Consider the following 57,671-nt stretch of genomic DNA (forward strand, 5'->3'; position numbering starts at 1 on the left):
TGAGGAAATCAATAATGAAATCAAAAAAAGAAAGGAATAGACAAATATGACGTTTGCGATTCAAGTCGAGCATTTACAAAAGCAATATGGCGAACAATTAGCAGTAAAAGGAATTTCCTTTAAAGTAGAACAAGGCTCTCTCTTCGCCTTTTTAGGTGCTAATGGTGCTGGGAAATCGACGACCATTGAAATATTATGCACATTATTACAAAAATCAAGTGGTACTGTAACGATTAACGGTTATACGCTAGATGAGAGGTCGCATAATGCAGAAATTCGAAAATCAATCGGCGTTGTATTCCAGCAAAGCCTACTCGATGAACGATTAACGGTTCGTGAAAATATTGTACACCGCGGTAAAACATATGGTTTATCGAGAACACAGCTTGCTGAAAACTATCAATTTGTCTCTACCTATTTACATTTAGATGATATTGAACAGCAAAAATATGGCACATTGTCTGGTGGTCAAAAAAGACGCGCAGATATAGCACGTGCACTCATTCATCGACCACAAATATTATTTTTAGATGAACCAACAACTGGACTCGATCCACAAACACGCCAATTCGTTTGGCAAACGATTAAACAACTCCAGGAAGAAACAAATATGACGGTATTTTTAACAACGCACTATATGGAAGAAGCTGCAGTTGCAGATCAGGTCATTGTGTTAAAACAAGGTCGCATTGTCGCTGAAGGAACACCTGATTCCTTAAAAACAAAATATGCTTACGACCAAATGGCACTTGTATTTCATGATCGTTCTTCAGGGTTAGAATGGCTGCAAGACACCACATTACATTTCACCGAAAAGCAAGGCGTTTTCTCAGTTCGAGTGGACTCTACTATGCATGCACTTACACTTTTAAAAAGTGCAGAACCCTTTTTAGCCTCGTTTGAAGTTATTAAAGGAACAATGGACGATGTCTTTATTCATATTATGGCACAAGGAGATGCTACGTAATGGAAGCAATGTTTAGCTTAATTCAACGTAATAACAAGGTTTTCAGGAGAGATAAAACCCAAGTCTTTTTCTCCCTCCTTTCCGTTATAATTGTCATCGTTCTATACGCGGTATTTCTTCAAAAAATGCAAGTCGATGCAATCGAGCAAATGACAGAGGCTACACCAGAATTGATTGCAATGGTCAATGAATGGTTAGTGGCAGGCTTATTATCAATGATTGCTGTTACAACAACACTAGCAGCATTTGCTATTGTCGTTCGTGATATTGAATCAAAGGCGACAGCAGATTTCCTAACTGCCCCTATTTCCCGTGCAACAATTCAGATGAGCTATGTCATGAATGCCTTTATTATCGGCTGTATCTTTTCCCTCATTGCCCTAGTAGGCTGTGAAATTTTCTTAGTGGCCACTGGCGGTCATTTACTTAGCTTTGGTGCCCTAATTAAAGTAATTGGTATACTATTATTATCCGTATTACTCGCGAGCGTATTTAATGTTTTTCTCGTACTATTTGTTAGCACACAAAATGCTTTTTCAACATTGAGTACAATCGTTGGCACAGTACTAGGCTTTTTATGTGGTGTCTACGTCCCTGTTGGCGTTCTACCAAACTTTGCCCAACAGCTTATTATGTATTTTCCAATCAGTCATACTACATTACTTTTGCGCAATGCTTTTATGGAAAGTTCAATAACGAAGGTTTTTGACGGTGTTCCTGTTGCACAGGTGGAAAGCTATAAGCTAAACTATGGTATTGTTTATGAGCTAAATGGGCATTCACTTAGCACCTCAACAAGCTATATTGTTATTCTTGTAACTATCATTGTGCTTGCTATTTTATCAGTCTTTATTTTTAAAAAGAAAAATCACTAATAGTCAATATGGGCACATCGCTTTCAAACGCGATGTGTCTTTTTATTGCTTTTTCACAAACATTTTGTTATTTTAAATATAAATAAATAAACAAAATAAATAATCGTTTGTTTTTAGGGGGTTTCACAATGGATGTAAATCAATTATTTTGGCAGGCTTCGATTGAGGACATTACGCATGGCTATACAAATGAAGCCACACACTACACTTGCCTTCTTTGTGGGGAGAAAATTGAAAAAGGTATTATTTATCCACATGAAGATGTACTATATGAGGCTGAAAAATTTATGCAACACCATATTACTGCTACACACCAATCAGTTTTTCATTACTTAAATGGTTTAAATAAAAAAATGACAGGTTTAACAGAACATCAAAGTCATATTTTGCGCCTTTTTTATGAAGGCAAAACCGATCAGGAAATTAAAGAAGAGCTAGAAATTGGGAGCGCAACAACTATTCGACATCATCGTTTTGCTTTAAAGGAAAAAGAACGTCAAGCTAAAACATTCCTTGCCATGATGGAACTATTAAAACAACAAGATCAGAAGGAAGATTCTTTTGTGCCAATTCACAAAACGGCTACGATGGTCGACGATCGCTATAATATCACCCTTACTGAAGAACAACAGTTGCTTGAGAAATATTTTCCTAATGGCATCGGTCAAGAGCTCGTCCGCTTCCCAAAACGAGAAAAGCATAAAATCGTTGTGCTACGTGCTATTACAAAGCTTTTTGATGAGTCAAAAGAGTATACAGAAAAAGAGCTCAATGCAATAATTCAGCCAATATATGAGGACTATGTACAAATTCGTCGCTATTTAATTCAATACGGTTTTATGGATCGTCAAGATGATGGCAGTGCTTATTGGGTAAAAAAATAAGAAAGTAGGGTTAACAATGGACCACAAAAAAGAATTAAAAGAAATGTATAAAGAAATGAAAATTGAAGCAGGCGTTTTTACAATGACGAACAAACATAATGGTAAAGTGTTTGTTGGAAGCTTCAATAACTTAAAACGATTAAACGGATTTCAGTTTATGTTAAAAACAAATACTTATACGAATAAAGCTTTACAAGCTGACTACAATACATTTGGCAAAGATGCTTTTCAGCTCGAGGTAGTCGAGTATTTGAAGGAAAAAGAAGAAGGCTATTTTGATGCAAAAAAGGAACTTGAAAAGCTTGAAGAACAGTGGCTTGAAAAGCTTCAGCCTTATGGTGAGCTGGGCTATAATTCTTAATTAAGTTGTTTGAGTGACTGGCAATTCGGAATTCAGAATTGTTTCCGTGACTGGCACTTCTGGCATGACGTAAGCCGCAACCCTCGCTATCGCGTGGTCTGTTGCGACTTACATTGCGTGCGTTCCCGCAACCAACTATAAAAATTCAGAATTGTTTGAGTGACTGGCACTTAATTGGGCTTTTTTTGTTAACTTTGCGAACACGAGGTCATAGGAGTGCTGGATTAAATTTTCAAGTAAGTCTTCTGGAATATTTGCATCCATATAAATCGAATTCCAATGAGTTTTGTTCATATAGTACCCTGGAATGATTCCTTCGTAGGTTTCTCTTAATTCTTCTGCTCGACTAGGTTCACATTTTAAAGTAATAATAGGCTTTCTTGTAGCATCTCCACCCATCATCGCAAACATTTTCCCCCCAATATGATAGCGGTCTGCCTGCCATTCTTCTTTGTAATCATGAGTCGTTCCGCGTAGCTTTAAACAAAATGCATGAATCGTATCTTTTTGCATCGTTACCCCATCCTTCTATCCTAGAAAATAAAAACACACGTTCGATTATCATTATAATCTATAACGCGTGTTTTTAAAATACATTTTTTTCTAAAGTAACTATATTTAAGGTAATCATCAATGCATGTTTTTATTATTTAGAACCACGATCAAACACCCCGATTACTTCGGTCGTTTGCAAGATATTTACAAATGCTTTCGCATCTACTTCTTTTATTAAACTTTTCACTTCCGCCAGCTGGTAGCGTGTTATAACGGTAATTAGCACTTTTCGTCCTTCACCTGAATATCCGCCTTTAGCATCCATCATCGTAATGCCCCGATGCAGTCTAGTTAACAGTTGTTGTTTCACATCCTCACCATTGCTCGTAATAATCATAAGCGTTAGCTTAATATTACTCGTATGGATTGTATCGACAACCTTCCCTGTGGCGTAAATTGAAACGAGCGTCAGCAATGCCGCATCCCAACTAAAAACAAAACCTGAAATCGCCACTACTATCCCATTCATTACTGAAATAAGTGCACCAAGAGGAAAATCTCTTTTGCGACTTAAAAGCATAGCAATAATATCAAAGCCACCTGAGGAACCAGATGCACGGAAAATTAGACCGACACTCAGGCCAACAATTACCCCACCAAATAATGATGCCAATATCGGTTCCTCTGTTGCCTTATAAATCGGAATGATTAACAATGATAGGGACATTACCCCAACTGACAATATTGTATACGCAATAAAGCGTTTCCCTAGCTTCATCACACCTAAAATTAACAACGGTAAATTTAATAAAAGATTCAATACACCTGTATTTAGAGGTGTAACAATACCAAGCATAATGGCAATCCCGCTTAATCCGCCACTCAAAATCTCATGCGGTATTAATAAAAAATTATAAGCAAAGGCCATTAATATTGAAGCAAGCGTAATAATAATAATGTTGCGCATGAAATCCCCTACCATTCTACAACGAACAATTTTGATAATCTTCTCTTTAGAATACCCAACTTATTCGCCCAAAAAACCTAGACCTTCGTGTATTGTTGTGACTTTCAAGCAAGTCTATTTGCTTTTTTTCTGCTCTTCCTTTAGCGGCTTTTCATTTTTAGGTTCTTCCGTTTCCGCCACTTTCATAATTCGATCAAGCATTGTCGGATGTGTATAGCGGAACCATTTAACAAGAAGTGGTGGGTTGACTTCACTTAACCCAGATATCGTAAGCTTTTGGAATGCCGTTACCGCTGCCGTGCGATCGCCCATCAATGATATGGCATAATTATCCGCTCTCGTTTCCTGATATCGTGATACATAGTTAGATAACGGACTCGAAGCAAATAATAAAAAAGATGTAATGAGTAAAAATAGTGGCAAAGAATTGATGTCACTCATTTTCGTAATTTTCAATGCATGTCCGTACCGAGCAATCGCCCACCTCATACTTTTCGCTGTTATCCATAGCCCTATTAAGGTCAATATTAAATAACCCGCAATGCCAAAATAAATATGCTTCTCAACATAATGTCCCATCTCGTGTGCCATGATAAATAAAATTTCATTATCTGTTAAGCGATTTAATGTCGTATCCCATAGTACAATTCTTGAATTACTACCGATACCCGTAACATATGCATTTAGGGCATTTGTCTTTTGTGCCATATTGACTTCATAGACATGCTCTGCCGGAATATTAGCTTGATCAGCTATTGCTAAAATTTTCGTTTCTAGTTCTTTGTTTTTTAACGGATAAAAATCATTGTACAATGGATCAATGACAACAGGCTGAAGAAACATGACAAAAATCGTAAAGGGAATCGTTAATAGCCATGCATATAGCCACCATCTCTTCACGCTCTTTTTAATCAACCAATATATAACTGATACGACAATAAAGGTCATTCCAAAGTTGATCCAAAAATCAATAATCCCATCTCGCATCCATGAGGTAAAGGCCTGTGTACTTATTCCATAGCTTTTACTTAAATGATAGCGATAGTATTCAATTGGGAAAAGCACTACATAAAGCAAAAATGATAACAAAAATAAATAGGCAGCATTTTGTAGCAGTTTCCATTTTGTTTGGGAAGTCGCAACTTTTTCAAAATAACGAGATACACCCATTAACAAAATGACCATATAAACGAGCCATTCAAACGGTGTTACTACAAAGAATAGGAAATTTCGTATTTTTGAATATTCACCACTTAAGTTTAATTCTTTTTCAGACATAAACATGACTGGGTCCGCAGCGGTTCCTTGAAACGCCCGCGGTATTGTGCCACCGCCACTATGAAATATATACCAGTACATGCAAAGAACATAAGCACCAAATAATAGTAGCGCAACAATTCCCATTTTTTTCGCTATGTTATTTCCCCCTTACTCCACACAAAGTTCGTCCTATAGTAAGTGTAAGCTAATTTGAAAAAGTTAGAACAAACTTTATGTGTTTTTATTTCATCTCAAAAGAGATTGTCCATTTTTCACCAATAGAACAAACAGATGTATGTCTACTATCTTTTACCGTAACACCATATTTATTACCTACTATGCTGTACAAATATTTTACTGACTAAAGGCTAGAAAATGATAAATAAAAAAATTTCGTATGCTTCTAACGGTTGCTTTGTCGCTATCCGTAGAAGTATCACGAAATTTTTTTATGAAATCTTATTGAATCTTAATTGGAATATTACTTTTCCATTACAAACGCCGTTTTCCCACGCTGATCCGCACTTAGAAAACCTGCTGCTTCTAGATGTTCACGCCATACTTTTTCAATCGTTGCAGCTTTTGCAGCATTGCTTTCTTTTGTCGATAGCTCTATCATGATTTCGCCTTGATAATGCCAAACTTCAATATCTGCCTCATATCCTGCATAGCTTCCTTTATATGTTGTTGCCTTGGCAGGTCCATACACGACCGCCTGTGATAACGTGTTATTAAACCAAGTAGCAGAGTCCCAATTTAAAATTTTCTTTGGCACATTGTCTAAAATTATTTTTTTTGCAGCACTTGTATCTACAGCATCGTAGTTAACTTTAGCAGTTTCCTTCAAGGACTCTTTTCGACTAATTGTAAACGTACGATTACCGCCCTTAATATCCATTTCAAATTTATAGTTGGACTCGTCACCTGTAAAGCCGTGACTTTCAGTTATCGCAAGTGCTTCTTCAAGTGGTGTATTGAGAAATCTCTTTTTATACGTAATGTCAATTTTATTGCTATCTTTATAAACACGCAAACGATTGTTATAGTCTGCACTTAGAAAATCTTTACTTTGTGTATCGAAGTAATAAATTTTCACTTCATCTTTTTTAGTAGCTGTGAAAATTTTCAAAATGTCCGACTCATTGAACAGCTCTGATTTTAGATTATATTTAATCTCATGCCCGGGCTCAATGGCCGCTTTTGCCTGTATAGTATTCAACATGCCAATAGTACATAATACCAATCCCATTACGCCTAGTTTCATTGCAAGCTTTTTCAAATAATTTCTCATATATTTTCATCCTCATTTCCGATTATTTTTAAAAGTGTCGTTTCTATATTTGTTAACTGACTGTGAAAATAGATGGTTTTATGAGCATTTATGTGCTTTGACAACACGATAGTATCCTGATAATCAGGATGTGTTTTGTAGAAAAAATGTTTTATTTGATTTGGTGCTAATTGTTGCATGTAACTGCCTTTATTAAAGTACCCTGTAAAGATTACAATTGCTGATGGTAAATTAGTTAGTAGCTTTGTAATTGTTCCTTCATCTCGCTCAGGAACAAAATAAATAGCGTTATCTTCCATTATCATCTTTTGTAAACAGTCACTTCTGAATGACGGCAATAGCTTAGTAGATACAACATTTTCGGGCGCATCGTAATACTCTTCAAAAAAAGGAAAAAAATCATTATCGATAGACACCTTTCTTGTAGTATGCTCAAAAAGGTAAAACGCAATATCAGCAGTTTTGCCAGAATAGGAAGAAGGAAAAATAATTGGTCTACTATCGTTGGCATCGATAAAATCCGCTAATTGATGCAATATTTCTTTGTTGTTAATGTGCTTTTCAAAATGGCCGCTATCTATGAACGCAACGTTATAATCATTCTTTCCCATCATCGGAAGATTCGCCTTTAATAGATAGGAATCCATCACATAATCTCCTGAAAAAAATATCACCTCCTCTAAAAATCGAATGCTGTACCAAACGCTCCCTATTAAATGTCCGCTATAGCCCCATTGAAAAGAAAGATTATCGTTAATATTTATCCAACTGCCAATCGACTTTGGTTCAAACGTTTGAATATTTTTAAAAGATTGCTTTAATTGTTTCGCTGTTATTTCACTCATAATGAGTTGACCATCGTAGCCCAACTGTACAAGTAAAGGAAGCGCACCTACATGATCAATATGGGAATGAGAAATAAACACTGCATCTAGTTTTGCCACATGAGCTGGTGATAAATTTGGCTTTGTTTTTTCACTATTGTTCATAACACCACAATCTAGTAAAATAGCACGCCCATCCTTTTCGAGATAAAAGCAGTTACGACCATACTCCCCAACTCCTCCTAAAATTTCTATATTAAGCACCTACGTGTCCTCCCCGTTTTTGAAGCCAATCTAATAGGAACATAAAAACAACGGTCATAGCGACTGTAATAACCGCAACAGCCATTCCTAGCCCAACATTGCCTTGTTCAAATTGGCTGTAGATAAACGTTGCTCCTGTCTCAACTGACGGTGGCAAAATAAGGAGACCTGCGACTAGCTCACGCATTGAAATAATAAATGTCATCATCATGCCAGCAAGTATTCCCTGCATTAACAGTGGGATGAAAATATATCGATACATGTCCCAACTATTTCGTCCAAAAATAGCAGCTGATTGGAAAATAGATTGATCTAACTGTGAAAATGTAGATTTTGTATATTGCACAGAGTATGGTAGGAAAAGCACACAATACGTCACAACTACCATTGTCTTTGTATTGTAAATCGTCGCTGGAAGCCAAGGTGCATTCCAAAACATAATTAAACCGACGACAAAAACAATTCCAGGAATGATATTTGGCATTAAGCTAAAGAAATCTAACATTTGTTGCTTTTTCGTTTCACCCTTTTTAATGTATAGTGCAATAAAAAAACCAATGATCGCTGTAATAACGGCAGTTAAAATTGAAAAAACAACGCTATTTAAAAATGCTGCTAACCCATCGCTTCCGCTAGTAAACACAGCCTGATAAGACGCAAAACTGAAATTGCCGGCACTTAAACCATCTCCACGAACCTTTTGTAACGAAGTCACGATAATCGAAAAGTATGGAATGCCGATTGCAAACAATAACACAAAACCTACATAAAACCATGCACCAAGCTTAATAAACCATTTATCTTTTATGTCACGAACAGCGGGTGTTTTTCCTGAAAGCACGCTATATGTAAACTTTCGTCCGATAAGATTTTGAACATACCAAACAACGAGACACACTGAAAGTAAAAATAATGAGAGCGATGTTGCCATACGAATATCTACTGGCCATCTTGAAAGGTAAGAGTGAATTTCTGTCGTAAAAACTTGAAATCCGATGCGACTTCCAAACGTTGCAGGCGTCCCAAATTCCGCCAGCGTTTTAATGAAAATCAGCAATACTCCTAGAACATAGCTTGAAACGAGTAAAGGCAATATAACCCGCAGCCAATTTCTTAAAGAGCTGCGGCCAAAAATAAGTGCAGCATCTAAAAATGAACCATTTATTCTAAGCAACGTATTTTTCAGCATTAAATATAAAAAAGGAAACAGGTGCAGACTCATAACCATGACCATACCAAATAAAGAAAAAAAGGCATTTGATAACCAAGCGGTCCCCGGTACTAGCTGCTGTAAAAAACCATTATTTTGCATAAACAATATCCATCCCATAGAACCGATATAAGGAGGTGTCATAAAAGGAATCGTTAGAATAATATCTAGCCAATCATATTTATGTAAGCTTGTTTTTGTACGAATTAATGCCATAGGCAATGCTAGTATCGTCGTCCCTAAAATAACGAATATACCTAGCAATAAAGAATTGCCTAATGTCCGCCATAAACGATCATTGTCAAACATTCTACTAATTTGTGAAACGTCAAAATGACCATCATGGACAAATGTATAATAAACAATGGCTATTAATGGCGCGATAGCAAACGTTGCGACAATCGTCAATAAGAGGCCAAAAGTGCGTTTGCCTTCCATGATCATCGTTGCATCATTCCTTTCTTAGAAAACATAGTATAGATAGTCCAAATAGAACATAATTGTTATTTTGAAAAAAATCCGCAATAGTCAGTGCTGTTTCTTAAAGACTGATTACTGACTAAAAGCGAATTTTTTCTCAACAAGTTAATCGCATCATCTAAAAGGAAAGATGCTTTTTGATTCCTTCGCTAGCCTCTTAACGGAAAATATCATTAAACTTCGTTAATATATCAAGCTGCTTTGACTCTGAACCTTTCCAGTTCACATGTAACTGTGGAATTTCATCTAATGCAGCACGATCTTTTACAGCTATTTCGTTATTACCTGGCAGTAAATAAGCATCTGTAACTAGCTTTTGTCCTTCATCTGAAAGTAGGAAATTGACGTATGCTTTTGCACCTTCAACATTTTTAGCATCTTTCATAATGCCTACCGCTCGAGGACTTACAACAGTTCCACTCTTCGGATAAACAATTTCTACTGGCTCCCCACTCGCTTTTGCTTTATAAGCCATATAGTCTACGCCTGAGATTGTTGCATTTTTATCACCTGTAATGACTGCATCTAATGCTTCCTTATTTGCACCATTCACTTGTAATCCATTGTTTTTCCATAATTGGATTGTATCCCAAGCAGTTTTTTCAGCTTCAGTATAGCCGTAAATAAAATCGACAGCAGAACCTGACAAACTTGGATCAGGAATATTCATTTTTCCTTGCCACTCTGGTTTAGCTAAATCTGTCCATTCAGTTGGAATATCTTTTGTATTTTTCGTATTGTAGGCAATACCTAATGCTGAGGCGCTATAGCCATAGTAATAGCCCTCTGCATCTGACCAATCACTATTCATTTTCGTAGCATTTTCTGCTTCTTTATAGCTATGTAGCTGATTTGACTCCTTTAGCCCGTCCATTGATGCCACGGAAGCTAATACAACGATATCTGCCACAGGATTATTTTTCTCCGCTTCTAAACGAGATAAAATTTTGCCTGTTGTCCCTTGAAACATTTCTACTTTTATGCCTGTTTTTTCTTCAAAAGCTTGTTGTATATTAGCAGCCAACCCATCTGGACCAGCTGAATAGACCGTTAATGTTTGCACTTCTTTCGGCTTTGCGCTTGCTGCCTCATTATTGACACTGTCAGCTGATTTATTATTGCCGCACCCCGCTAATGTTAATGCTACAAGAACCCCAGCAGTTGCTAGTAATTTGAAACGTTTTTTCACGTTAAACCCTCCAATTGATATATTTGTTTTGTATCTACAAAAACTTCAAGTTGCTTGCCTTGTTCCAGTGGCACGGTTTCATAAAAGCTCCATTGCTTTCCTTCTACTTGTGCCTGTACTAAATATCGATCCCCAACAAAAGTACTTTTCACAATCATCGCTTGTTTCGCAATAGTTCCAGGATATTGTTTTCTCGATACACCCTCTGGACGTACAATACAATTACCTTTATCAAACCAATTAACCTTGCCTATAAAATCCGCTACATAAGGTGTTGCTGGTGCGTGATAAATCTCCTCTGGTGACCCAACCTGTGCAATTCTACCTGACTCCATCACAATAATTTGATCTGACATAGTCATTGCTTCCGTTTGATCATGTGTTACAAAAATCGCTTGGCAATCTAGTTCATGGATAATATGCATAATTTCATCCTGCATTTTTTCTCTAAGCACTGCGTCTAGTGCTGATAATGGTTCATCAAATAAAATTAACTTTGGATTCGTTGCCAGTGCCCGTGCAAGTGCTACCCGCTGTTGTTGACCACCCGACAATTGTCCGGGCTTGCGATTTTCATATCCCTCCATGTTCACCAAACGCATAACATCCGCTACCCGTTCTGGTATTTCCGCCTTTGTTACAATTCCTTTTAAACCAAATGCGATATTTTGGAAAATGGTCATATGCGGCCATAACGCGAAATCTTGAAAGACCATGGCGATATTGCGTTTATTTGGTTTGACATTTTTACGAAGCTTAGAAGAATAAATGATTTTGTCATCGAATGCAATTTCACCATTTGTTGGTTTCTCAAGACCAGCCAATATTTTTAATAATGTCGTTTTACCACAGCCCGATTGTCCCAATATTGTAATGAACTTACTGTTTAATTCCACATTAATGGGCCATAGCGCTTGCGCATGTCCATATTTTTTCTCTACATTTGTAATTGAGATTTTCATTGTATCCCCCTCATCTATCTCTACTATAGTTTCCAGATATTTAGAAAATATTAACCTACTATTAATATGTCGTTAAAAAAAATCTAATAAACTAAAGTTAATGCAATAGTTTATCGAATTTACTTTAGGAGGCTAAAATGAATCATCTTAAATTACAGGCATTTTGCTTACTCGTCGATTTTAAAAAACTAGCTCCCGTCGCTAAAGAACTAGGTATTACCCCACCCACTGTCTCCTTTCATATTCGCTCGATTGAAGAAGAATACGGTGTTCGCTTGTTTCGGACAAATGCAGGTGGCTATCGTTTAACTGAAGCGGGAGAAGGGCTTTTTCACTATGCACGCCAAATAGTACAATTACAAAACGATATGGATCGCTTCATTGAAAATCTATTAGCAGGTAACGTTGGTTCCATTCGTTTAGGTGCAAGTGCACTACCTGCCCATATTTTTATGCCTGAAATTATTAACCAAATCTCTACGGCTTATCCAGACATTCGAATTTCCTTAGAAGTAAAAACAGCACCTGAAATCGAAAAAATGGTAGCCTTGCAGGAGCTTGACTTTGGTTTAATAATGGAAACAAAGCAACAAAACCCAACACTTTCCTATGAAAAGATTGGTGAAGATTCGCTCGTTTTGGCTTTAAGCCCTAGTCACGAACTTGCAGCAAAAAAAGACATCTCACAATCAGATGTCCTTAAAAACAAAGTATTATTACACACTTCATCTAGTTCAACCAACCATTTTATTGAAAAATGGCTAAACCCATTTCAACCATCTTTTAATACAATTGAACTCGATTCTGTAAGTACGATTAAAAAAATGCTGACATTTGGTAAAACAATTACATTTCTGTCTGTTTCCCTTATTGAAGAAGAATTACAATCAGGCTTATTAGTGAAGAAAGACTTACATGATATAGCACTCAAACGGAAAATTCAGCTTATATACCCTCAGTCCAGACTAGACAATAAGATTGATGGATTTGTCAAAAAAGCCATTTACGATTTAGCACGAAAAATCCAGTCATAATGCCCTTCATTTTAATTAATCAACTTGACTCACAGATACAAAACATCTGTGAGCTCTCCCTCCCCTGTATGCACAAAATAGCTTCAGAAGCGGCTTATTCCACACTCTCTCCCTTTTCAACAAATTCGTTAAAAATATTCGGCAATCTGACATAATTTCATAGTATGCATTAATAACATGGATAGAAGACCTGTTGAATGCTAATGAAAGGAGGGATAACAACTTGCTTACCGAGTTACTCAATATAGATACAATTCAAATTGTTAACAAAGTAGCTAACTGGCAAGAGGCTATATACGTCGCTGCATCACCACTAATACAGCAAAACAAAATAGAAAAGCGCTATATCCAAGCCATGATACAATCCATCGAACAACACGGCCCATATGTCGTGCTTACACCTAAAGTTGCAATACCACATGCTCGTCCATCTGATGGAGTAAATGAATTATCGATGAGCTTATTAAATCTACAAAACCCTGTACTATTTGGAGCAGATAAACCTGTATCACTAATTATCGTTTTAGCGGCTACTGATCATACAACGCATTTACAAGCTCTAGTTGATTTAACACAAGTGTTACAAGAACCTAGTCAAATCGACAATATTATTGGATGCCAGCGTCCAGAATGCATTATGGAGAAAATAAAAAAATATGCTACAGAGGAGCAATGATAATGAAAATTTTAGTCGTTTGCGGAAACGGCTTAGGCAGTAGCTTCATTATGGAACTGAATGTAAAAAAAGCACTACTTGAACTCGGAAAAGAAGCAGAGGTAACGCATACAGATTTAACATCTGCAACGGCAGAGAAGGCAGATATTTATATCGGTGCAGGAGATATTGTAGATCAATTAGATAATGGTGTGAGAAAAATCGTTCGTATCGTCAATATGATGAGTATTCCAGAAATAACATTCAAGCTTGGGCCGCTGCTTTAGGAAAAATTCATTTTACGTTAATAGTCAGTGAGATTATATATTTTCAAGTTTAGTTTTTAAAATTGGATAGGATGAGGTGTTGGTATGTTAGATGTTATGATGAATGACATTTTAGGTACACCAGCAATACTAGTCGGCCTATTTGCGCTTGTCGGCTTACTAATCCAAAAAAAGTCCGCTTCAACTGTTCTTTCAGGTACTTTAAAAACCATTATGGGCTTTGTTATTTTAGGTGCAGGTGCAGCCGTTTTAATTGGCTCTTTAACTCACTTTAGTAAAATGTTCGATCATGCCTTTCAGGTTCAAGGGGTTATCCCCAACAATGAAGCCATTGTAGCCGCGGCGCAAACGACTTTTGGAACATCCACTGCCATGATTATGGTGTTCGGTATGATCATGAACTTATTGCTAGCGCGATTTACGCCTTTAAAATATATTTTTTTAACTGGGCATCATACATTATTTATGGCGTGTTTAATCGCGGCTTCGCTCTCGGTTGGTGGTATGAGTGGCATACCGCTTATTATTACCGGATCAATATTATTAGGTATTTGTATGGTTATTTTTCCTGCCATTTTACAACCTACAGTGCGCCAAATTACAGGTAGTGATGATTTCGCAGTTGGACATTTTGGAAGTATAGGTTACTATGTATCTGCTAAAATTGGGCAGCTATTTGGCAACAAAGCTAAAACAACTGAAGCGATTCAAGTACCCAAGTCACTAGGATTTTTAAGAGATACATCAGTAGCCATTTCCTTAACAATGAGCATATTTTTTATTGTAGTGGCATTATTTGCAGGTCGCTCTTATATTGAAGCACAATTATCAGGTGGATCAAATTTCATTGTTTTTGCAATTATTCAAGCGATTACCTTTGCTGCTGGAGTTTATATTATCCTTGCAGGCGTGCGCATGCTAATTGCTGAAATTATCCCGGCATTTAAAGGCATTGCCGACAAGCTCGTGCCAAATGCTAAGCCTGCATTAGATTGTCCGACGATTTTCCCATTCGCACCAAATGCAGTTATCATCGGCTTCCTCTTTAGTTTTTTAGCTGGTTTATTGTCCATGTTCGCACTCCCACTTATTGGGCTAAAAGTCATTATACCAGGTCTCGTGCCTCACTTTTTCACTGGTGCAGCCGCAGGCGTTTTTGGAAATGCAACAGGTGGTCGAATCGGCTCGATGGCAGGTGCTTTTGCCAACGGTTTAATCATCAGCTTCATCCCTGCTATTCTACTTATTTTCATGGGTGACATCGGCTATGAAGGAACAACATTTGGTGATTCTGACTTTGGTATTGTAGGTATTGTCATTATCAATATTTTAAAATTATTTGGTGCAGTGTAATAGTACCTCTCTATACTAAAAGTCTCGTTCTAAATATAAGAACGAGGCTTTTTTAACTGTTTAATTGTCAGAATTATTTGCGTGCCTGGCACTTCAAAACAGAAAACATTCGAATCATCACTATGAAAAACACGATTACTGATAATTCAAGCGGGCTGTCCCACCCTGCCCATATACAGAGTGCACATACTATTGTTAGTACAGCATGAATTTCTTCTCTTAATGCAAGTGGGGTTCTCCCAGCTAACAAATCTCGAATCATGCCACCACCAACACCCGTAAACATAGACGCAATAATAATGATGCCGATGTCGTGCTGTAAGCTTTTTGCTAACAATCCGCCCTGTATAGCAAAAGAAGCTAGGCCAATTGAATCAAAGAAATAGCCCCAGCGGTTCCAGTGATGAATCCAATTCTTTTTGACAAATAAAATAGTCGTTAGCGTAGCTAAAACAACTAATAAAGAATGACGATCCCATATATCTGACACAGGTATATCCAGTACAACATTACGGATAATGGAACCACCATAAGACGTAGTAAGACCGAGCACAAATATACCAATAAAAGAATATTTGGCCTGTATCGCAACAAATGCACCACTTATGGCGTATGCAATCATGCCAATGATGTGTAAAACTGTCCAGGTCACATAATCCACCCCCCTTTTTTATATACAAAAAAGCCCGCCCATAAAATAGTTGCGCATTAACAACGCAAGCTATTTTATGGCGGGCTAATATCATAGCAGTAACACCTACTAATTTATCCATCTCACCATATATCGTGAAAATTTTATAGAGGCTGTGCAATATCCAAATGACACAACGACCATTAAATTTACTAGTTAAAATTGTAATTGATTTTTATCATAAACTCAATATGAAATTTTATGATAGCGTTTCATACATAACTTGTCCCATTTGAGAGACGTCATAATCTCCTAATGCAGCCACTTCAGATTGGATATCAGGTGCATTTAAAATCTCCTTCACCGCATCAATTAGTTGTCGGTTTTCAGGCGTTTTTAATAACACAATATCATAACGCTCTTTAACAACTGGAATAAAATCGACATCAATGAGCTTAGCGATTTTTTCAATTCCTATCCCAACATCAGCGTGTCCATTGGCGACAGCAGAAGCAACATCAAGATGGCTCATTTCTTCACGGGAATAGCCTTCAATAGTGGTCGGTAAAATATTATGAACACGCAATTGCTCATCTAACAAAGTGCGAGCACCTGAGCCTTTCTCACGATTGATGAAGTTAAATGACTTTGTTTGTAAATCTTCAAATGTGTGGATTTGCAATGGATTCCCTTTTTGAACATAGAAACCTGCTTTACGTGATACTACATTCATGAGGACAAACGGATGGCTCACAAAGATTTTCTTTACATAAGGCGTATTATAATCTCCTGTATCCCCATCAAACATATGTAAACTCGCAATATCACAGTCTCCATTATACAACGCCATCACACCATTAAAACTACCTTCATGTGAACGCAATACTTTCGTAGACTGCCTTTTCTCAATATATTTGGCTAAAATATCTAATACTAAATCTTGTCCACTTATAATTATTTTTGAATAATTTTTAATCGGAGTTGCTACGGATGTCAATGACGCACTACCTGTTTTTCGTTTTTGTATATAGGCTTGTAAGTCAGCACGATCTACCCGCATTTGCCTTCCTACACGGAAGACTGGCAATTCTTCCTTTTTCACTAAATCATAAATCGTCAATTTCGAAACTTTTAATAATTGTGCAACCTCTTCAATCGTATAGGATTGTTCTTGTGACATAAAATTTCTCCTCCTATATACCTCTATTTACATGGTAACGTATTTATAGCTTTATGAACATCTTGAAATTTTCTACCAATTCTATCTTTCTTTTTTACTTATAACTGTTTATAATTTGTTATGTCTTGTTATAACGAGTTATAAAAGGAGTATTATCATAGTGAAAAAATTTTATAGTTTATTTGCGACACTAGCATTACTAGTTGGGCTTCTTGCAGCCTGTGGTAACCAAGAAAAAGAGGTGACAGCAAACGAACCCGTTGAATTAACGATTTCTGCGGCAGCTAGTTTACAGGATGCCTTAGAAGAACTTAAAACAACTTATGAAAAACAACACGATACGATCAAAATCCTCTATAACTTTGGTGGTTCTGGTGCATTACAGCAACAAATTTTACAGGGTGCTCCTGCAGATCTTTTCTTTTCAGCCGCGGAAGATAAATTCGATGCGCTTGTAGAAAAAGAAATGATTGATCAAAAGCAAAGAACGGATCTTTTAGCCAATGAATTAGTATTAATCGTTCCTAAAAATAATGAAAAACAAATCAAATCCTTTGAAGATTTACAACAAGCAGGAAAAATCGCGCTTGGTACACCCGAAACGGTTCCTGCTGGGCAGTATGGTGTTGACACATTAAAAAATATGCAACTTTGGGATTCACTTGAATCGAAAGTGGTGTATACAAAAGATGTGCGTCAAGTACTTACTTACACAGAAACAGAAAACGTAGATGCTGGAATGGTTTATAAGACAGATGCCCTTGTCTCCGATAAAGTTGATATCGTTGCGACTGCTGATAAAGCTATGCATGCACCGATTATTTATCCTGTAGGTGTCTTAAAAGCGAGTAAGCATGCTCAAGAAGCGGAAGATTTTTATCAATTTTTACAAAGTGATGAAGCAATGAATATTTTTAAAAAGTATGGGTTTAAAGGAGCTCACTAAAAATGAGTACCGATTTTTGGTCTCCACTTAAACTTTCAATTGAAATTGCCTTTGTTGCGGGAATTCTCGCTATTATAGCAGGAATTTTACTGGGGAAATGGATGGCAACCCATCATTTTAAAGGGAAGCTATTGCTAGAAACCGTGTTGCTCTTACCTTTAGTATTACCTCCTACTGTAGTAGGTTTCCTGCTCATCATTATTTTTGGGAAAAATAGTTTTTTTGGAAATCTAATTGTATGGCTTTTCGATCAGCCAGTCATGTTCACATGGTGGGCGGCCGTTATCGCTTCTACGATTGTTGCCTTTCCTTTAATGTATCAATCAGCTAAAACGGGCTTTGCCTCTGTTGATCGTGATATTGAAAATGCAGCACGTGTAGATGGGGCTAACGAATGGCAAGTCTTTCTTTATGTGTCCACACCCCTTGCTTTAAAAGCACTTGTATCTGGCGGGATTTTAAGCTTCACACGAGCTTTAGGCGAGTTTGGAGCGACATTAATGTTTGCGGGGAATATTCCAGGGAAAACACAAACAACACCGCTAGCTATTTATATGGCGATTGATTCGGGAAACATGACCCTTGCCTGGACATGGGTTTTGTGTATGATCGCTATTTCCTTCCTTTTACTTCTTAGTATCCATTTGCTAAAAGTATAAGAGAAAAAGTGTTAGATTGACCGCAATCAATCTAACACTTTTTTGCTGTGCCGTTGTTGTTCGTTACGGCGGATGCTTTCCTCACTTAGCACACCGTAAGACGTGTGCTATGCGTAACTGCATGGGTTCTTTCATGTTACATAGCGAAATTTACTAACACGATTAAAATTTTTACGTTTTATCCCGCTCTTTTGTCTTCATCCCCCACTAATGGGTGGGATAAAGGCGATAGTGTCCCCCGATTTGACGATTGTAGTATCCGTTGCAAATTCCTCATTTACTGCCGTCATTATTTGTTGTAATGATAGCTGTGGATAGTGCTCTTCCATCCACTCTTTCAAGTGAGCAACCGTCACATCTGACAGCTCTACAGTTAACTTTGATTCACCAACCATTTCCTGTAGGTGTGCAAATAATAAGATGTTAATCACATTTTTCCTCCTCCTGAATAACGGGTTCCCCTTGCGGATAAGGGATATTTTCTAATTGATCACCAATCCATTCTGTCCCGTCTTCCCAATGTTCTTTTTTCCATATAGGAACAATTTGCTTAATACGGTCAATCGCATATTCATTTGCCAAATATGCGATTTTACGATGTGGTGATGACACCGCAATTACGACCGCAATATCAGAAATAGCTAAATGCCCTACACGATGGGAAATGGCTATTTTTACTTCTGGCCATTGCTCTTGTATTTCCTTCGCAATCTGTTCAAACATTTTTATCGCCATCGCAGGATAGGCTTGATATTCCAAATGCAATGTTTTTTTACCATTTGTCATTTCACGCACTGTCCCAATGAATAGTGTAATAGCTCCAGCATTTCGACTAAGTACTTTTTGTCTTACTTGCTCTACATCAATCGGTTTATCAATAATTTCAAACAACGGTGCCGTCATCATTTCCCCCTCATTTCTTTCAACAAAAATTCCATATATTGTGTTTCATCATGTATCGAATACGCTGGAATCGTTAGGGACAAATCGAGTGGATAGCTTGGCCAATAGATTACACAAATAATATTGGTTACTTGCTGTAGTAGCACATGATCCTGTGCTGTTCGTAGAAGCACAGCCTTTGGATAATGTTCGTATTTATACCCTTCAATCAAAATGATATCCATTGGAAAAGAAGCATAAATCGCTAGTATCTCAGCCAGTTGCCAGCTATTTTGGTGAATACTCATCCGTAAAGTACCCTCACCCTCCACTGCTGTAATCATCGCACCCGCCTGCTCATGCCGGCTACTATCTTTCGAATTTTCAACCATTGGCACACCACCATGTCCGTGATGCTTAATCGTTCCTACTCGTAGCCCTTCCTTTGTAGCTTGTTTAATCAATTGCTCCATCAGCGTCGTTTTTCCACTATCTTGATAACCAACTACCTGTAGGATTTTTCGATGTTGTCCCAAGGCCACTCACTTCCTTGCAAATCTTCTAACAATAAAACTGCTACTGACATGTCCTTTTCATAGCCTCGTGAACCACCAGGCAAGACGATGAAAGCATTGGCTGACGCCAACGAAGAAACTGCGCTCGATTTGTCAAAGCCAGATGGTACTGCAACTAGCTTACCTTCTTCATAATAGGCTTGTGCGCGTACAAAACGTGTAAAGGGATTTGGCTTTGTAAAATCCGCCCCTAAAATCGCTTGCGCTCTACGTAAATGGGGTTGAGCATTACTATATGCAGTGCGAATAATCGGGCGTACAAAAAGTTCAAAGCCAACGTAGCAAGCTGAAGGATTACCAGAAAGCCCAAACAATAATTTGTCGTCGCGAACAGCCACCGTTGTCACACTACCTGGACGCATCGCCACTTTATTAAACAGTACGTTTGCATGAATCGCTTCGTAAATGGCTGGTAAATAATCATAATCACCTACAGAAACGCCTCCCGTTGTAATTAGAATATCTACTTCCTGTAAGGCGTTTTCCACGTTTTTAATACATAACTCAAGGTCATCGCTAAACTTGCCGTAATATTTTACTTGTGCTCCAGCCCGCTCAATTTGCGCCATCATCATATAGGCATTACTATTTCGAATTTTACCGGGCTGTAAAGATTCGCCTGGCTCTAGTAATTCGCTACCAGTTGCAATGACACCAATGACCGTTTTACGATAAACAGGTACTTGCTCATAGCCAAAAGTAGCGAGTAATGCCATTACACCTGGGTTAATATATTGACCTTTTTCAATGAGAATAGTGCCTTGCTGTACATCTTCCCCTATATAGGAAATGTTTGTCCCTGCTTCAAAAGATCGTTTAATCGACATATACTTTTGATGATTTTCTTCAAAAGTATGGGTTAATTCTAGCATGACCACTGCATCACACCCTTGTGGTATAGGGGCCCCTGTCATTATGCGGACAGCTTGTCGTTCGCCTACTACTTCGTCATAGACATAGCCTGCGCCAATTTCCCCAACAACCTGAAATTGAACTGGATGCTGGGAAGAAGCTTCTTTGCTATCGACGGAACGAATGGCATAGCCATCATATGGTGAACGGTCAAAAGCTGGTACATCATGATCGGCCCTAATAGCTTCTGCAATAAAGCGACCATAGGCTTGCGTTAATGACACAAGCTCTTTTTTTGCTTGAAAAGCATGGTCCATTACACGATGAACAGCTTCTGCTACTGGAATTGGTTGTCTTTTTTCTAGCATTTTACACACTCCTTTAACCTAATAAACGATAGTAAATGGTTTTAGCTTTTTGTATATCTTGTACACCATGAATTACAACTCGCCCATCTTGGAAAATGACGATTCGGTAATCGTCAGCTTGGCAAGAAAGCAAATAAGGATTCATCTGAATTTCACCGTAGGCGCGAAGTTGGTTTGCCAACTGCTCGAATTGATAGTGAATCGGCTTTGGCGGTCGAATTTGGATTGCATCCCGTCCACAAAGTATTTGTAATTTAGTTTGATTTTCATAGGATAAATAAGGATATGTTGGGTGATTACCACAAGATGGACAATCGGACTGCCTTATTTTATCTACATTGATTTCATAGTGTTGATTTTGCCAAACATCAAACGTTAAGTAGCTTTTTCTTAATGCTTTCTCATCACCAACAAGCAATTTTAAAACTTCTGCCACTTGATAGGCAGCAACAATTTGGACCGTTGGGCTAATAATTCCTACCGTATCGCAAGTCATCCCAGTATGGGGCATTACTTTTAATAAGCAATGCAAACAAGGTGTTTTGCCAGGTACAATCGTATAAGTCGCACCATAACTTCCAACACAAGAGCCGTAAACCCAAGGAATACTATATTTTTGAGCAAGGTCATTCATAAAAAAACGAACATCAAAATTATCAGTCGCATCGACCAACACATCTACATCTTTTAACAATGGTAGCAGCGACTCTGTACAAGCATCCATAATGACGGCATTGATTTCTACTTCTACATTAATTTGTTGGAGACGATTTTTAGCTGCAATGACTTTCGGCATTTTCTCTTGTGCATCTAGCTCTGTATACAATTGTTGTCTTTGTAAATTACTCCACTCTACATAATCACGGTCAATGAGTGTCAGTTTGCCAATACCCGCACGCACAAGCGCTTCAGCACTAGCACTCCCTAATGCACCCGCACCTATTATTAGGACGTGTTTTTGTTGGATAGAAGCTTGCCCTGTTTGGCCGATAGGATTAAATAATTGTTGTCTAGAATATCTATTTTGCATAAGTATATGGCCTTTCTTTCTATGAATTTTCGTTTGACCTTTTCATTTATAGCATTATAATAAAGGCAATGTTTTTAAGTAAAGCACGTTCAAAGGAGGTCTTTACTGTGCATCCCACACATCATCAGCAACCAATACAAGTTGCTATTTTAACGGTCAGTGACACACGCACAAAGGCAGATGATCATGCTGGACAGCGTATTCAATCATTACTTCAAGAAGCTACATTTGACGTTGTGGACTATCAACTAACAAAGGATGAGCCACTGGATATCGCTAGTCATGTAAAAAAATGGTGCAGTGATTCAACAATTAATACCATTATCGTCACGGGTGGAACAGGTTTTACACCAAGAGACCAGACTTACGACACCATTTTGCCTCTTTTTGAAAAAGAAATGATGGGGTTTGGTGAATTATTTCGAACACTCAGCTATGAAGAAATTGGCCCAAGAGCGATGTTTAGTCGTGCTACTGCTGGGAGTCTTCAACAAACAGCCATTTACGTTTTACCAGGCTCTACAAATGCGGTGACACTGGCTATGACGAAGCTCATATTACCTACTGTCAAACATTTTGTTGGTGAGTTGAATCGCTTATGAAAATGAAAATTGCTGGTATTGTATTAGCTGGCGGTCAATCCTCTCGGTATGGTAAACCTAAAATGTTTGAGATGTTTGCTGGGCAACCTTTATATAAGCATAGTCTCATAGCGTTGCAAAAAAATCAGCTATCCCCTCTCATTATTGCTACAAATGCGCACTTACAATATCAGTTTGAAAAGGAAAACGTCCACTGGATCATCGAAAAGCAACTACATCAAGGGCCCCTTTTTGCCTTGCATCATATTATGACAGCCTATCCTGATGTGGAATGGTTTTTTGTCGTAGCAAGCGATATGCCTTATATGAATGCTGGTTTTATCCAAAAAATGGTCACCTTCATTAATGACGATTATGATGCGATTGTTCCTTTACAAGCGCTACGCGATCAACCATTAGCTGCATTATATCGCCGTACAGCTTTATCCAAGGCACAACAATTAACGGAACAAAACAAACGAAGTATGAAAGTGCTGTTAGCGCAACTACGGGTTTGTTATGTTCCTTTTGATGATGATAACTCAACATTTATCAATATTAATGCACAGCAAGATTGGTCAAAAACAAATAAAAAGGAGTCTAACAATGAATAATTTTACACACTGGAACGACGAAGGTCGTCCTAAAATGGTTGATATTTCAGAAAAGGAAATCACGACACGTACTGCAATTGCTCGTAGTATCATAACTTTATCTGATGTTGTCTATGAAGCCATCCAACAAGGTGACATTAAAAAAGGTGATCCAACTCAAGTTGCTCAAATTGCAGGGATTATGGGTGCAAAAAAAACCGCAGATATTATTCCCATGTGCCATCCCATCATGCTACAAGGCACAGATTTTCAATTTCATTATGAAAAGGCAGAGAATGGCTATGAGCTCCATATCCAAGCTACGGTCAAATGTAGTGGGAAAACTGGTGTTGAAATGGAAGCCCTCACTGCTGTGTCTATTGCAGCATTAACTTTTTATGATATGTGTAAAGCAGTTGATAAAACAATGGTCATTAAAGAAACCTATCTTGTTGAAAAAACTGGTGGGAAAAGTGGCACTTTTGTGCATAAATAAACAGAAAAATTCGGCATTATTTTGCCGATTTTTTCTGTTTTTTTATACGCTACCCTCCAATATGAGACATTTCAATTTTTGAATTTTTCCTTTTTGCCATTGTTTGCTCATTACGTTCATCTGAATAACGATCATCTCTTGTTTCCCATACTTTTGTAATACATTTGATAATGGCAGCATCATCTTGCCCTGATCGTAACAGCTCTCTTAAATCCGTGCCTTCTGTTGCAAATAAACAAGTGTATAATGTTCCTTCTGCCGAGAGACGAGCACGTGAGCAACTGGAACAGAAAGAATCCGTAACAGACGAAATTACGCCAATCTCACCTTGTGCGTCTTGATATTGATAACGGGTTGCCACTTCCCCTTTGTAATTTGGCGCTGCTGGCTGTAACGGTGAAAATTGATGAATTTGCTCAATAATGTCCTTTTTGGACACAACATCATCTAAGCGCCAACCATTTGAATTTCCTACATCCATATATTCAATAAAGCGTAAAATATGCTGTTTTTCTTTAAAAAATTGTGCCATTGTAACGATATCTTGATCATTCTTTCCTTTTTGCACAACCATATTAATTTTCACTTGTAAACCCGCTTCTGCAGCTTTTTCAATTCCTTCTAACACCGTTAATACTTTGCCACGACGACCATTCATCTCAGAAAAGCGCTCATCATCCAGTGAATCGAGACTAATGGAAACGCGAGATAAGCCAGCTTGTGCTAATGGTTGTGCAAATTTTTTTAATAAAGAACCATTTGTAGTTAATGCAATATCTTCTACACCTTCTATGCGGTGAATGCGCGCAATTAATTCAGGTAAGTTACGACGAAGTAAGGGCTCTCCGCCTGTAATCCGCACCTTTTTCACATTTAAAGAAACAAAGATTTTTACTAATCGTTCAATCTCATCAAAAGTTAATATTTTATTAGACGGTAAAAATGCGTAATCTGGACCAAATACTTCAGCTGGCATACAATAGCGGCAACGAAAATTACAACGATCTGTTACGGATATTCTTAAATCTCTTAAAGGTCTATTTAATTGGTCTTGTAGATCATGCATTTAATCTCCTTCTTTCAGTGAATTGTGAGCAGGTAATAGGATACGTTTTGGATGTGTATAAATATTCAGGGTATGTTGTCGGATAAATCCTACCGTCGTAATGCCAAGTTGCTCTGCTAATTGCAATGCTAATTCAGTTGGTGCTGATTTAGATAGTACAATTTCACAGCCTATTTTGGAGACTTTTAGTAAAATTTCAGACGATATCCGTCCGCTAAAGACGATGATTTTATCTTGCATACTAATATTGTTACGGAGGCAATAGCCGTAAATTTTATCTAACGCATTATGACGTCCTATATCCATGCGACTTAAGACAATGCCATTGACATTACATAGTGCGGCATTATGCACACCACCCGTTTTCTTAAAAATATTTGCACCGTCCTGCATCTCATGCATTAAACGAAAACAATCCTCGGTCGTCATTTGCACATGAACATCTTCCATTTTTTTCGCTACTAATGCATCATTGGTAAATACAAATCCTTGCCGACTCATGCCACAACAAGAGGTAATATAGCGTTTATTTTGCGTCTGTTGGTAATAGGGATTGACATGTTTTGTTTTAATATGCACAAAGCCTTCTTTCTCTTGGTGCCAAATTTCCTCAATATCCTCAAAGCTACGTATCACTCGTTCAGAAGCTAAGTAGCCGATAACCATATCTTCCACATACTCTGGTGTACAAACCATCGTAACAAACTCTTGCTGATTAATTTTTACAGTCACAGCGTATTCTGAGACGATTAAATCATCTATTTCTTTTACTTGCTGGCCTTCTACACGCGTAATTTTCCTTGTTATTGCTCGATCCATAAGGCATCCCCTTTACACACTGATATTTTTTTCAAAAACAAAGACGGAAATCGCAAAATCCTCTTCAATTTTAATATCTGAAAATAAGTGCAGTAATTTGCTGCCTATCAATTCTTCCATTCCCTCGGGTGGTGATTGTGTATATAAATCCTGAATCATACTCGTCCTTGCAGCATGTACCATCTTTAGCCCTTCGGGTGTACTGGCAATAAATTTTTCCGTCGGTGTGATATTTCCGTATAAAGTCGATACAGCCATATTCTCAACAAAAACAGTATGAATACGCTCTGGTCCTTTTCCAAATACTTCTTTTCTTAACTTTCGAATCATATCATTAAATTCATGTATTTTTTTAGACATAGCAACGATTCTCCCATCGTAAATAAACTTTTTTTATGCAAATTGATATGAGGTCACCCTTACAGTTTGTTAATGATATAGCAACTTGAAAAAAATTAAAAGAGATAATATTTTTTGATAATCATTCTCATTTAATAAATTTTATGATTAATATTGTTCATTTTGAAGGATACGTCTATAATAATACATATCACAAATGGAATTGATTTATTTTAATCCCTATCTCACGATGTTGCATAGTGTTTTTAATATTTGAATTCTATTGTTATTTAAAATAAAAGTAGATTGAGTTTTTAGCAAGACCTGCTAAGAATTTTATCCACCATGAATGATTAGCATGTTTTGGACATGTAATTTCATGGTGGATTTTTTTATTTTTCTAAAAAACGAGACATGGATAATTTGTTATAATCTAGAAATTAAACCTATTTCGAGGTAGATTAAAGAACAATAGGGAATTACAATAATAACAAGACAATCGCTTCAAAAATAACCAACTCGATTTGTTATTCCCTTTTGTCTTTAGCCGTAACAAGTTGTCCTATAAGTCTCAAAGTGAATAGGAGGAAGTTACCTTGACTCAAATTAAAATTAATGGCGCTCCATATGATGTAAAAGAAGGAGCTACAATCCTTGATACCATTAATCAACATGCCATTCCTCATCCTCAGATTTGTCATGTGCCTGCTGTAGACCCAATTGAAACATGTGATACTTGTATTGTGGAGGTGAATGGCCAATTAGTTCGTTCCTGCTCCACAAAGGCAGTAGACGGCATGAATATTTTATTAACTTCCGACAAAGCAAAAGCTGCACAAACAGAAGCAATGGACCGTCTACTCGAAAACCATTTATTGTACTGTACAGTATGTGATAATAACAATGGAAATTGTACATTACACAACACAGCCGAGTTAATGGAAATCGAGCATCAAAAATATTCGTACACGCCCAAAGTTGAACCACATGAAGTGGACATGTCGCATCCATTTTACCGATATGATCCCAACCAATGCATTGCATGTGGGCAATGTGTAGAAGTTTGCCAAAATTTACAGGTGAACGAAACATTATCACTCGATTGGGAAGCAGAACGACCACGTGTAATTTGGGATAAAGGTGCTGCCATTAATGATTCTTCCTGTGTAAGTTGTGGTCAATGTGTAACCGTTTGCCCATGTAACGCCTTAATGGAAAAATCCATGCTTGGAGAGGCTGGATTTATGACTGGTTTGAAACAGGATATGTTAGATCCAATGATCAGTTTGATTAAGGAAGTTGAACCGGGATATAGCGGTATTTTTGCCGTTTCTGAAGTGGAAGCAGCCATGCGTAGTAAACGCACTAAAAAAACGAAAACAGTTTGTACGTTCTGTGGTGTAGGTTGTTCATTCGAAGTATGGACAAAAGACCGAAAAATTTTAAAAGTACAGCCTTCCGATGGTCCAGTAAATGCGATTTCGACTTGTGTCAAAGGGAAATTCGGCTGGGATTTCGTCAATTCAGAAGAACGAATTACAAAACCACTTATACGTAAAAATGATGAGTTTGTTGAATCATCATGGGATGAAGCACTGGATCTAATTGCAACAAAACTTGGTGGTATTCAACAACAATATGGTCCTGGTTCTGTCGGCTTTATCTCTTCATCTAAAATTACAAATGAAGAAAATTATTTAATTCAAAAAATGGCTCGTCAGTTATTTGGAACAAATGACGTCGATAATTGTTCTCGTTATTGTCAATCTCCTGCTACTGATGGTTTATTACGTACAGTAGGTTTAGGCGGTGACGCTGGTACGATCAAAGATATTGCCAAAGCTGGTCTTGTCATTATTGTTGGTGCTAACCCAGCTGAAGGTCATCCCGTTTTAGCAACACGTGTGAAACGTGCGCATAAATTACATGGTCAGAAATTAATCGTTGCCGATATACGTAAACATGAAATGGCTGAGCGTTCCGATATCTTTATGCGTCCAAAACAAGGTACTGACCAAGTTTGGTTAATGGCAGTTACCAAATATATCATAGATCAAGGATGGCATGATGAAGCCTTTATTCGAGAAAATGTCCTTCATTTTGATGATTTCAAACAAGTACTTGAAACATATACACTTGATTATGCGCAAGAAATGACTGGTATTACGAAAGAAACATTGATTGAAGTTGCTGAGATGATTCGTGATGCAGACGGTACATGCGTTCTTTGGGGCATGGGTGTAACACAAAATACTGGAGGTTCATACACATCAGCAGCTATTTCAAATTTACTATTATCAACTGGTAACTATCGCCGTCCCGGTGCTGGGGCCTACCCTCTTCGCGGTCATAACAATGTTCAAGGTGCTTGTGATATGGGAACATTACCAAATCTTTTACCAGGCTATCAAAAAGTGACTGATGATGCGGCACGTGCAAAATTCGAAAAAGCTTATGGTGTTCCTATTCAGTCCCAACCAGGTCGTACTAATATGCAAATGTTAGATGCCATTATGGAAGGTAAAATGAAAGCGATGTATTTAGTGGGCGAAGATATGGCGCTTGTTGACTGTAATGCCAACCATGTAGATGAGGTCCTTTCACAAATTGAATTTTTTGTAGTACAGGATTGTTTCCTATCACGTACAGCACAATATGCAGATGTTATTTTACCAGCTGCCCCTTCCCTTGAAAAAGAAGGTACATTTACAAATACTGAACGTCGCGTTCAGCGCCTGTATCAAGTTTTACCAACACTTGGTGAATCAAAAGCAGATTGGGAAATCCTTCAAGCCGTAGCACGTCGATTAGGAGCAGATTGGCATTATGATCATCCAAGTGATATTTTTGATGAAATGGCGAGCCTGTCTCCTCTATTTTCACAAGCTAACTATGATGTCTTAGAAGGCTGGGGTAGTTTCTGTTGGGGTAGCCACGATGGTAAAGATACACCGTTATTGTATGAAGACGGCTTTAACTTCCCTGATAAAAAAGCGCGTTTTGCTTTAAATGATTGGGTACAACCAGTTGAATTTGAGGCACAATACGATTGTCATATTAACAATGGTCGTATGCTTGAACACTTCCACGAAGGAAATTTAACAAATAAATCGAAAGGTATTCAATCAAAGGTACCTGAGATTTTCGTTGAAGTCTCACCAGAATTGGCAAAAGAACGAGGCATTGAAGATGGGGCCCTACTCCGTTTAGTATCTCCATATGGCGCATTAAAGCTAAATGCCCTTGTTACAGATCGCGTACAAGGAAATGAATTATTTTTACCAATGAACTCTGTTAGCAAAGATTCAGCTATCAACTTCTTAACTGGTCCTGCAGCAGACGTTAATACATCAACACCAGCTTATAAACAAACAAAAGTACGAGTAGAAGTGCTAAAAGCAAAAGGCAAAACACCACTTCCTCGCACTAACCCTCGCTATAAAAAGCGTCATCCTCAAAATGGTGTTGAGGTACAACGAAAATGGAATCGTCCTGGCTACGTTCACTTAACAACCATAAACGAAAGAGAGTGAGAGCATGGCTGCACCCATTACAAATATAAAAAAACAACAAGTAACAGAAGAACAGCTAAAGGAACAAAAATTAGAAAATCTCAAACAACTGCTTTCTGATCAAGAAGAAGCGGTCAATCAAGTGTTGCTTATTATGGCTGAATTAAATGATATCGGTGCATTAGAAGCAGCAATGAAGCTACTAGAAGCTAAAGAAGAAGTCGCCCATGTTGCACTTGGACAATTAACACGTAAACCTGTAACTAATATCATTAATAATTTAATGGGTGTTGCGGGAGCATTGACGGAGCTAAGTCCTGAAACAACGACTAAGCTGATTGATGGCTTAAATTCAGGTTTAGAGGAAGCCAACAAAGCACTTGAATCCGATGAAAAAGTAAGTGCCTTTAAGCTTGTAAAAATGTTAAATGATCCAGATGTCAATCGTGCGCTCAATTTTGGGGTCCATTTCTTAAAGGGACTTGGCAAAGGTTTAAAAGAATAAGGTGGTTCTGTTATGTTAGTACAAGAAGATGTAATCAACGCATTACAACAAGTTCAAGATCCTGAGCTTCATCAGAGTATCGTCACATTGAATATGGTGCGCAATATTCATATACATGACACCCATCTATCACTGGATATTATTTTAACGATTCCAGGATGTCCGTTAAAAGCGAAAATCAAGCAAGATGCGGAGGAAGCATTACAAGCGATTGGTGCAACCAGTGTTGCCATTACCTTTGGCGCTATGACAGATCAGGAACGTCGTGCATTAACCGCCTCTTTACAAGAGAAAAATGTTGATGCACAAGGCATGCCGCACATGTTGCAGCTTAATTCTGGTGTGCAATTCATTGCTATCACAAGTGGCAAAGGCGGTGTTGGGAAATCGACTGTTACGATTAATTTAGCGGTCGCTCTTGCCCGTCTTGGTAAACGTGTTGGCATACTTGATGCTGATATTTATGGCTTTAGTATTCCTGCTATGATGAACATTGACCAAAAGCCTACTATGCTTGATCAAACAGCGATTCCAATTGAAAGTCATGGGGTTAAATTGATGTCGATGGGCTTTTTCACAAATGGGAACCAGCCTGTTATGTGGCGTGGTCCTATGCTTAACAAATGGATTCGTAATTTCCTTGTCAATACGTTATGGGGCGATTTGGACTATCTTTTGATTGATTTACCTCCAGGAACTGGGGATGTGGCCATTGATATGGCAGCGATGATTCCACAAGCACAAGAAATCATCGTGACAACACCGCATCTTGCCGCGTCTCACGTCGCATCCCGTGCAGGCTTGATGGCACAACATACGAAGCATACTATACTTGGTGTAGTAGAAAACATGGCTTATTTTGCAGGGGCAGATGGTCAAAAAAACTATCTATTTGGACAAGGTGGAGCCGAACATTTGGCAGATTTACTGCAAGCCCAAGTAATAGCTCATATTCCTTTCGCCCAGCCTGAAGAAAATACAGGCTCTTCGGTATATGATGAAGAAACAATTATCGGCGAAATATTTACTCAGCTAGCAGAAGATTTACTATATTATTAAACAAAAATCCCTTGATTTGCTTTTACACAAATCAAGGGATTTTTTCTGTCACAAATAGCCCGCCTTTTTTAATACTTGCATGAAATAAAAACGATACGTATTTTGCACAAATGTCTCTAAAGAAAGCCCTACATTCACCTGATATTTCGTAAAAATAAAATAAAACCGTTTATCCCATTTTAAACGTAATAACGCTCCTGCATCTTCACCATACTTCGCTGTAAATTCCACAATTAAAGGCTCAATCATCTCATAACAATAGTCTTTTAAATTCGCTAGTGCTTCAATATCTTTATCCCTTTGAAAGCGAATAATCCATCCCACTAATTGCTCATTCATGTCCGAACGTCATCCTTTTATATAGAGTTTCTTCCTATTTAATAATACTCTTTTTTTATGGAGCCGAAAAGTGAACAAAACTTAGCCCGTTGAATTATCAGAATTGTTTGGGTGACTGGCACTATATTGGGGTTGCGAAAATTTGTTTTTCTTCTGGATCCCATAAAACAATTCCAACATCTTGTTTTTGATCGACAATACGAATCGTAACAGGAACATAGTCAAATAAAATAGAATTTAATTTTGTACTAATAAACTGCAAAAGGCCAATCAATTCCGTATCATTTATTAAAGGTGCATGTACCTCTATTTTTATATCTGCTAATTTTCCATCTTCATATCGAAGCTTTCCAAATGCTTTTGGATTTAAATGTTTGAAATTCTTTTGTATTTCTTCTTTAAAACTTAATAATTTATTATATGTATCTTGATCCAAACTATATAAGGCATCGGAAGGGAATGTGTAATCTTTCTTATCTATGTCAGTCCATTTATCTATTTTATCCTTGCTCTCTGCAATAAAGGTTTCAGCTAAAAAAATGCCTGGAAGTATATCATTTTTATTGGATTCTTGATACAACGTTAAATAGATTGGAACATTAGGCATTGCTTCATTTTTTCTGATATCTTTTACTATTGCTTCAGCTATTTTTTTACCATAATTACCTACATCATTTACATCATCGTTATTATTATCAACTTTCACTTGGTCTGTATAAATTAAGCCTTTATCATCAGATACTCGTATGTCATAATATTCATTTAACGATATGGCTAATGCTATCCCTTCTATTTTCCCACTTTTTTTGTTAATGTAATTTTGTTCTAACACATGTGATAAAATTAGCGGATTCGCTTTTTCATCCTCTAAAACATTACCAGTACTATTTTCTATTGGTGGATTTAAACCTAAGCCTTCTTCAGTTTTCCTAGCTAACCATTGCCTAATCATATTTTTATCTAAATATTGGCCTTCCTGCATATAAAAACTACTTGGCGAAAAATAATTTACTGATAAATTCATTAACCCCTTCTCAATTTCATTTATATTTAAAGTATTATTCATATTACTAACAATTAATCCTCTGGCAACATTCAATTTAGCAGGCTGTTGAATTTCGTATGTTTCCTTTTTCTGAATTGAAGAAATATACATTTTCTCTTGATTATTATCGTCTTCATCTTCACTACAAGCAGCTAAAAAAAATAAGGGTGATATTAATAATAGTGCACTTTTTCTTATATCCATGTCTATAATGCTCCTTTCTTATGGTTATATTATGAAAATCTTTCACTACTATCGTCATACCTTATATTACCATAAGTTCTATTAATATTTATATTAAAGACTTTATATATTGCAAACGCTATTTGTTATTTAAAGAAGGTGCTAAACGTCCAGTTGCTAGCAAATAAAACAATCGTTTTACTGTTATTTAAAGTGCATTTTTCATCCAAAATGGAGTTTAATCTACATACAAAAAACCCTATAAAAATACAGGGTCTTTGTAAACGATTTATATCAATAATTAACTCTCACTCATAAAGGCTTTTGAATAATTTACTGTTCCTTGAACATTAGTCAAAGAATCTTTCGTCAGTTCAATTGCCATAAATACTTCATCTGGCACTTCAAAAGGTGCTTTTATATTCCATAAACTTGCCTTTTTAAATCCGAATTTCGGATAATAATCTTTGTGTCCTAAAACGATTACTGACTGAAAACCAAGCTCTTTTGCACGTTTTAAGGCTGCATTAATTAATTGACTACCTACACCTTTCTTGTGGTGTTCAGGTGCGACTGCAACAGGAGCAAGTGCTAAAGAATCTACAGTTAAATTAGAAGCGACAATTGTTATTTTAGATAAAAGAACATGACCAATAATTTCATTCGTTTCCTGATCTATCGCTACTAATGACAAGTCAGAAACAAAAGCATCTGATTGTCTAATTTTATTCACAAGAAAATGCTCTTGTTTGTCACTTTGTTCTACATTTAAAAATGCCATTTTGACAACATCTTCAATTTTTTTGCAATCTGAAGGTTGTTCTTGCCTAATTTTAATATTCATATACTCTCCTATTTTAAAAAAAATTCGAAATTACCCTTAATAATAATTATTAAGAAAGTTTACACCCCAGTAAGAAACATAAGTTAATCAAACAAAAACCTCCAATTTAATATGAGCCTATTTTATTTCAAATTTATATGGCAAGTCAAACATGCTATTTTTTCGAACTAAATAAGTAACTGTGAAATTGTGTGTAAATTGTGTGGGTGACTGGCACTCCTACAAAAAAAATTAAGTTCGGTACTGTACCGAACTTAATCCTTACGAACTTATTTTGTTCCGCTTGCTCCAAATCCAGAAGCTCCACGAACAGTTTGAGATAATTCATTTACTTCTAGCAGTTGAATAGAAGGGACAATTTGGATTACCATTTGGGCAATGCGCATTGATTTCTCAACGATAAATGTTTCTTTACCATGATTAATTAAAATAACGCCAATTTCGCCTCTGTATCCTTCATCAATTGTACCTGGACTATTGAGAACAGTTACACTATGTTTTAATGCTAGTCCACTTCTTGGACGAACTTGTGCTTCTGTTCCTTTTGGTAATTCAATTTGTAAGCCTGTATTTATTAATCTTGCTTCTCCCGAAGGAATTTCGACTGCTTCAATTGAATAAAGATCCATTCCCGCATCACCTGGATTTGCTTGCAAAGGTAGCAATGCATCAGCATGAATTCTTTTGATTTTTACGTCTAAGTTCATTATTTTCATCCTTAACGATTAAATTTAAATGTGTCATCTGTAATTGGCGCTACTTTTGCTTTTGCGTAAGTAGAACCCTTTTGTGAAAAGAAGTCATATGTTGAACCTTCATTGCGAATACCATTCATAACGATAGGATTAACTTCTTCTTCCGGGAACATTGGGTCAAATCCAACATTCATTAACGCTTTATTAGCATTATAGCGAACGTAAGCTTTTACTTCAGGCGATAAACCTGTTTCAGCATAAATATCCTCTGTATAATTCATTTCATTTTGATATAAATCAAGTAATAATTCATAACCCCATAATGTTAGCTCTTCTTGCTTTTCCTTAGAAAATTGCTTATATAAATTTTGAGCAAAGAAGCCTACTGCCACACCGTGGATGGATTCATCGCGTAAAATAAGAGAAATAATTTCTGCACTATTGCGAAGAAAGCCTTGCCCTCCTAAGTATAATGGGTAGAAGAAGCCAGAGTAGAAAAGGAATGATTCTAGCATAACGGACGAGAACATCGCTTTCCACAAACTTTCTGAATCCCCTTCTTCAATACTATTATAAATATCTGCAATTTTATTAGCCTTATATTGTAGATATTCATTTTTCTTTACCCATTCAAATAGCGCGTCAATTTCTTCATTTGTACAAAGCGTTGTGAATATATATGAGTAAGATTTTGCATGTATCGCTTCAAATGCATCAAATACAGTAAGAACAGCCTTTTCTTGAAGATCTGTTGTAAAAGCAGCAACACGGTTCATCCCAATATTTGTTTGAACTGTATCAAGTAATGTTAAGCCTGCAAATACTTTCTTATACGTATCTTGGTGCTCGAAGTTTTTCCACTGTTGGATATCCTTACTTACTGCAATTTCTTCTGGAAACCAAATTTGTTTCCATTGTTGGTCCCAAAATACTTGTGCTAGTTCACTCGTTGACTTATTCCAATTGACCGCTTCGTAAATTATATTTGACATGCGACACACTCCTCTAAGCTTTGCAAACGTTGACGGACATAATAAACAGATTTAATTCCTTTTACCCAAGCATAAATATAAATTTTAGCCAACTGTTCCGTTGTCCAGTTATCAGTTACATACAGCGTCATCGAAATACCTTGGTCTACATGTTTTTGAGATGCTGCATATAAATCGATTAAATCATATGGATTCACATCATATGCTTCAACATATAAATGACTGTTATCATTTGTTAAATGTGGCATTGGATAAATTGTTCGACTATCCGCATAATCACGTACCTCTACGCGCTCAGTACTTGGTGCAATCGAAGCTGTACAGCTACGAATGTATGAAATACTACCAGTTGGTGCAATAGCTAGACGATAAGAATGGAATAAACCATATTGCATGACATCCTGTTTTAATGTTTCCCACATTTTTGATGTCACAATTGGAATATTTCCTAGTGCTTTTAATACAACAGGTGAGAGCTCTACTTCGATTTTGTTTACATATTGATCAAAATAAACGCCTGAAGCATAATCACTATCCTCAAAACGGTAGAAAGTTTCGCCTCTTTCCTTAGCAATCTCCATAGATGATTTAAGTGAATAATAGTTCATTGCTTCCATAAAGCTGTCCATAAAATCAATCGAATCCTTTGAACCATACATGATTCCTTCTGTAACAAGATGGCCATGTAAATTCATACAACCAAGCCCTACCGAATGCATTAGTTTATTTGCTTTAGCTACAGGCGGTACATTCGTGATGTTCGTCATTTGCGACACATTCGTTAATAAATGCATTGCCGTATCAACTAATGTTCCAAAATCATTTACTTTACTTGCGGCATGAATATCAATTGAACCTAGGTTACACGATACATCCAGCCCGTATTCATTTGGTTCATTTTGGTCAGAAATTATACTTGTTTCTTGTACTTGTAGAATTTCTGTACATAGGTTTGACATTTTTACACGGCCTATATTTTTAAGTGGATGTACATCGTTGACATTATCATCAAAAATTTCGAAAGGATAGCCTGATTCAAATTGGGCTTTTTTCACTTCTGTATAAAGTCGACGAGCATTCAAGCGTTTAATTTTACGGATATTCGGGTTATCTAGTAACTCGTAATACATCTCAGTAATTGAGATTTCAGACATCCGTTTACCATATTCTTTATAAATATCATATGGGCTAAACAACACAATATCTTTATCACGTTTCATAAGTTCAAAGAAAATACTTGGAATAATAATACCTGTTGATAGTGTTGCTAGACGGATTTTATCATCCGCATTTGGCTTTTTCGATGAAATAAAATTTTCTATATCTGCGTGGAAAATATTTAGATAGACAACGCCAGAGCCGTTTCGTTGTCCAAGCTGATTCGAATAGCTAAAAGAATTTTCTAAAAGTTTAGCAACTGGGATAACACCACTTGCACGATTTAAAATTTCTTTAATTGGATCACCTAATGGACGTAAATCTGTTAAGTTTACCCCCACTCCACCTCCAAGGCGAGATAGCTCCAAACAATAACCAATATTTTCAGCAATACTATTCATTGAATCGTCCATTGATAGTTTAAAGCAGCTTACTAATTCGCCACGCGCTTTTTTCCCACTGTTTAATGCAGTTGGCGTTGCTGGTTGGTACGCTTCCATCATTGCCTCAACAGAACGTTCTGCTAACACAGTGTTCCCTTGTGCTAAATATAAAGCGATGATAACAATACGATCTTCATATTTTTCTAAAATTTCTTCTCCGTCACGACTTTTCATTGCGTAGCTATCATAAAATTTACTCGCACTCATAAATGAAGGGAAACGGAAATTGTAATCGTATGCTTTTTTGTATAGATGTTTAATAAAATCTATATCATACATGTCGATAAATTGTTTCTCATAGTAACCCTCATCGACTAAATAGCGAATTTTTTCTTCAATATCAATAAAATAACGTAGACGCACATTTACATATTCTAAAAAATAACGGCGTGTTGCTTCACGGTCCTTTTCAAGCTCTAATTGACCTGTCGTGCTATAGCGATTAAGCACCTCATTATTAAGCTTTAAATATGTTTTCATCCCTTCACCCTCGTTTCATAAAACATTTGTATTACTTCATAATCAGCCTGATATCCCCGTAAATCTAATTTACATACTAACGGGACCTTATAGGCTTCTGCAATTTTCTCACCAGCTCCGCCAAACACATGATGTCCAAAATTACTATTACCACTAACAGCTACTCCCTTGCAAAATTCCTTGTTTTGCTCTAAAAAGCGGGCTACTTTTGCAGGAATATCACCTAAGCCGTCTGTGTATGTAATTAAAAGATAGGGCTCAGTCAACAATAATCCATCATAAATTTCAATTGACTCACCATCTAATTTAGTAACAATACTTCGCACATTACCTGTACGACTGGCATAAACGATCATATTGCAATCATCTCAATTTGAGAAACAATTTCTTTGACATCTCCTATAAATGTGTCATTTACTTCAAGAACAGGCACACTTAAAAAACCTGCGTCCATAATTTTTTGTTTTGCTTGTTCGTCATGATCAATATTCACAATTTCTGCCTCAAGTCCTGCACGTTGTAATTCCGATTTGACCCAAAGACATTTTGGGCATATAGTTTTAGTATAAAGTTTCATTTTAAATTCCCTCTTTTCATAATATAAAAAGGCTATCTCTCGGGAGAGACAGCCTAAGTTAGAAACGTAAAAAAGCCAAAGAATAGTCACGTCCCCATTTCTTATTCCCCGAAGAAAGGTTGATTTGTTTTATGATAGGCAGGTCTCCTGGCTTTGCTTCATTCTCTGATATCCTTCCCATACCAACGCACAGTGGATTAAATCATCGTCAGCTTAACAGTTGCGGGGACAGCGTCGGATATACCGAACTTCCCTATTAAACTACATATAGTAGTACCTACATAAAACGAACACAATATATTGTTATTGAACACAATTAAGTGTACCATCCTTCAAGTAAAAAGTAAATCCAGAAAAGTGAATTCTTTATAGTGTAACTTTTCATTATATTCTTTAGGAAGAACAAACTGTTAATAAATGAAAACGACTAGCTAGTTAAGCATAATAAACAACATAGTTAGTAGTTCCAAAGAATTATAGCTTGATTTATAGAGATTATTCATAGAATCTCAAGGAATTATTATGCTACCTACTGCAGCCTATATTAAACTGAAGATTATATTTAATATACTTCTTAATATAAGTTTATATCTGTTAAACCATTTTAGCCACTATCGTAAGCCCTATTACTTTTTAGAAAAAAGATTTTAAAATGAACCTGCCGTATGTTCGATTTCATTTTTAATCATTTTGTAGCGATCAAACCTGTCTTTGTTGTTTTGCACTCGTTTGCTTTTCTAATTAAAAACAAATAGCCATCTGACATCAATGAAATCTCGACATCAGATGGCAATATAAGTTTTAAGCATGACTACACGTAATGGTACCGACTAGCTCAGTTATGAGCTGGAATAAATGACTCGACAATGGCAGCTAAAGCTTGAATGGTATCATAGCTATCACCTGGAAACTCCGATTTGGCAAATTCTACTTGAAGTTCCTCACATAATCTATGACATTCATATCCGACTTCAAAATAAGACTCAATATCCGCTGAAAGGGAAAGGAGCTCACAAGTGACGATACCTTGAGCACCCTCGCCTTGTAATGAATTAATTTTATCTTTTACATTTGGACCTAGCCAGTCACCTTTCCCATGACCGCTTCGATATGTAATATGCCAGTTATCAATTTGAACTGCTTTTGAAATGGCTTCGGCTAATTCGGAAAACTGACGTACATAGTTTTCGTTTTTTTCGGGATCAATTGGTTGACTATGGACGGTATATAAAACATGCGTCTGTGCTCGTTTTTCAACTGGAATCCATTCAAATGCACGTTGAACACGATCTTTATATACAGCAAGTAATTCATCGTTTAAATGCCAATTTTTCGCATGAATGACCTTAACGTCATGAGAAGCTAATAACGTACTAACTTCATCATGAAACGCTGCAGCACCTGTAGACATAATCGGATTTACAGGTAGCGTAATAAAGGTTGTAATACCATCTTCAAGCATTGTGTCAACAACATCTGGAATATAAGGTTCTGTATGTTTGTATGCATTATATACTTTTACAGGCTGTGTTAAGCGATTCTGTAAAGAATGTTCCAGCCCTTTAGCAATACGCCCCGTATTTGCTGCTAATGGATCAACACCGCCTAATTTTTTAAATTGTGCCGTAACGTTTTCAATCACGTGTGGTGGTGGTGTTTTACCTTTCATTATATGTGTAAAATAAGGTGTTACATCGTCTAAAGATTTCGGTGCGCCATAAGCGTAATAAATTATACCAATCATATTTTAAATCTCCTTTTCTTCATTATAATAAGTTAATTTTTATGGGTGTTGTAGTTGCTGCATATTTCTACCCGAAACATGAGCTTTCATCATTTGCAAGAACTTGAGCACAATTTTACCGGGGTAAAGATTGGATTTCCATCTTGCATATAAATTTCAGCATCAATTTCAAAAATTGTTTGAAACATTTCTTTACATAATACACAATGTGGTGAATCGTCGTAATGTATTTTTCCTTTCTTTAGTACAATCAGCCGTTCACTATTTTGTGCAGCTTGGTTAATATCATGTAACACCATAATAACGGTCATATTGTATTTATGATTTAACTCTTTTACAAGCTCCATCACTTCTAATTGATGTGCAATATCTAGATATGTTGTTGGTTCATCTAGCAGTAACACTTTAGGATGCTGCGCTACAGTCATTGCAATCCAAGCACGTTGTCGTTCACCTCCAGACATCGAAGGCAGAACACGATTTTGCAAGTCTTTCAATCCAGTTACATCAATCGCCCAATCGACAATTTCTTTATCCTCTTTTGACAGGACCGTCTTCCCTCCGCTATGCGGATGACGCCCAAACTCTACTAACTCGCGCACTGTTAAATCTAATTGATGACTATTCATTTGCGGGAGCATCGTTAGTGTTTTAGCCACTTCTTTCGACTTCATTTCATGAATGTTTCGTTCATCTAAAAATACTGTACCACTATTTGGTTTTAAAAGACGTGAAATCACACGTAATAATGTTGATTTCCCCGAGCCATTTGGACCTATTAAACTAACAACTTCTCCTTCATTGATCTTCAAGGTAATATCATCTAACTTGAACTTGGTGAACTCATGTTGATATTGAATGTGCTCAGTTCGTAGCAATGGAATTCCCCTTTCTATGAATTAAATAAAGGAAATACGGCCCACCAATAAATGCTAGTAAAATGCCAACAGGAAACTCAATAGGATCAAATACTGTTCTCGCAATTGTATCAGCGAAAACAACAAGTAAGCCACCAGCTAAAGCTGAAGTAGGTAGTAAATATTTATGATCTCCACCGATAATTAGTCGTAAAATATGCGGTACAACCAAACCGACAAACCCAATTAATCCGGCAACACTTACTGCTATTCCTGCTAATAGCGTACTTAATGCAATTAAAAAGAATCGACTTCGTTCAACATTGTGCCCTAAAAGGCTTGCCATTTCATCTCCTAGACGCATAATACGAATATGTTTAATTGCATAAAAGGATAATACAATTGCTACAAGAACATAGTAAATAATCATTTTAAACTGCACCCAACCAACACCAGTCAAACCACCAGACAACCATGGCAGGACAGATTGTACACGATCGCTATACAAAATCATAAGTGCATTTGTTCCTGCACCACAAAGTGCATTAATGGCTACCCCTACTAAAATAATTCGCATTGGGGATGTACCACCCTTTTTCACCGATAAAGAATACACTATCATTGCGGCGACAAAGGCACCTAAAAAAGCTGCAATAGGTAAGTATATGATATAGCCAGGAAAAACAACCATTACTGCCACTGCCATAATTCCAGCGCCAGAAGTAATTCCAATAACCCCTGGGTCAGCTAATGGATTTTGCATGACACCTTGTAAAATCGAACCTGCAATAGCCAAACAAACGCCTATAATTATACCCGTTAATATACGGGGCATACGGATTTCCCACACGATTCGTCGTGCCATCGTATCTTCTGAACTAAAAATTCCATTAAACACTTCACTTACCGAAAACGAAACTTGCCCGATCATAAGGCTACCAACACTTACTATAATCAACAGGATCGGTAACATAATGAGAGCCATTCTTCGTTTTTTAGCAAGAGGGTGTGCATATTTTTCCTCTTCTACTATCATTCGTCATTTCCCCGCTATAAACAATTATTTCACTGCTTCTTCTGCTGTCTTTAAAACTCCTCGCATATAGTCAATGGCTTCTACAACCTGTGTGCCAGGATTGTCAAACAATTCTGCTGGTAAAATGATAATCTGATTATTTTTTACTGCATCTAAATTTTTCCACGCCGCATTTTCTTTCAATTGTTTTTCAAATCCTTCTTTTACTGTCGCTGGATTCGCGTGCGTAATCAGCATAATTACTTTTGGGTTGCGTTCAACAATTTTCTCAACACTTAAATTTGCGTAAGTTGGAAACTTATCTGTCGCTGGTAAATCGGCTGCGATATTTTTACCACCTGCCTTATTTAAAATATCTCCGTATAACGAATTATCAAGTGCAGCTAAATATGTACCTGGTGCTCCGTAAACGATTAAAGCATCTAAAGTTGATTCTGAACTGCCTTTTGTAATCTTCTCATCTATTTGTGCAACTAACTCATCTGCTTTTGCCGTGTTATTAAATAACACGCCATACTTTGAAATCGTTTTTTTAATATCATCTACGGAATTCATGTTCAAGTAGACAATTTTCGTACCTGTAGCTTCCACCGTTGTAGCGAATTGCTGGAAGCTTGGTGGGACAATAAGTATTTCCGCATTCAATGCAGCAATCTGCTCAAATGATGGTTCATGCGGGTTACCTATCTCTTGAATAGCTTTTACATCCTCTTTCATATCGGATGTAATCGTAGGTCGACCAGTAACATTTGCACCTAACGCAAGCAAAATATCCATCATTCCTGGATTTAATGTTGCAACTGAACTCGGCGTTGCTTCAAACTCAAGCTTATTTCCAAGGTCATCTACTAATGTTACCGCCCCTCCTGTTTCAACTTGTTGTTCCATTTCTACTTTATCTGTTGAAGCATTCCCATCCGCTTGTTTACTTTCTTCTCCACATGCTGCTAATAATAATGCTAACGCACCTACTAATAGAAATTTAAACTTCTTCATGTTAACTACCAACCTTTTCTTTTTATTTGAAATGAAATTGATAATCATTCTCATACGGTTGTTTATGATTCTATTTTAAATAATAATAATTGTCAATAAACGTTTTTAATGTTGTTTTTTTAATTTTTTTATTGCATAGCCAATTAATGTATGTTTTAATTGATAATGAAAATCAATATCAATTAAAAACGTTATAAAGGGGTCATAAACATGATTACAGTTACTAACCGCTTTTTAGTAAAAAAAGGCTTTGCGAATAAAATGGCACCATTATTTATATCTGATAAAACTTTATTGAACTGGGAAGGCTTTAATAAAGTTGAAGTGAACGTTTGCTCTGAACCGGAAGATCATGATGAAATGAACGTTATGATGTTCTGGGATACAGTCGAGCAATTCAAAGCTTGGCGCGAATCTGATGACTTTAAAAATTTACACCGACGTGAAGAGATTGGTAACAAAGAAAGCAGCGAAGCATCCCCAATAATAGGTAATCGAGTTGTTATTTCTGAAATCGCCGCTACTTTAGTAAAGTAATTTCAGTATATGGATTTCTTAAAAGGCTGAAGAAGCACCAATCACAACTTTAATCTTCAAGATTACCATTACACATCAGTATAAATATAAGAATAATAACTATACGTTCTCAGACGTTTTTTCATCGAGTTTACAGGCTAGCATTCTAACTCAATTCGTTTAAGAACGCTTTTAAAATTCTCTTATAAAACTACCCACAATAGATTATTGTGGGTCCTTCTTCATAAACAACAGTTTTGACGGCCCGTTAAATTAGGCGTTTTCCTACTTTTGCAAGCTATCTTATTAGCCAAATTTTAAATTTAGAACGCTTCCCCTTCTCAGTTAAAAACAAAAAATTATCAAATTACTTATTTTTCTATAACCTATTCTGAAAAGTACTCAATTAAATTTATATGTACTTTGTGGTTGCTTTCAAACTCACAAAAATCTAAGCTTTTAATCGTTTAAAAAATGCAATTCAAGTTAAAATTGAATTGCATTTTTTTATTGGATGAGGAATCCACGGCAATAGTGCGAGATGAATATATCATAGGAGCACAAAGCATAGTCGCCTCATCCAACTTTTGAAAAAAGTTTATGGGATAGTAATAGTTCCTTACTTTAATTATTAATCAATTAAATTAACTAATTCTAATGAACGTTTTAAAATCTTCGCCATTTGAGCACGTGTTAAATTACTTTGTGGGTTTAAATAACCATTAGACCCCGTCATAATATCTAGTGCTTGCAATTCTGATACTGCTTGCTTTGAGTAGTCAAATACTTTATCAGCATCTTTGTACGATAAAGCATTTTCATCAACTGTTACTTTATAGCCTTTATATTCAAGCATACGTAATATCATTGCAGCTGCTTGCTGACGTGTAATATTTGCTGTTGGATTAAATGTTGTGGCATTTACACCTGTTACAATACCGGCCTCTACAAGTGCTTGTACTTCATTTTCATACCACTGACCTTTAACATCCTTAAACGCAGTTGCTTTTGCTGATTGAATATTTAAAGCTCGAGCAATCATCACTGCAAATTGTGCACGTGTAATATTTTTATTTGGACTAAATGTTGTTGCTGTTGTACCTGTTGTAATCCCAGCAGCATATAAAGCCAAAATTTCATCCTTACTGAATACATTATCGATATCTGTAAAAGGATTTTTGATCGTATTATTAGGGTTGTTAGAGTTATTAGGGTTATTAGAGTTATTTGTTTCTTCCTCTAAAGCTGGTACATTAAATGTAAAGAATAATGTGTACGCCCCATAACCTAAACTACCTGAATCGATAAATATTTTCGTAACGCCATTGCTATCTTGAACTAATGGTAAACGGACAACGCGTACTTGATCCATTTTCTCACCAGTAGAACTAACCACTTCGATATTTTGTTGCTTACCATTTCCATCAATATAAGCAAGTGTTTCAAAACCATAAGCTTTACCGATTAGTGTCATTTCAATGTAACGTTTACCGTCAATCGTTACTAATTCAGCTTTTGTGAAGTATGGTGCTAAGTAGTTTGTAATAAAGTCAGCCATATTGCCGTTTGGATCAGCCTCCATTTTATACGTAATTGACTGACGTGTATTCTTTTCAATTGTATTTGTCGTCGTTGCTGTTACATTTGAGGAAATTGTCTTATCCGTCGTTACAGCTTCAAAAACAAGATTATCCAGTGTATCTGCTTCAAATGAAAGTGTTGTTGTTTTTGCAATTGCAACCGGTACTAATGAAGCTACTTTATTTGACCATTTCGCAATTTCTTTACCATTCTGTTTAACAATAAAATTTTGTAAGTTATTTTCAATATTTATTGAAAGCGTAACTTTATATTTGTTATTTTCAAATACTGTTTTTGCTTTTTGTAGGAATACAGCTATCTCTTTTGCATTGTTAGCAAATTCAAATTTAACTATTCCCTCTTGACTAAAGTTCACTGTAGTACCTGTGTTTGTGTTAGTTCCGTTATTAGTAGTACTTCCATTTGTGGAATTACCATTTGACGAACCACTATTCGTTGAGCCGCCTGTATTTGGGAATGTCGTACTATCATTGATCTTAGAAAGTGACGATTCATCAAATTTCAAAAGAACATTATAGTCATGATGATAGTTAAGATCTGCAATATCTACTTTTACCCACGCATTTTGAATCGCAGTTAGACTTGATACTGTAAACTGCACTACTCGTACATCATTTGAATCGCTAATCGTACTAGGTGTTGCACCATTCACTGTAAATCCAGTAATCCATGAACTATTTTTTAATGTTAATTGAACTTGATAAGAAGAACCATTTTTCACTACATATGCTTGATTATCTACATATGTGTTCATAATAGAACTACCAGTACCTGATTCATTTAAAAACGTAAAGTTTACTGTATACAGCCCATTAGTTGATTGTTCATTGTTTTCAGTGTTAGAATTGTTATTGCCACCGGTATTTGAATTATTATTGTTCTCCCCAGAACCTGATTCACTGCCGTTGGTATTTCCTTCTGAACTATTATCCTCTTGTTTAGCAATTTCACCTGTTAATAGTACTTTTTCAACTGTCGTACTCATAGCCGAAGCGGTACCATTTCGCTCAGTTGTTAACGTGAACGTTAAATTTTCTAATGAAGCTACTGTAAATTTAATTACACTTTTCGTGCTACCTGCTGTCCATTCTGCAACTGTATTATTTCCTTGTTTTACAGAAAAGCCCTTCGTCGTATCATTTACAGCTAAATTCATTGTTACAGCTATTTTATTGTCTGCTGTTTTTGTTGCATATGCTTGTCCTAAAAGGGATGCGATTATTGTATGAGCTGGTGCACCAGAGCTGACAGGCGTCAGTCCAAACTCAATCACTTGATTGTTCGAGTTGAAATGCTCAGGTAAATAAACACTTGTTTCTTTTGCCGGTTTAAAATCAAATGTAAACGGCGTTGCTGGATATCTGTCACCAGACATAATGACCGTAGCTTTTAAATCAGCATCTAATTTTACTTTTATGACACGTACTAATGAATTTCCTTCTCCTTCAGAGCTTACAATTTGTACGTCTTCTCCGTTTTCACTGCCTACTTTGAGCGTCGTAAATGCATATGTGTGACCTGTTAGTTTAATATATGCGTATTTTTCTAAACCATTAGTAGCTAAATCAGCATAGTTAATATAGCTTTTAAAATACGTATCATATGTTTTATTATCTGTTAAAAATGTGAAAGGAACGTTCTTTGTGATAACTTCTTCTGGGTTATCTCCTGGTTGGCCTGGTTGTTCCGGTGCTTCTTCACACACTCGGTTAGTCTCCGAAACATCGGAAACTTTTAAATACACAATATAGTCATGGTCATAATTTATCATCGGAATGTAAACATCAACCCATGCTTTTATTGCTTGCTCATATTGATCAACTACGAATGTGTAAATGTCGTTACCATTAGTGTCTGTTGTTTTTTCAATAGCTGCTTTTAATTCCCCACCTGATTCAACTTTAAAATCCTGATACCATGTTGTATATGCTTGTGGCACAGTAATGTCTATTGTATATAGACCATTATTGTGTTTAACAGTAGCTTCCTTTTGAACATAGCTATTCATCATTGAATCTGCTGTTTGTTGTTCATTGAGAATTTTGATATTTGCTGAATAGTTAACTGCGCAACTAGATGCGGTATTCTCTTCCGCCTTTACTTCCATTCCAAAGCCCGGTAATATTGCACCTAACATCAGCACTACCATAGCTACATATTGCAAAAATTTCTTCAATACACTGACCTCCTGAATTTTTTAAATTATTTTGACCTATTCTGTGCGTTACTACCTCCTTTATATTAAAAGATTTTCTAGTACTATCCCTTAACTCGAATAATTCTCATTGTCAATTAAAGTTCATGAAAACATCTATTGATTCTCCGGATGTTTTAAAGTATACAATCACTTATAATTGATTATGATTCTCATTCTCACTCATTATAACTCACATACTATTATTGTCAAGAAAGCGAAGATATGTTACGAGATATTATTTTTGTTAATAAACTTAAAAAGTAAAGCTATAGGTAAATAAAAGAATTAATCACAATTTAACTTAATTAAATCTACGAAATTAATAATATGATATGTCTAAAAAATCCACCTAAATCCTTACTGGCATCATATACGTACCAACAATTTCATGCTTTTGAATAATCACTTCAACACCATACACTTCCTTCATACGTTCCGCTGTTACGGTTTCTTTAGGTGATCCCTCACATAAAATTTTACCTTCCTTCATCAAAATTATATGATCACTATATTTTATTGCTTGATTAATATCATGCAACACCATCACAATTGTTAAAGAATTTTCTTTGTTTAATTTCTTCACTAACTCCATTAATTCGATTTGATAAAAAATATCTAAATATGTTGTTGGCTCATCTAAACAAAGAATGGATGATTTTTGAGCAAGTGCCATGGCAATCCAAACACGCTGTCGTTCACCACCTGATAATGCATCCAAGTTACATGTACGTTTCTGTGTTAAATTCGTTGCTGCCAGTGCCCAGTTTACTGCCGCCTCATCTTCTTCAACATTTTTTTTCATCAATTGTTGATGAGGTACCCGTCCATAAGCAACTAGTTTTTCAATCGTAATATCTTGTGGCACTATGTTTTGTTGATAAACAATTGCAAGTTTTTTCGCAAATTCCTTTGCCTTGTATGCCATTATATCTTTCTGTTCTAACGTTACTGAGCCTTGTTGTGGCATATTATTACGGGAAATGACACTTAGTAATGTGGATTTCCCACAACCATTCGGGCCAATAATCGTCGTGATTTTCCCTTTTTCAATAGTTGTCGTAATTCCATCTAAATGATTTTTCCTCTGATCATAAGATAGTTTAATTTGTGAAACTTTCAATGCACTCACCTCTCTTTACTTATCTTTTCGAATTAAGAAGATTAGGAATGGCCCACCGATTATCGCCATTATTGTTGAAGCTGGAATTTCTAACGGTGCAACTAATATTCTGCCTAGCGTATCAGCAGTCAAAATCAGTAAGGCACCTGCTAATGCTGAGAATGGAATTAGCCATTTATGGTCTGAGCCTACTAACCTTCTTGAAATATGCGGAATTAATAACCCAACAAATGCAATAACTCCTGCTGTAGCAGTTGAAATAGCCGCAAGTAATACCGCTATTGCTGCAATAATTAGTCGTGCACGTGTTACATTAAAGCCTAAACTCTTGGCTGTTTTGTCTTGTAACGCCAATAAATTGCACCACGAAGCTAGTAATAGAGAAGCTAGTAATCCAATCACACCATAAAATGTAATTAAACGTACATCACTCCAAGTTCGCATTGACAAATTAGAGCTACCCGCTCCACCAACCATTATATTCATATAGCTACATAGCGTAATAAACGCTTCTGTTAGACCAGTAAACATCGCATTAATCGCAATACCTACTAAAATAATTTTCAAAGGATTTAAGCCTGATTTCCAGGACAACATGAATACTAAAAAACAAGCGAATGCTCCACCAAAAAAAGCCAATAATGGTGTGAAAAAAAACGCCATTGGAAATAATGTAATGGCTAATAATTTTACAAATGATGCTCCTGCTGAAATTCCTATTACACCTGCATCAGCTAATGGATTGCGCATAACTGCCTGCAATAATACGCCGGCAACAGACAATGCTGCCCCTGCAAATATAGCGACTATAATCCGTGGGAAACGTAAATCTTTAATAACGGAGTAATTTGCATTTTCTTCACCAAAAAAGGCTCTAATAAATTCCATCGTATCCATTTTAATAGAGCCAGTAATTGCAGAATATATAATAACAACTAAAAGCAAAATACTTACAACTATAAAACTACTTATTTTTTTATTCATCTTAGTCCTCTACATTTCTCATTATGGATACATAATGTTAATCAATTCTTCTAGTGCTTGAGGTACTGCAAGGGTTGCTGTTGTTCCAAATAACGGCTCCTCTAAATCATACACACGTCCGTTTTTCACAGCGTCAAAATGCTTCCAAATATCATTCGTAACAAATTCTTCATTAAACATTTCCACAACTTGATCCGGCAATCCATGTGCCAGACGAATAATAATATCTGGATTGCTTTGTTGTAAAAATTCCGTATTAGATGGTAAATACTCTGGTTCTTGTCCGCTCATCACATTTTGACCTCCAGCCATTCTCACTAAATCTCCAATATATGAATTTTCTGTTGCCACCAAATAGCTACCTGGAATACCAAGTAGAATTAATACTTTAGGGGATTCTTTTGATTCTACTTTCATTCGAAGGGCCGCAATCTTTCCTTCAAGCTCTGACACTAACTTTGTTGCTTCATCAGTCCGATCATAATTTTTCCCAATTTCTAAAATAGCAGCTTTCATATTATCAATACTCTGTAAATTTACATATGAAGCGTTGATACCAACTTCATCGAATGTCTTTTTTAAATCTGCCTCTAAAGTTGTCACTGAGAAAACCTCTGTTGGATTCAAGGATTTTACAATTTCCATATCGGGTGACATCGGACTACCAACTTCGGGTAAACCTTCATAGCGTTTAGGTAAATCATAAGCAGTCGTAGGAACAGCAATGACATCTAAATTTAGTGCATCTAAAATATGAGCAACTGCAACTGTCGTTGGAATAATTCGATTTTCAGCTTCAACAGTTGTATTATTTTCATCCTTTTTTTCTTCTACCGTATTTTCATTTTCCTTAATTGAACTAGTGCATGCTGAAAGAACGACAAAAATAATACTTAGCGCCACTATATGTAACTTTCTACTATTTACTTTTGTTTTTATCATGTTCATTCACTCCTTTTAAAAAGCACCCTACTCCTACCTTAGCGAAGTAGATGAGGGTGCTTCCGAAATATTTCAATTGATTTCTTCTTCCTTCATGCGTTTTTTAAAATTAAATAAGATAAATCCACTAACACAGAACAATAAAAGTATACCTATTGGAAAAGCATCACTTGTTTGAGGATTTGTTTCTTTTTCTTTAACTGATGAAGTATTTGTATCACCAGTATTAGTTTTAATAGTCGTGTTAGTGTTAGTGTTAGTGTTAGTGTTTTTTGGGTCCGTTGTAGCTACTACTGCACTACCATCTTCATTTTTCAATGACGCCGGATCCCATACAAAATCTACAGTGTATTCATGATGATAATTTAAGTCATCAATATCCACCTTCATCGTAACTGCAGTCGGTGATGAATAAGAAGGAAGTGCAAATTGGACGATACGTGTATCCTCTGCCTTATCTTCACTAATAACTTTATTACCGCCTGTACTCGATTCAAATTTCGTTATCCACGCACTTTTTTTCATTTTTAGCTGTATTACTGAAGAGCCATTCTTAACAATAATTGTCCCAGGCTTCAAAAAGTAATCATTTGCTATTGAAGCAGATGAAGAATTTGGTTTATTCACTTGATAATTGATTTTGTATGTCCCATCTGCAAGTGCAGCAGATGCGTTTAAAATTGGCGTAACGAAAAATGTTAATAATGAGACTAACATTAAAACAGAAAATAACCTTTTGATAATAAAACCTCCTTTCAATTGATAATCATTATCAACACTATGTAAATAAAAAGGGATATTTAAAAATACCCCTTTTTATTCTGCGTGTTCGACATATTAATGATAATGATAATCATTATCATTAATTTAATAATATTATGGATAAATTAATTTGTCAATACTAATACAAAATAGATTATTTTTCCTATATATATTTATAAGTAAAGTAGGATTTCACAATGCAATAAAATAGAGAATGTAAAATTACATTCACCTCCCTATTTCACCGCTACCCATTCTATTTATCTTTTCAAAGTACTAAACCTTACCATTTAATCTTGGCTTTAACCAAATCATCTCCTTCATTAAGCTGTTTATTTAAATTTCCATAAAATGTTGACATTTTACTAACCAATGGTTATTATATAACCATTGGTTAGTAAATGGCGAAAGTAGGTAATATAGTGAAAAGTAAACAGGCAGAACGGTCTGAAGAAACAAAAAAGCAGATAGTCGAATCAGCAGGTAGGTTATTTTCCGAAAAAGGATACGATTCAGTGACAATACGAGCCATTGCAAAGGACGCGGGGTGTTCCCATACAACCATTTATCTTTACTTTAAAGACAAGGAAGAATTATTACACCAGCTCTCTATGCCACCTTTGGAGGAGCTACACGAGCAATTTCTATATCTTTCGAGCTTAAGTACTTTATCTTCAGAAGACAAATTGAAACAAATCAGTCTTGAATATATCCACTTCTGCCTACAGAATCGGAATTTGTATGATATTTTCTTCAACGCAAAGTCTACAAGGGTAGATGAAGGGGATCCACAACTTGAGATAAATAGACTGCGGATTGAAATCTTTGAAATTATGAAGGAAAGAATTCGAGAATGTCTATCTATTTCAGATGAAGAACAATTATTAGCTTTTTCTCGAATTTATTACTTCAACCTTAATGGCATTCTTAGCACTTACTCGTACCAACATGAACCTCTTAACAGTTTAATGGAAAGATTAACACCAACATTTGATCTTGCAATAGAAATTCTTCTTATAGGCTTTAAAGAAAAATTAAAAAGGGGAAATGAAAATGAAAGCTGAACAAATCTCTGAGCATATCTGGAGCTTAAAGACGTGGATGATTGTTCCGATTCATGTATGGATAGTTATTGAGGAGGATGGGGTCACTTTAGTAGATGCGGGGATGCCGATGATGGCAAAAGGAATTATGAAATTCATAAAGCAACTGAATGCTGGTCCTTTGCGTAGGATTCTCTTAACGCATGGTCATTCGGATCATGTTGGCGCAGTAAAGAGAATATTGACTCAAAATAAAGTACCCGTCTACGCACACGATATTGAAATACCTTATATGGAAGGTGAAGTACTTTATCCAAAAAGAAAGAAACTTGAAAACAACTTGCCGAAACAATTAGCTCAGCCCCTCATTGAGAGTGCGCATGGAAAGTTGCAAACAATTGCTGGACTGACACCCTATTTAACACCTGGTCATTCTCCGGGACACGTTGTTTATTTTCATGAAAAAGATAAAGTACTGCTAGCTGGTGACCTTTTCAACTCTAAAAAAGGAAAGCTTCATCCACCAATGTTTACACCTTATATGGAAGAAGCATTACAAAGCAGTTTAATTGTAAAAGAATTAAAACCCGAGCGATTAGAAGTTTGTCATGGAAGTACGGTATTTCGTCCAGCAGATCAACTAGATGAATATGTTCAAGTAACGACAAAAAAATAGAAAGCTAGCATTAGAGAGAAGGATAATGCCTTGAAATAGAGGATAGGTGTTTCCTTCTCTTTTGTTACGTCTATGTCATTTTCAATGTATCTTTATATCTTATTGTTTGTTAATATCCAACTCACTTAACATTTGGTTCAGTTTTTCTATAGAATCATATTTCACACTTAAATATAGTCAAGCCACGAATGACCAGTTGGAAATTGCTTTTTCAATGTGATTTTTAGCCAATCCTTTTGTTCAGGCAGTAAATAAGGAAGCATAATTTGTAGATCTTTAAAATCTTTTACTCTAACGTTTGCGCTACCACCTTTATAAAGGAGTTGAATCTCGGGCCTCAGGTAAGGTATCTCTTCATTTGTTCTTAAAAATATATCCTCTATTTCTCTTCTAATAGATTTGTCTCGCCTGTATATCCAGGATTGTTGCTCTGTCTCTACTAACATCATTTGAAAAGCCCAGGGGGAACTACTGCTTTTACTCACCCAAATATCATTTGTAGTTTTTAAAAATTCACCTTCTTGCCAAAGAACTAGTTTCCCATTCTCTGCTTTGTATAACATCCAATCTTTTGACAAATGATTATAGATAGTTAATTGTTCCTCTCGAAGTATTATTACATCTATATCATCATGTACCCTGGACTGTTTGCCTAAATGTAAATCTAAAGCCCATCCCCCTGCCATACCCCAATTAATTGGAATAGTTGAAAAGAGCTTATAAATTTCTGTTACCGTGATTGGTTCCCAATTATCTATATCTGTCCTCAAATAATGTCCTCCACAGATCTTTGAAATAAAATTTGATTAAAAATAAGCTACAGCTACAAACAATTTAAAACACCACCGTTTTGAAAAAATATTGATCTAAACGGTGGGATTTAATTGACGCAATAGCATTTTTCAACAAGGTTTCTTATATATTCTCTAAATGATTTGTATCATTTATAAAGTGAATTATCTTTTCCTTATCAGTAAGTTCAATTAAACTAATTCCTGTATCTCCGATTTTAAAATAATAATCCATGTTGATTGGCATTTGGTAAAAAGCACGTAATATATTATTAATTACGCCGCCATGAGCAACAATCGCAATTCGTTTATATTTATTTCCGGTTACAATTTTAGAAAATATTGTTTCAATTCTCATTCGAAATTCTATGAATGATTCTCCATTTTCGAAACGCTCATGAAAAAATTTTGGCTCTGGATACTTTTTTGCTTCTTCAAAGGATAGTCCAGCTTGAACACCATTATTAAACTCCATTAATTCTTCTTCTAATTGCACTGGGCAACCAATAATTTCTCCTAATGTTTCAGCGGTTTCACGTGCTCTTTTTAACGTACTTGCCCATATAAAATCTGGTGGGAAATCATTTTTTACTTTTTGTGATAAACTTCCCACTTGCTTTCTACCTCTTTCTGTTAATTCAAAATCAGCTCTTCCTTCATGTACGTTTAAAATATCTGCTTCTGATTCTCCGTGTCGAATTAATAGTATTTGCATGTCTTTTCCTCCTAAATCTTTTAAATCCAAATCGTATGAATCTAAATATTGAATAATACAATGGGTTAGTTATAAAAGTATGTTTTATCTAATGTGTAGGATTTTCAATCTTTCACTGAATTCCCCATTTATATATGTATGTATCGAACTAACCTCAACAATAGTGAGAAGCGACTGTTCTAATGAACAATAACACCAGTCAGTTGCACAACATGATGTTTAAGTCTTCTTAATAGTAACTTTGCCCTCTTTATTTTCTGCATGATTCCATTCAACTTGTATTTCAAATGTCCCTTCTTCAAAGAATAAAGGGAATCTTCTTCGAATAGATTCCTGCATTGGAAGGTTATATGCTTCCCTTATATTTACCCAAACTGCCTTTCCTTCTGGGCCATTTTCAAGTAATTCTCCTTTGAAATCTTTTGTGATGTAGTTAAAAATCATATATCTATCCATCGCAACAGGATTTACATATTCATAGAGACCTTTAAAAATAAGGGTTGCTTACCTCTAATCCAGTTTCTTCTTTTACTTCTCTAATTGCACTTTCTACTATACTTTCAGGAAATTCAACTTTGCCACCTGGTGGAATAAACCCTTTGAAATTATCGTGTTGTCTATCGAGCAGTAAAACCTTGTCTTCATTTTGAATCATTCAAACAGTCCACATTTTATAATTTACAGAATTACTCATTATTTACCCCATATTTTTTCTTTCAATTTTACCATATTCCCTTTTTTACTTTTTACACAAAATTCCCCTTTCGTATTATAAGGTCAGCTAGATAAATCTAGTTCGTTGGGACATAGTAATTCCGACCGAGAGTTTAAACAATAAGCTTCACAACTCTTTGCATTCGAATTAATCCGATCACTTCTCAGTATAGGTGAAAAAATCACAGTACTTTACTTAAAAAATAGAAAGATTGACAGGTTTTAATCCACCCTATCATTTTCTGTAATAATTGTAAAAAATAAAATAAAACGGTAACCAGGAAATTTTCCCACTGGCAACCGTTTAAAAATTTAATACACTATTTTCTATTTAACTAAATATCAAATTGCTAAGCATTTTAAAGCCTATAGATTTTGTCCCTATCTTTAATCATTTTTACAACATTCATCACTAAAATGCGCACAGCAAGTAAAATCATTTTCACTTGGTATTCTCTTAATATTTTGCAGCTTCAGACGATGGATTTAAAATGTCTTTTACTTGTTCTTCTGTCACATCATAGTTGTAAAATTTAGCATAGTAATGTTGAATTTCTTCGGTCATATTATAGTCGAATATTTCGGGATGATTGTGCTGTGCCATCCATTTTAACATAAGTGGTGCATCTCCATTTGGTGGATACCAGCGATAAATACCTAGCGGCACTTTATACACTTGTTTATTTTTTACTGCTTTTAGCTGACTCCAATCTTGACCATCAATCGTATTATTGAATAAGTCTTCTGGCTGTGTTTCAGTAAAGTTAGTTATATAGATAATATCTGGATCCCAGGAGGGCCCTATTTTTAATTTGTACTATAGACGACTTAAAAGCTCAAGATCCACTGAGAGAAAAGAAGTTCGCAAGTGACAATCCTTTGTGCACACCCCGCTATGGCCATTTGGTTTTCATTTCGTTGTAGCTGCTTGAATTTCAAAGAAAGCCCAATGTTCTCTAGGAATATCTATAAAGATTTGTTCCGTTTCTTCAGTTGGTAATGGTCGAGAAAAAATTCGATTGAGTATCTTTACTGCCTGTGCACGTGTTAATCTCTCTTCCGGTCTAAATTGGCCATCACCTGAGCCAATCATTATACCCATTGCGCTAATGCGGTCGATTTCTTTTGCTGCCCAATGCGTGGATGCGACATCACTGTACGTTTCGCCATTCGTTGTTAGTTGACAATACTGGTTATCTGTAGACGCTTCTGCACATTGCTGATCTATCCATCTTACAGCAATAACTGCCATTTGGGCTCTCGTCATCATATCATTTGGAGCAAATATACGATCTTGACGTCCTTGCATAATTTTTTGTGTACGAATATACTCAATTTCATTTTTTGCCCAAGTCGCAGCTGTATCCACATAAAATAGTTGAGATGCTACTGGTACATCATTGTTACTCAAATTTCTTGCCAGCATTGCTGCCATTTGTGCACGTGTGACATATGCATTCGGACGGAAAGTACCATCTGTGTAGCCTTGTATATATGAAGTAAATGCCCTATCTACCTCTACTGGCTGTTGTTCTTCTTCCTGCCCTTGTTCTACATATAATAAAGTAAAAGTAGAAAAATGCTCTACATCGAAGACAATACCCGTTTGTCCTTTCGAAAATTCTACAATACGCCCACGAATTAATTCGACTGTTCCATTGCTATGCTCTACGTAAATCATGATATTTTCTTGCTGAGCTGAAGTAAGGTTCGCTGGTAATGGCAATAACAGTGTCACGGGACGATTTTGTAGATTTGTGTCAATAGTTACTGGTTGACCGACGAGCTTTACATTCGCACCATGACTTTGTTGTAAGACTAATTCTGCTTGTTTAGCCCTATCTTCGATGGCTTTTTGCAGTAGTGCATTTTTTATCTGTATCATTCGAAAATAAATATCGTCATTGAAATCATCCATTGAAGCAAAAGGAACATCTATCTTGACTAGTCCCATATCTATGCCAAAATTAGATTTGCCCTCTAGTAATCGTTTAGCGGCCTCTCGAGCGAGTATGACCTTTGTTTCACTTGCTGGTTGTTCCATGTCGGGAATCATAAGTCGAGGTCTTTTTTCTTCCTTGTTCGCTAATTTGCGAAGGAACTCGTTGGCATTTGCAACTGTAAAATTCACTGTATCTTGGAAATTACCGTTACGAAATTCACGTGTTAATACTGTTTGAATGAGTACCTCATCTGGCATACTAGGATCTACAACATTCACCAAAAATTGATTGATTGGTTCTACAGGGTCTGTACTTGGTGTAATGTATCCTCCATCTGCTGGTACATCGTTTTTAAACCATTCAGCATAGAATAGTAGATTCCCTTTCCCCATTTGAAACATTTGTCCAGCTTTATACGAAATACCTTTGCCATCAGCCTTCGTATTCCATCCTACAAATGTGTAGCCTGTTTTCCTTAAATTATCGGTGTTTCCGAGTACTGTAATTGTTTCGTAACCTTTATATCGCTTCGAATCTGTTGGCACTTTCCCCCCATCAGCTCCATTACTGTCATACGTAACGGTATATGTTGGTATTGCACTAGTCGTAAAACTCCAAGTAGTATTATTAGTAACTCCGTCATACATATTTCCAGCTAAATCCATAAATGCTCCTGCATCAATATGAATGCTGTAAACGGTGTTATAGTCCAAATCCACTGTCGGATTTATTGTCACAGTTTCATTAGTGATCGAAACGTTTGCTTGTGAAATACCGATTGTTTCAATAATTTGATTAGTTGAAGCATTTCGAATGAGAATGTTTT

Annotated in this window: 58 protein-coding genes, 2 pseudogenes and 1 riboswitch (2 of these 61 running past the window's edge); of the genes and pseudogenes, 20 read left to right on the top strand and 40 right to left on the bottom strand. The window is 36.3% G+C overall.

Going from position 1 to position 57,671, the window contains the following annotated elements; all coding sequences use genetic code 11:
- From ACIP9G_RS08680 to ACIP9G_RS08700, 5 genes are all read left to right on the top strand, one after another.
- Window positions 1–40 carry the 3' end of a DUF3021 domain-containing protein gene (locus tag ACIP9G_RS08680; RefSeq protein ID WP_340825304.1) on the top strand. 365 nt of this gene lie to the left of the window's left edge, so 40 of the gene's 405 nt are visible here — the last part of the coding sequence; its start codon lies off the left edge, out of view; its stop codon occupies window positions 38–40.
- A gap of 6 nt (window positions 41–46) precedes the next feature.
- The gene (locus tag ACIP9G_RS08685; protein ID WP_401018791.1) at window positions 47–967 is read left to right on the top strand and encodes an ABC transporter ATP-binding protein; all 921 of its coding nucleotides are present in this window, start codon (window positions 47–49) and stop codon (window positions 965–967) included.
- Complete coding sequence (locus ACIP9G_RS08690) at window positions 967–1,842, top strand: ABC transporter permease (RefSeq protein ID WP_401018793.1); 876 nt, start codon at window positions 967–969, stop codon at window positions 1,840–1,842. The genes ACIP9G_RS08685 and ACIP9G_RS08690 overlap by 1 nt, the downstream gene beginning before the upstream one ends.
- A gap of 128 nt (window positions 1,843–1,970) precedes the next feature.
- Window positions 1,971–2,726: a DUF2087 domain-containing protein gene (locus tag ACIP9G_RS08695; RefSeq protein WP_401018794.1), complete on the top strand. Its 756-nt coding sequence runs from the start codon at window positions 1,971–1,973 to the stop codon at window positions 2,724–2,726.
- Between the two features lie 16 nt (window positions 2,727–2,742).
- Complete coding sequence (locus tag ACIP9G_RS08700) at window positions 2,743–3,087, top strand: GIY-YIG nuclease family protein (RefSeq protein ID WP_340825310.1); 345 nt, start codon at window positions 2,743–2,745, stop codon at window positions 3,085–3,087.
- Between the two features lie 135 nt (window positions 3,088–3,222).
- On the opposite strand, the gene ACIP9G_RS08705 is transcribed toward ACIP9G_RS08700, so the two are convergent.
- The 8 genes from ACIP9G_RS08705 to ACIP9G_RS08740 all read right to left on the bottom strand — a co-directional run bounded on the left by ACIP9G_RS08705 (window position 3,223) and on the right by ACIP9G_RS08740 (window position 12,029).
- Window positions 3,223–3,600 (bottom strand): MmcQ/YjbR family DNA-binding protein, encoded by a 378-nt coding sequence (locus ACIP9G_RS08705; RefSeq protein ID WP_401018795.1) that lies wholly within the window; start codon window positions 3,598–3,600, stop codon window positions 3,223–3,225.
- Between the two features lie 133 nt (window positions 3,601–3,733).
- Window positions 3,734–4,549, bottom strand: a complete 816-nt coding sequence (locus tag ACIP9G_RS08710) for a YitT family protein (protein WP_401018796.1) — start codon at window positions 4,547–4,549, stop codon at window positions 3,734–3,736.
- 114 nt (window positions 4,550–4,663) lie between these two features.
- Window positions 4,664–5,965, bottom strand: a complete 1,302-nt coding sequence (locus ACIP9G_RS08715; RefSeq protein WP_401019085.1) for a M48 family metallopeptidase — start codon at window positions 5,963–5,965, stop codon at window positions 4,664–4,666.
- A gap of 325 nt (window positions 5,966–6,290) precedes the next feature.
- On the bottom strand, window positions 6,291–7,100 hold the full coding sequence (locus tag ACIP9G_RS08720; protein WP_401018798.1) for a hypothetical protein: 810 nt from the start codon (window positions 7,098–7,100) through the stop codon (window positions 6,291–6,293).
- On the bottom strand, window positions 7,097–8,188 hold the full coding sequence (locus ACIP9G_RS08725; protein ID WP_401018799.1) for an MBL fold metallo-hydrolase: 1,092 nt from the start codon (window positions 8,186–8,188) through the stop codon (window positions 7,097–7,099). Before ACIP9G_RS08725 ends, ACIP9G_RS08720 begins: the two co-directional genes overlap by 4 nt.
- On the bottom strand, window positions 8,181–9,842 hold the full coding sequence (locus ACIP9G_RS08730; RefSeq protein ID WP_401018800.1) for an ABC transporter permease: 1,662 nt from the start codon (window positions 9,840–9,842) through the stop codon (window positions 8,181–8,183). The genes ACIP9G_RS08725 and ACIP9G_RS08730 overlap by 8 nt, the downstream gene beginning before the upstream one ends.
- A gap of 193 nt (window positions 9,843–10,035) precedes the next feature.
- Window positions 10,036–11,067 carry an ABC transporter substrate-binding protein gene (locus tag ACIP9G_RS08735; RefSeq protein ID WP_401018801.1) on the bottom strand — a complete coding sequence of 344 codons (1,032 nt, stop codon included), beginning with the start codon at window positions 11,065–11,067 and terminating at the stop codon, window positions 10,036–10,038.
- Entirely contained in the window at window positions 11,064–12,029 is a 966-nt protein-coding gene (locus ACIP9G_RS08740; RefSeq protein WP_340825319.1) for an ABC transporter ATP-binding protein, read from the bottom strand. The genes ACIP9G_RS08735 and ACIP9G_RS08740 overlap by 4 nt, the downstream gene beginning before the upstream one ends.
- Before the next feature lie 137 nt (window positions 12,030–12,166).
- Between ACIP9G_RS08740 and ACIP9G_RS08745 the strand changes: the two genes are divergently transcribed.
- The 4 genes from ACIP9G_RS08745 (at window position 12,167) to ACIP9G_RS08760 (ending at window position 15,358) form a co-directional block, all read left to right on the top strand.
- Window positions 12,167–13,063 (top strand): LysR family transcriptional regulator, encoded by an 897-nt coding sequence (locus ACIP9G_RS08745; protein WP_401018804.1) that lies wholly within the window; start codon window positions 12,167–12,169, stop codon window positions 13,061–13,063.
- A gap of 223 nt (window positions 13,064–13,286) precedes the next feature.
- Window positions 13,287–13,739, top strand: coding sequence for a PTS sugar transporter subunit IIA (locus ACIP9G_RS08750; protein WP_340825321.1), 453 nt, complete (start codon window positions 13,287–13,289; stop codon window positions 13,737–13,739).
- A 2-nt stretch (window positions 13,740–13,741) separates the two neighbouring features.
- The gene (locus tag ACIP9G_RS08755) at window positions 13,742–14,005 is read left to right on the top strand and encodes a PTS sugar transporter subunit IIB (protein WP_340825322.1); all 264 of its coding nucleotides are present in this window, start codon (window positions 13,742–13,744) and stop codon (window positions 14,003–14,005) included.
- An 84-nt stretch (window positions 14,006–14,089) separates the two neighbouring features.
- Window positions 14,090–15,358: a PTS ascorbate transporter subunit IIC gene (locus ACIP9G_RS08760; RefSeq protein WP_340825323.1), complete on the top strand. Its 1,269-nt coding sequence runs from the start codon at window positions 14,090–14,092 to the stop codon at window positions 15,356–15,358.
- Between the two features lie 73 nt (window positions 15,359–15,431).
- Here the strand turns inward: ACIP9G_RS08760 and ACIP9G_RS08765 are convergent, their stop codons facing one another.
- Together ACIP9G_RS08765 and ACIP9G_RS08770 are read right to left on the bottom strand one after the other, a co-directional pair.
- Entirely contained in the window at window positions 15,432–16,010 is a 579-nt protein-coding gene (locus ACIP9G_RS08765) for a trimeric intracellular cation channel family protein (RefSeq protein WP_340825324.1), read from the bottom strand.
- A 238-nt stretch (window positions 16,011–16,248) separates the two neighbouring features.
- On the bottom strand, window positions 16,249–17,169 hold the full coding sequence (locus ACIP9G_RS08770) for a substrate-binding domain-containing protein (protein WP_401018806.1): 921 nt from the start codon (window positions 17,167–17,169) through the stop codon (window positions 16,249–16,251).
- Between the two features lie 160 nt (window positions 17,170–17,329).
- On the opposite strand from ACIP9G_RS08770, the gene modA reads away from it, so the two are divergent.
- Both modA and modB read left to right on the top strand, forming a co-directional pair.
- On the top strand, window positions 17,330–18,115 hold the full coding sequence (gene modA, locus ACIP9G_RS08775; RefSeq protein WP_401018808.1) for a molybdate ABC transporter substrate-binding protein: 786 nt from the start codon (window positions 17,330–17,332) through the stop codon (window positions 18,113–18,115).
- A gap of 2 nt (window positions 18,116–18,117) precedes the next feature.
- Window positions 18,118–18,774, top strand: a complete 657-nt coding sequence (gene modB, locus ACIP9G_RS08780) for a molybdate ABC transporter permease subunit (RefSeq protein WP_401018809.1) — start codon at window positions 18,118–18,120, stop codon at window positions 18,772–18,774.
- Between the two features lie 197 nt (window positions 18,775–18,971).
- On the opposite strand, the gene moaD is transcribed toward modB, so the two are convergent.
- The 5 genes from moaD to ACIP9G_RS08805 are packed head-to-tail and all read right to left on the bottom strand — an operon-like array spanning window position 18,972 to window position 22,481.
- Complete coding sequence (gene moaD, locus ACIP9G_RS08785; protein ID WP_401018811.1) at window positions 18,972–19,205, bottom strand: molybdopterin converting factor subunit 1; 234 nt, start codon at window positions 19,203–19,205, stop codon at window positions 18,972–18,974.
- Window positions 19,198–19,677 carry a molybdenum cofactor biosynthesis protein MoaE gene (locus ACIP9G_RS08790; protein ID WP_401018813.1) on the bottom strand — a complete coding sequence of 160 codons (480 nt, stop codon included), beginning with the start codon at window positions 19,675–19,677 and terminating at the stop codon, window positions 19,198–19,200. The genes moaD and ACIP9G_RS08790 overlap by 8 nt, the downstream gene beginning before the upstream one ends.
- Entirely contained in the window at window positions 19,677–20,192 is a 516-nt protein-coding gene (gene mobB / locus ACIP9G_RS08795; protein ID WP_401018815.1) for a molybdopterin-guanine dinucleotide biosynthesis protein B, read from the bottom strand. The genes ACIP9G_RS08790 and mobB overlap by 1 nt, the downstream gene beginning before the upstream one ends.
- A complete protein-coding gene (locus ACIP9G_RS08800) occupies window positions 20,162–21,451 on the bottom strand; it encodes a molybdopterin molybdotransferase MoeA (RefSeq protein ID WP_401018817.1) in 1,290 nt (429 codons plus the stop codon). The genes mobB and ACIP9G_RS08800 overlap by 31 nt, the downstream gene beginning before the upstream one ends.
- Window positions 21,452–21,464: 13 nt before the next feature.
- Window positions 21,465–22,481, bottom strand: a complete 1,017-nt coding sequence (locus tag ACIP9G_RS08805) for a thiazole biosynthesis adenylyltransferase ThiF (protein WP_401018819.1) — start codon at window positions 22,479–22,481, stop codon at window positions 21,465–21,467.
- Window positions 22,482–22,588: 107 nt separating this feature from the next.
- On the opposite strand from ACIP9G_RS08805, the gene ACIP9G_RS08810 reads away from it, so the two are divergent.
- Genes ACIP9G_RS08810 through moaC form a run of 3 tightly spaced genes read left to right on the top strand, consistent with a single transcriptional unit; the run spans window position 22,589 to window position 24,151 of the window.
- A complete protein-coding gene (locus tag ACIP9G_RS08810; protein WP_401018820.1) occupies window positions 22,589–23,083 on the top strand; it encodes a MogA/MoaB family molybdenum cofactor biosynthesis protein in 495 nt (164 codons plus the stop codon).
- Entirely contained in the window at window positions 23,080–23,676 is a 597-nt protein-coding gene (gene mobA, locus ACIP9G_RS08815; protein ID WP_401018821.1) for a molybdenum cofactor guanylyltransferase, read from the top strand. Before ACIP9G_RS08810 ends, mobA begins: the two co-directional genes overlap by 4 nt.
- On the top strand, window positions 23,669–24,151 hold the full coding sequence (gene moaC / locus ACIP9G_RS08820; RefSeq protein WP_401018823.1) for a cyclic pyranopterin monophosphate synthase MoaC: 483 nt from the start codon (window positions 23,669–23,671) through the stop codon (window positions 24,149–24,151). The genes mobA and moaC overlap by 8 nt, the downstream gene beginning before the upstream one ends.
- A gap of 49 nt (window positions 24,152–24,200) precedes the next feature.
- Here the strand turns inward: moaC and moaA are convergent, their stop codons facing one another.
- From moaA to ACIP9G_RS08835, 3 genes are read right to left on the bottom strand one after another with little or no spacing between them, the layout of a single operon-like run.
- Window positions 24,201–25,217, bottom strand: a complete 1,017-nt coding sequence (gene moaA / locus ACIP9G_RS08825; protein ID WP_401018824.1) for a GTP 3',8-cyclase MoaA — start codon at window positions 25,215–25,217, stop codon at window positions 24,201–24,203.
- The gene (gene fdhD / locus ACIP9G_RS08830) at window positions 25,218–26,036 is read right to left on the bottom strand and encodes a formate dehydrogenase accessory sulfurtransferase FdhD (protein ID WP_340825345.1); all 819 of its coding nucleotides are present in this window, start codon (window positions 26,034–26,036) and stop codon (window positions 25,218–25,220) included.
- 12 nt (window positions 26,037–26,048) lie between these two features.
- Window positions 26,049–26,396: a Na-translocating system protein MpsC family protein gene (locus ACIP9G_RS08835; protein ID WP_173478387.1), complete on the bottom strand. Its 348-nt coding sequence runs from the start codon at window positions 26,394–26,396 to the stop codon at window positions 26,049–26,051.
- Window positions 26,397–26,971: 575 nt separating this feature from the next.
- On the opposite strand from ACIP9G_RS08835, the gene fdhF reads away from it, so the two are divergent.
- The 3 genes from fdhF to ACIP9G_RS08850 are packed head-to-tail and all read left to right on the top strand — an operon-like array spanning window position 26,972 to window position 31,451.
- Window positions 26,972–29,908, top strand: a complete 2,937-nt coding sequence (fdhF, locus tag ACIP9G_RS08840; RefSeq protein ID WP_401018826.1) for a formate dehydrogenase subunit alpha — start codon at window positions 26,972–26,974, stop codon at window positions 29,906–29,908.
- Window positions 29,909–29,912: 4 nt separating this feature from the next.
- The gene (locus ACIP9G_RS08845) at window positions 29,913–30,392 is read left to right on the top strand and encodes a helical membrane plugin domain-containing protein (protein ID WP_401018827.1); all 480 of its coding nucleotides are present in this window, start codon (window positions 29,913–29,915) and stop codon (window positions 30,390–30,392) included.
- 12 nt (window positions 30,393–30,404) lie between these two features.
- Window positions 30,405–31,451 carry an Mrp/NBP35 family ATP-binding protein gene (locus tag ACIP9G_RS08850; protein WP_401018829.1) on the top strand — a complete coding sequence of 349 codons (1,047 nt, stop codon included), beginning with the start codon at window positions 30,405–30,407 and terminating at the stop codon, window positions 31,449–31,451.
- Between the two features lie 48 nt (window positions 31,452–31,499).
- On the opposite strand, the gene ACIP9G_RS08855 is transcribed toward ACIP9G_RS08850, so the two are convergent.
- The 12 genes from ACIP9G_RS08855 to ACIP9G_RS08910 form a co-directional block, all read right to left on the bottom strand.
- A complete protein-coding gene (locus tag ACIP9G_RS08855; protein WP_401018830.1) occupies window positions 31,500–31,790 on the bottom strand; it encodes a hypothetical protein in 291 nt (96 codons plus the stop codon).
- A gap of 121 nt (window positions 31,791–31,911) precedes the next feature.
- Window positions 31,912–33,039, bottom strand: coding sequence for a CamS family sex pheromone protein (locus ACIP9G_RS08860; RefSeq protein WP_401018831.1), 1,128 nt, complete (start codon window positions 33,037–33,039; stop codon window positions 31,912–31,914).
- A 280-nt stretch (window positions 33,040–33,319) separates the two neighbouring features.
- Window positions 33,320–33,862 (bottom strand): GNAT family N-acetyltransferase, encoded by a 543-nt coding sequence (locus tag ACIP9G_RS08865; RefSeq protein ID WP_401018832.1) that lies wholly within the window; start codon window positions 33,860–33,862, stop codon window positions 33,320–33,322.
- Window positions 33,863–34,131: 269 nt separating this feature from the next.
- A complete protein-coding gene (dut, locus tag ACIP9G_RS08870) occupies window positions 34,132–34,569 on the bottom strand; it encodes a dUTP diphosphatase (RefSeq protein ID WP_401018834.1) in 438 nt (145 codons plus the stop codon).
- 11 nt (window positions 34,570–34,580) lie between these two features.
- Entirely contained in the window at window positions 34,581–35,549 is a 969-nt protein-coding gene (nrdF, locus tag ACIP9G_RS08875; protein WP_340825359.1) for a class 1b ribonucleoside-diphosphate reductase subunit beta, read from the bottom strand.
- Entirely contained in the window at window positions 35,537–37,630 is a 2,094-nt protein-coding gene (gene nrdE / locus ACIP9G_RS08880) for a class 1b ribonucleoside-diphosphate reductase subunit alpha (RefSeq protein ID WP_401018835.1), read from the bottom strand. Before nrdE ends, nrdF begins: the two co-directional genes overlap by 13 nt.
- Complete coding sequence (gene nrdI / locus ACIP9G_RS08885) at window positions 37,627–37,986, bottom strand: class Ib ribonucleoside-diphosphate reductase assembly flavoprotein NrdI (RefSeq protein WP_401018836.1); 360 nt, start codon at window positions 37,984–37,986, stop codon at window positions 37,627–37,629. Before nrdI ends, nrdE begins: the two co-directional genes overlap by 4 nt.
- Window positions 37,983–38,207, bottom strand: coding sequence for a glutaredoxin family protein (locus tag ACIP9G_RS08890; protein WP_173478376.1), 225 nt, complete (start codon window positions 38,205–38,207; stop codon window positions 37,983–37,985). Before ACIP9G_RS08890 ends, nrdI begins: the two co-directional genes overlap by 4 nt.
- Window positions 38,208–38,326: 119 nt before the next feature.
- Window positions 38,327–38,503, bottom strand: a riboswitch (cobalamin riboswitch).
- 539 nt (window positions 38,504–39,042) lie between these two features.
- A complete protein-coding gene (locus ACIP9G_RS08895) occupies window positions 39,043–39,951 on the bottom strand; it encodes a ferrochelatase (protein WP_401018837.1) in 909 nt (302 codons plus the stop codon).
- Window positions 39,952–40,040: 89 nt separating this feature from the next.
- Window positions 40,041–40,829, bottom strand: coding sequence for an ABC transporter ATP-binding protein (locus ACIP9G_RS08900; RefSeq protein WP_401018838.1), 789 nt, complete (start codon window positions 40,827–40,829; stop codon window positions 40,041–40,043).
- Window positions 40,816–41,844, bottom strand: coding sequence for a FecCD family ABC transporter permease (locus ACIP9G_RS08905; protein ID WP_401018839.1), 1,029 nt, complete (start codon window positions 41,842–41,844; stop codon window positions 40,816–40,818). The genes ACIP9G_RS08900 and ACIP9G_RS08905 overlap by 14 nt, the downstream gene beginning before the upstream one ends.
- A gap of 24 nt (window positions 41,845–41,868) precedes the next feature.
- Window positions 41,869–42,840, bottom strand: coding sequence for an ABC transporter substrate-binding protein (locus ACIP9G_RS08910; RefSeq protein ID WP_401018840.1), 972 nt, complete (start codon window positions 42,838–42,840; stop codon window positions 41,869–41,871).
- A gap of 210 nt (window positions 42,841–43,050) precedes the next feature.
- On the opposite strand from ACIP9G_RS08910, the gene ACIP9G_RS08915 reads away from it, so the two are divergent.
- The gene (locus ACIP9G_RS08915) at window positions 43,051–43,377 is read left to right on the top strand and encodes an antibiotic biosynthesis monooxygenase (protein WP_340825368.1); all 327 of its coding nucleotides are present in this window, start codon (window positions 43,051–43,053) and stop codon (window positions 43,375–43,377) included.
- Window positions 43,378–43,987: 610 nt separating this feature from the next.
- On the opposite strand, the gene ACIP9G_RS08920 is transcribed toward ACIP9G_RS08915, so the two are convergent.
- The 5 genes from ACIP9G_RS08920 to isdC all read right to left on the bottom strand — a co-directional run bounded on the left by ACIP9G_RS08920 (window position 43,988) and on the right by isdC (window position 50,960).
- Window positions 43,988–47,134: an NEAT domain-containing protein gene (locus tag ACIP9G_RS08920; RefSeq protein ID WP_401018842.1), complete on the bottom strand. Its 3,147-nt coding sequence runs from the start codon at window positions 47,132–47,134 to the stop codon at window positions 43,988–43,990.
- A gap of 370 nt (window positions 47,135–47,504) precedes the next feature.
- Window positions 47,505–48,275, bottom strand: a complete 771-nt coding sequence (locus ACIP9G_RS08925; RefSeq protein ID WP_401018843.1) for an ABC transporter ATP-binding protein — start codon at window positions 48,273–48,275, stop codon at window positions 47,505–47,507.
- Between the two features lie 15 nt (window positions 48,276–48,290).
- Window positions 48,291–49,259, bottom strand: coding sequence for a FecCD family ABC transporter permease (locus ACIP9G_RS08930; RefSeq protein ID WP_340825372.1), 969 nt, complete (start codon window positions 49,257–49,259; stop codon window positions 48,291–48,293).
- A gap of 21 nt (window positions 49,260–49,280) precedes the next feature.
- Window positions 49,281–50,201 (bottom strand): heme ABC transporter substrate-binding protein IsdE, encoded by a 921-nt coding sequence (isdE, locus tag ACIP9G_RS08935; RefSeq protein ID WP_401018845.1) that lies wholly within the window; start codon window positions 50,199–50,201, stop codon window positions 49,281–49,283.
- Between the two features lie 72 nt (window positions 50,202–50,273).
- Window positions 50,274–50,960 (bottom strand): heme uptake protein IsdC, encoded by a 687-nt coding sequence (gene isdC / locus ACIP9G_RS08940; protein ID WP_401018846.1) that lies wholly within the window; start codon window positions 50,958–50,960, stop codon window positions 50,274–50,276.
- 425 nt (window positions 50,961–51,385) lie between these two features.
- Here isdC and ACIP9G_RS08945 point away from each other — a divergent pair, with 425 nt between their 5' ends.
- Window positions 51,386–52,027: a TetR/AcrR family transcriptional regulator gene (locus tag ACIP9G_RS08945; RefSeq protein ID WP_401018847.1), complete on the top strand. Its 642-nt coding sequence runs from the start codon at window positions 51,386–51,388 to the stop codon at window positions 52,025–52,027.
- The gene (locus ACIP9G_RS08950) at window positions 52,017–52,682 is read left to right on the top strand and encodes an MBL fold metallo-hydrolase (protein ID WP_401018848.1); all 666 of its coding nucleotides are present in this window, start codon (window positions 52,017–52,019) and stop codon (window positions 52,680–52,682) included. The genes ACIP9G_RS08945 and ACIP9G_RS08950 overlap by 11 nt, the downstream gene beginning before the upstream one ends.
- A gap of 167 nt (window positions 52,683–52,849) precedes the next feature.
- Here the strand turns inward: ACIP9G_RS08950 and ACIP9G_RS08955 are convergent, their stop codons facing one another.
- The 5 genes and pseudogenes from ACIP9G_RS08955 to ACIP9G_RS08975 all read right to left on the bottom strand — a co-directional run.
- Window positions 52,850–53,452, bottom strand: coding sequence for a nucleotidyltransferase domain-containing protein (locus tag ACIP9G_RS08955; protein ID WP_401018849.1), 603 nt, complete (start codon window positions 53,450–53,452; stop codon window positions 52,850–52,852).
- 145 nt (window positions 53,453–53,597) lie between these two features.
- Window positions 53,598–54,188 (bottom strand): histidine phosphatase family protein, encoded by a 591-nt coding sequence (locus tag ACIP9G_RS08960; protein WP_401018850.1) that lies wholly within the window; start codon window positions 54,186–54,188, stop codon window positions 53,598–53,600.
- Window positions 54,189–54,407: 219 nt separating this feature from the next.
- Window positions 54,408–54,843 (bottom strand): annotated as a pseudogene (locus ACIP9G_RS08965) (NUDIX domain-containing protein).
- Window positions 54,844–55,359: 516 nt separating this feature from the next.
- Window positions 55,360–55,695 (bottom strand): annotated as a pseudogene (locus ACIP9G_RS08970) (ABC transporter substrate-binding protein); the annotation flags it as partial.
- A gap of 117 nt (window positions 55,696–55,812) precedes the next feature.
- Window positions 55,813–57,671: the end of an S-layer homology domain-containing protein gene (locus tag ACIP9G_RS08975; RefSeq protein WP_401018851.1), read on the bottom strand. Its footprint extends 3,079 nt past the window's final position; 1,859 of the gene's 4,938 nt are visible here — the last part of the coding sequence; the start codon falls outside the window, past its right edge — the gene reads right to left on this strand; it ends in the stop codon at window positions 55,813–55,815.

It is taken from the genome of Lysinibacillus sp. NPDC093197, assembly GCF_044754025.1.
Classification (GTDB): Bacteria; Bacillota; Bacilli; order Bacillales_A; family Planococcaceae; genus Lysinibacillus.

Coding starts and splice junctions, on each gene's coding strand:
- ACIP9G_RS08770 (WP_401018806.1), bottom strand. CDS start 17,169: ATGTCACAAGAACAATCCTATACGATTGAAGAGGTTGCACAATTATTA.
- ACIP9G_RS08860 (WP_401018831.1), bottom strand. CDS start 33,039: ATGGATATAAGAAAAAGTGCACTATTATTAATATCACCCTTATTTTTT.
- ACIP9G_RS08910 (WP_401018840.1), bottom strand. CDS start 42,840: ATGAAGAAGTTTAAATTTCTATTAGTAGGTGCGTTAGCATTATTATTA.
- ACIP9G_RS08690 (WP_401018793.1), top strand. CDS start 967: ATGGAAGCAATGTTTAGCTTAATTCAACGTAATAACAAGGTTTTCAGG.
- ACIP9G_RS08720 (WP_401018798.1), bottom strand. CDS start 7,100: ATGAGAAATTATTTGAAAAAGCTTGCAATGAAACTAGGCGTAATGGGA.
- ACIP9G_RS08930 (WP_340825372.1), bottom strand. CDS start 49,259: ATGAATAAAAAAATAAGTAGTTTTATAGTTGTAAGTATTTTGCTTTTA.
- ACIP9G_RS08915 (WP_340825368.1), top strand. CDS start 43,051: ATGATTACAGTTACTAACCGCTTTTTAGTAAAAAAAGGCTTTGCGAAT.
- ACIP9G_RS08835 (WP_173478387.1), bottom strand. CDS start 26,396: ATGTCTAAAAAAATACATGAATTTAATGATATGATTCGAAAGTTAAGA.
- ACIP9G_RS08805 (WP_401018819.1), bottom strand. CDS start 22,481: ATGCAAAATAGATATTCTAGACAACAATTATTTAATCCTATCGGCCAA.
- fdhD (WP_340825345.1), bottom strand. CDS start 26,036: ATGGATCGAGCAATAACAAGGAAAATTACGCGTGTAGAAGGCCAGCAA.
- nrdE (WP_401018835.1), bottom strand. CDS start 37,630: ATGAAAACATATTTAAAGCTTAATAATGAGGTGCTTAATCGCTATAGC.
- nrdI (WP_401018836.1), bottom strand. CDS start 37,986: ATGATCGTTTATGCCAGTCGTACAGGTAATGTGCGAAGTATTGTTACT.
- moaC (WP_401018823.1), top strand. CDS start 23,669: ATGAATAATTTTACACACTGGAACGACGAAGGTCGTCCTAAAATGGTT.
- ACIP9G_RS08905 (WP_401018839.1), bottom strand. CDS start 41,844: ATGATAGTAGAAGAGGAAAAATATGCACACCCTCTTGCTAAAAAACGA.
- nrdF (WP_340825359.1), bottom strand. CDS start 35,549: ATGTCAAATATAATTTACGAAGCGGTCAATTGGAATAAGTCAACGAGT.
- ACIP9G_RS08800 (WP_401018817.1), bottom strand. CDS start 21,451: ATGCTAGAAAAAAGACAACCAATTCCAGTAGCAGAAGCTGTTCATCGT.
- ACIP9G_RS08960 (WP_401018850.1), bottom strand. CDS start 54,188: ATGCAAATACTATTAATTCGACACGGAGAATCAGAAGCAGATATTTTA.
- moaA (WP_401018824.1), bottom strand. CDS start 25,217: ATGCATGATCTACAAGACCAATTAAATAGACCTTTAAGAGATTTAAGA.
- isdE (WP_401018845.1), bottom strand. CDS start 50,201: ATGATAAAAACAAAAGTAAATAGTAGAAAGTTACATATAGTGGCGCTA.
- ACIP9G_RS08850 (WP_401018829.1), top strand. CDS start 30,405: ATGTTAGTACAAGAAGATGTAATCAACGCATTACAACAAGTTCAAGAT.
- mobA (WP_401018821.1), top strand. CDS start 23,080: ATGAAAATGAAAATTGCTGGTATTGTATTAGCTGGCGGTCAATCCTCT.
- ACIP9G_RS08950 (WP_401018848.1), top strand. CDS start 52,017: ATGAAAGCTGAACAAATCTCTGAGCATATCTGGAGCTTAAAGACGTGG.
- ACIP9G_RS08760 (WP_340825323.1), top strand. CDS start 14,090: ATGTTAGATGTTATGATGAATGACATTTTAGGTACACCAGCAATACTA.
- ACIP9G_RS08855 (WP_401018830.1), bottom strand. CDS start 31,790: ATGAATGAGCAATTAGTGGGATGGATTATTCGCTTTCAAAGGGATAAA.
- ACIP9G_RS08790 (WP_401018813.1), bottom strand. CDS start 19,677: ATGACGGCACCGTTGTTTGAAATTATTGATAAACCGATTGATGTAGAG.
- ACIP9G_RS08705 (WP_401018795.1), bottom strand. CDS start 3,600: ATGCAAAAAGATACGATTCATGCATTTTGTTTAAAGCTACGCGGAACG.
- ACIP9G_RS08700 (WP_340825310.1), top strand. CDS start 2,743: ATGGACCACAAAAAAGAATTAAAAGAAATGTATAAAGAAATGAAAATT.
- ACIP9G_RS08845 (WP_401018827.1), top strand. CDS start 29,913: ATGGCTGCACCCATTACAAATATAAAAAAACAACAAGTAACAGAAGAA.
- ACIP9G_RS08710 (WP_401018796.1), bottom strand. CDS start 4,549: ATGCGCAACATTATTATTATTACGCTTGCTTCAATATTAATGGCCTTT.
- dut (WP_401018834.1), bottom strand. CDS start 34,569: ATGAACTTAGACGTAAAAATCAAAAGAATTCATGCTGATGCATTGCTA.
- ACIP9G_RS08685 (WP_401018791.1), top strand. CDS start 47: ATGACGTTTGCGATTCAAGTCGAGCATTTACAAAAGCAATATGGCGAA.
- ACIP9G_RS08745 (WP_401018804.1), top strand. CDS start 12,167: ATGAATCATCTTAAATTACAGGCATTTTGCTTACTCGTCGATTTTAAA.
- modB (WP_401018809.1), top strand. CDS start 18,118: ATGAGTACCGATTTTTGGTCTCCACTTAAACTTTCAATTGAAATTGCC.
- ACIP9G_RS08755 (WP_340825322.1), top strand. CDS start 13,742: ATGAAAATTTTAGTCGTTTGCGGAAACGGCTTAGGCAGTAGCTTCATT.
- ACIP9G_RS08695 (WP_401018794.1), top strand. CDS start 1,971: ATGGATGTAAATCAATTATTTTGGCAGGCTTCGATTGAGGACATTACG.
- ACIP9G_RS08890 (WP_173478376.1), bottom strand. CDS start 38,207: ATGAAACTTTATACTAAAACTATATGCCCAAAATGTCTTTGGGTCAAA.
- ACIP9G_RS08730 (WP_401018800.1), bottom strand. CDS start 9,842: ATGATCATGGAAGGCAAACGCACTTTTGGCCTCTTATTGACGATTGTC.
- ACIP9G_RS08865 (WP_401018832.1), bottom strand. CDS start 33,862: ATGAATATTAAAATTAGGCAAGAACAACCTTCAGATTGCAAAAAAATT.
- ACIP9G_RS08740 (WP_340825319.1), bottom strand. CDS start 12,029: ATGAAAATCTCAATTACAAATGTAGAGAAAAAATATGGACATGCGCAA.
- ACIP9G_RS08895 (WP_401018837.1), bottom strand. CDS start 39,951: ATGATTGGTATAATTTATTACGCTTATGGCGCACCGAAATCTTTAGAC.